This is a genomic window from Arthrobacter sp. 10N418 (assembly GCF_056394725.1).
In genome coordinates, this window is the sequence record NZ_JBFTIK010000011.1 from 1 (window position 1) to 56511 (window position 56511).

Consider the following 56511-nt stretch of genomic DNA (forward strand, 5'->3'; position numbering starts at 1 on the left):
CCGCCAGGCCCTACACCTCAGAGACCGAACGCGTTGCCGCCTTCGAGCCCTGGCTGCACCACTACAATCACAACCGAGGCCACACCTCACTCAAGGGTCAAACACCCGCTAGCCGCGTCACCAACCTCCGTGGGTAATACACCTAGGCGGGGCTGACGGCCCCGCTGGGCGGCGGCGTGCCGCGCCTGGCCCTCCCCCGGACGGCGAAGAGGACTGGACCGGCGCCGGGCGGCGGTGGAATCCCGCCGGCCTTCCTCACGGCAAACTCAGGCGAAACTCTCCAGCTCAACCCCGGCGCCTTCGAGCGCGGCACGGATCGCGGCGGCCGTGGCGACGGAGCCTGGGGTGTCGCCGTGCAGGCACAGAGACTGCGGCTCGAGCCGCAGCACGGTGCCGTCAACGGCCTCGACTTCGCCCGTCGTGGCCAGGCGCACGGCGCGCTCGGCGATTTGCCCCTCGTCGTGCAGCAGCGCGCCTTCCTGCGAGCGCGGCACGAGGGTGCCGTCCGGGAGGTAGGCGCGGTCTGCATAGGCTTCGGCGAACACCGGATGACCGGCTTCCCGGGCGATGCCCAGCAGGGCGGAGCCCGGCAGGCCCAGCACGGGAAGACCGGGATCGTAGGCCTGGATGGCGGCGATCACAGCGGAGGCCTGCTCGGCGTCGCGCACCGTGCGGTCGTATAACGCCCCGTGCAACTTGACGTAGTCCACCGACGCGCCGACCGCGTGGGCCACGCCGTCGAGTGCGCCGAGCTGGTAGAGCACGGCGCCGAAGAGATCATCGAACGTCATATCCAGGGAACGGAGGCCGAAGCCGGCCAGGTCCGGGTAGCCGAGGTGGGCGCCAACTTTGACGTCGAGTTCGTAGGCCGCACGGCACGTGTCCAGCATGGTCACAGGGTCCCCGGCGTGCAGTCCGCAGGCCACACTGGCGCTCGTGACGAGCGGGAACATGGCGGCGTCATCGCCCATGGTCCAGGTGCCGAAGGACTCGCCGAGGTCAGCGTTCAGATCCATGAATTTTGCCTTCCAGCGCAACGTCCACGGCCGGGGTTCCGGCCGTGTTTCGTTCGGAGCTCATTCCTGGGCTAGCCAGCAACTCCCCCGGGATGGTGTCCGGCAGGGGGCCGAAGGCCTCCTTGGCGTTTGCGATGACGGCGCGCCCCATCAGCCGGTTCCCGACGCCGCCGACGACGGCGCCAATGCCGAAGGGCAGCGCCCGGCCCAGCAGCGCGGTTCCCTGGCGCTTCAACAAGTTCCGCAGGAACATCGCCTGGATCCGCTCCCGCACCGAGCCGAAACCGGCCGACGGCACGCGGCGCGCGAACGCCGAGCCCCAGGCCTGGGACGGACCCTTGCTGCGGCCCGCGGCCTGGCCGCTCAACGAGCTCAGCAGCTCCGTCCCTTCCTCGCCCAGCATGATGGCCATGACCAGGGTGCTGGCGCGGTCCGGATCCACCATCCGCACGCCGTGAAGCTCGGCCAGGGAAGTGGAGAACAATGCCGTGGCCTCGAGGAAGCCGACGGTCGCGGCCGCCGAAAGACCCAGCGCAGCCACGGTCCCGACACCCGGAATCACGGCCGATCCGCCGACGAGGGCACCGCCGCCGGTGACGGCCACCAAGTAGTCGCGCTCCAGCTTCGCCGCAAGCTGCGCCGCCGTCGCCTGCGGGTGTTTCCGCTGCAGCCGCCGGAGGTTTGCGAGCACGAGCGGCCGCTGGACGTCGACGGCGCGCAGGAGCATGTTGTGGACGCCCGGCTTGGGCTTGCCGTCGGCGTCGAACATGGCATTGTGTGCGGTCTTCTGGGCAATCTTCATTGCAGGGTTGCTGCGCTTGGCCATCGTCGCCTCTCCGTGAACCATAAGTGTGCTGAACTTCGTCCAGTCTTAACACTAGGCCACGCCGAGCCTGCGCCTCGATCGGGTGCGGGCAGGTCAGGGCGGATCGACGCCGGCCATCCGCCCTGATCTGCACCCGGTTCGGCCGCACCCGCTGCCACGCCAGTCTCTGGCGCCGCGGGGGCCGGCCGGCAGCTGTCACCCGGTTGGCGCTGGTCCCGTCTGCCGGTCGGACAGAACATAGGCAAAACCGCCGATCGAGGCGCTGACATCCGGGGAAGAACCCGCTGCCACGGCGGAACTCGAAAAGGTGGTCACCAGCATGAGCCTCGTCCCGGTCTGCAAGCCATGAACGAAATCCAGGACCTTGCCATATTGCCCGGTTACCGTGAGCTGGATCGGCATCAAAGTGAAGTTTTTTGAATTCACCCCGGCGCTGGACGCCGGGCCCGCTGCCGCTGCAGGCGAAGCGGCCGGTGAAGCGGCCGGCGCCGCAGCAGGCGCCGCAGCCTTCGCCGGCAGATAGGCCTGGCCATCGGTCACTGTGAATGCCGTGAGGGTCACACCGTGGGCCACCTCCAGGGAATGGATCTCTGCGATGAAGGACGACATGTCCGTGCCCGACGGGATGGCCTGACGCAGCGCGTCACGCTGCTGCTTTAGCACATCCAGCGTCGCGTAATCCCGCTTCAAAACAGCCAGGCCATCTGCGCTTGCGGCATTCTTAGCCCGCGCTGCCGCAGCGTTCTCGTGGGCCGCGGTTGCGGCCGCGAGCTGGGGCTGGACGCCGACGAGAAACCCGAACAGCACGATAACGGCCATCGCGAGCACCGCGCCGATGAGAAATATCCTGTTCTTATCCATCACTTTGCCCCCGCCGGGAAACGCTTCGAGAATGCGGCCTCGTTGATGTGCATCGTGATGTTGATCATGTAGCCGCCGTCCGGGTTTTTGACGACGGAACCGGGCAGCGCATCGGCAAAGCCCCGCAGGGCCTGCAGCCGGTCCAGCCAGGGCGGGACCACCGGGAGCGTGGGACTCTTTGCGCTAAAGCTCAGCGTCGCTACCCGGCTTCCTTGCAAGGGTGCGGTGGATTGGACGAATGCCGCTTGCGGCGACGAAGAGTCGATCTGCACCGTATCGATGGTCATTCCCCCGGGCAACGTCTTCTGCACGTCATCAAGGTAGGCCTTCCAATCGATTTCGGAGTTCATGCCGATCCCACGGGCGGCCTGGATCAGGGCCACCTCATCCTGGACCTGCCGTACTTGACCATATTTCCGTTGCTCGGCCAGGACCAGGCCCGTCTGTGCCTGTTCCGCGGTCAGTTCGCCCTGCGCCAGTAGCGCGGCCACGCCGGCGCCTCCCCAGCCGAGCATCGTGAGCAGCAGCACGGCCACGACGGCCAGTCCCAAGCGGTCCCGCAACTTCCTGGCGGCGACGAGCTGGCGCGTCTCCGTCGGCAGCAGATCGATCTGGCGGTTTCCGCCGACGACGATGCCGCCACCGCGCGCGGGCCGCTTGGGACGCAGCGATGGCAGGCGGACCGGCTTTTTGGCGGCATCGGCAAGACTCCACCGCTTCCGGACCGGGCCCGCACCGGCGGCGGCAACGGGCACGTCGGTCCCCGCGCCGGCGTCGCCTGCGGCTGAGGCGGTTCCGGCGGCGGCGGTTCCGGCGGCAACGGTTCCGGCGGCAACGGCGATGCTGCCGGTGCCGGCTGGAGCGCCGCCGTCGCCGATCGCGAGGCCGAGTGCCACGGTCAGGGACGAGTGGCCCTGTCCGTGCTCCCCCGGCTGGAGCCGTCGCGACAGGTCGACACGGCGGAACGGGTCCCCCGTGACCACTTCCAGGCGGGTCACTTCGGAGAGGCTCTCCGCGAAGCCGGGCAATTCGGCTCCGCCGCCGCTCAACACCAGCTGCCGCACGGTCTCATCCGGCCGGCTGTTTAGGTAGTACTGGACCGTATTGCGAAGGCTAATCAAGAGTTCACTGGTCGTCTCGTAAATGATTCCGAGGGCCTCGTGATGTTCTTCCGACACCCCCTTGCGCGAGCCAAGTCCGAGCTGCCGTTTGAGCAGTTCCGCGTCGGCGGGAATCATCCCAAGGCGGGTCGCGAGCGCACTCGTGAGGTCTCGTCCACCGGCCGGGATGAGACGCACAAACTGCGGAACGCCGTCCTTCGCGATGAGCACGCTGGTGGTACTCGCGCCCACATCGATGACTGCCACCAGCCCGTCGCAGTCCTCCCGGGGAAGCAACACGCGGCTGGCGGCGAACGGGATGAGGTCCACGTCGACCGTCCGGAGCCCGGCGCGGCCCGCGGCCTCAATATTGCCCAGCACGGCTTCCTTCCCCGCGGCGACCAGCAGCCCGGCGACGGCGGCCCCGTCACCTCCCGGGACGTCCGATGTCGGGTAGAAATCCAGCTGGGCATCGGCAACCGCCATGGGAAGCATGTCCTGGACCTGGAACGGCAGCGATTCCCGGATCGCGGCCAGGGTGGCTCCGGGGACGGTGAGGTCACGCACGAGCACATGGTGGTTTCCGATGCCAAGCACCACGCTTTTGGACTTGAAACCGCCCTTGGACCACAGCTGCTTGAGGGCTGCAGCCACGGCGTCCGGGTCAATCACCACGCCGCGGCTGACCGCGCCGTCCGTCAGCGGAACCTCGAAGTACCGGAGCACGGTGGGCCTGGTCTTGTCCGGATGACGGACTTCGACGGCGCGCACCGCGGTGCTGCCGATGTCCACTCCTATGCGTTGTACCAAGTTCCCTGTTCCTTCTCTGTCAGTGGGGATGCCCGCATCTCCGGTGATGCTGTGTTTCTAGAGTCCGACCAGCGCAAGATAGCCTTTCCACAATGAGCCGCCAGCAATAATGCCGGTCCAGGCTCCGGCAAGCATCCAGGGGCCGAAGGGGATGCCGCTCTTCCGGTTCGCCTTCCGGGCTACAAGCAGCCCCACCGAGAACAGGCCGCCCAGCAGGAATGCGGCGAAGGCTCCAACCAGAAGCGGGCCCCAGCCCACCCAGCCCAGGAAAAGTCCCAACAGTCCGGCCAGTTTGACGTCGCCGAATCCCATCCCTCCGGGGTAAGCGAGCGCCATGAGCAGATAGGCGGTCCAGAGCACGGCCATGCCGGCGCCGGCGCGCAGCAGCGCGGAATAATCGCCGGAAAGGATTGCGGCCAACGTGAAGAGAGCGGCGCCCACGAGGTAGCTGGGCAGGACGATGGCATCGGGCAGGCGTCGGGTGTCGAGGTCTATCAGTCCGAGCGCCACGGTGACCGCCGCCAGGTACAGGAACCCGACGAGCACGAGGATCCCCGGCGCTCCCTCAGTGGGACGGCCCGCCGTCACGCCGCCTGTCCACGCCCACAGGGCGACCCCGGCGAAGGCGATTCCGGTCCCCGCCTCCACGAGCGGGTACCGCTTGGAGATCGGCTTCGCGCAGCTGCGGCATCTTCCGCGCAGGATGAGCCAGGACAGGACAGGGATGTTGTCGTAGGCCTTAATGACGTGGCCGCAGCCGGGGCAGGCGCTCGGCGGGGACACGATGGAGAGACCGTTCGGTACACGGTAGACGACAACGTTCAGGAAGGAGCCGATGAGCAGTCCGAAGATGCCTGCGTACGCGGCGAGGAAGGTAAGCCAAAGGCCTGGGCTGGTCAGGCTCATCCGGCGCTCCCGTCCGCGTTGAAGGCTTTGCCCACCTCAACCTGGACGCTCACGCCGTACGTGGTGGAAACCGGAACCATGAACTTCGGCGGTGCAATGTTCCGAAACCGCTGGTCATAAAGGTAGCCCTTCGCATAGCCGGTGGACCCGCTGGTACCGACGGGGCCGCGGAAATTCTGCGCGATCGCGCCGCTGACCGTGAGGGTGCCGCGCAGGTTGCCCTTGTCGTAGTTCTGCACCTGGAATGTGTGGTTGACCGACAGGAGGGCAGCATTGATCGTCCTTCCGTTGTCCTTCGCGCTGTCGGTCAGGAGCGGGGTGTACTTGTAGGTCGGGGTGCTGCCCGAGCAGTTGCTCGTGCACGTGCGCTGCATGGGGTTCCACACCCAGATCGCGTTTTCCGCCACCAGCCCCAGGATGTCCGCCTTCGGGTCCACATAGGTGATGTTTCGCGTCACGTACAGGTAGTTTGCGGCGCTGATGGTGAGGGCGCTGTGCAGTTGGCCCTCGACGAAGGCGTCGCCGTTGCGGCAGCCGTAGGCCTGGGTTCCGGACGTCGCGGTGGGAGCGTACTCGTTGGTGGTGGGGTACCCGATTCCGTTGCCGGCACCGCTGCTGCCCGTGAGGCCTGTGCAGCTCAGGCCCGGCGGGGTGCTCGACGCCGCCCAAAAGTTGGGGTCGCCGGCACCGCTGGAGGGCACATTCTGCACATAGACCAGGTTCTTGGTCGGCACGGGAAACGTCTGGCCCGTCGTGCCGGCCAGGGTCCCGGAGTTGCCGGCGGCGTTCTTCGTCGGGTCACCCGGCGTACCGCAGGAGGACGACCCGGACGGCGGCGTACCGACGCCCGTCGCGGGACTTCCGACGACGCGGGTGGCCTTCGTCCAGGGCGATCGCACCGTCATGGTTCCGTCCGCATTGAAGACAATGCTCGTCGGCCCGGTGTATAGGCAACCGGGTCGCGGCACCAAGGCCGGGATGTCGGTGCGTGTCTCGTCTTTCATTTTGGCGTTCGACGGCGGCATGGCGACGGCGGCAGCGTAGGCAGGGCTGCCGGGAACCGAAAAGGTGGGCGAACAACCCGACGACGGCTTGTCATACCGCGGCGGGTTCGCGGTATTGGAAGTCGTCACGGGGCCATTGAACGTGGCGCCGCAGATGTAGAGGGTGTCATTGGAATGCAGCGGTCCGTTGATCACGTCACCGGATCCGAACTGGATCTGGGCGCATGAGCTGGAGCGTCCCTGCCACTTGTACTGGGCACAATTTGGTTGTCCGTTCGTCCCGTTCATGCCGGTCAGATCGGGGTCCTGGACCTCATAGTTGGTGAAGTAGAGAAAGTCGATGAACCCGGCCTGCTTCAGATTGACCACGATGCTCCGGGTCTGCTTACCCACGCGCCCGGTTGATTGGATCCGGAGCACCCCGGTGGCCGAGTAGTTGGAATTGTCCACCTCGTAGCGGTAGGAGGCGGTCCCGCCGCTGCCGGGAACCGTAGCCCAGGAGCCAGCTGCGCCGATGCCGAACGCCGGGTTGGTTGCGGAGCCCGTCGGCAGCGCCAACGCACCGGCCGCCTTGCTCGTGGCACTGAATGGGGAGTCCGGATTGCCGTATTGCATGTACGTGTTGTCATTGGCGAGCTTGCTCTTATACTCGTCGACCCCGGCGTAGGCGGCGGCTATGGCCGCGTTCCAGTCCTGGTCCGTCCTGGCCCTGACCAAGCTGCCGAGCGAGACGCTGAGGGCAGTCGTAACGAGCACGGTCAGGACCGCGGCGATGCCGATCACCACGATCAGGGCCACGCCCTCTTCGCGCCGCGGGCCGGGTGTTTCCGCGGACAGCCGCCTGGCCACTCTGCTTCCGATCATGAAATCGTCGCCGACGCGTTGAGGTTCGGGATGCCGACGAGGTTTTCGAGCGTGACGGGAGACGTCCTGTCGGTCAGACTTTTTTGCACGGTAAGGCTGACCCTCACGGTGACGATCGCGGCGAGGCTCGCCGCAGGGACATCAGTTCCGGCCGGGGCCAGGGGAACCGTTCCCGGCACGTCGCTGTAATAGGTGAAAAGATATGGCGCCGTCCCCGTGTGCGGCGAGACCGTGGTGGTCAGGATGCGGGTCACCTGCGGGGCGACATAGCCAGGTGCCCCGACGTAGGGCGACGGAAACCCCGAATAGCCGCCCGCCAGGACCGTGGCCGCCCAGCGCTCTTCGACCAGTTGGCGCTGCGCATTCAGGGAGAGCCGGATCATCACCGGATGCGGATCAGTGCGGTCGCCGCCCACGAAAGAGTACAAAATGACCGATTCCGGCTTGGCCTCGACGAACGCGGGATTGTCCAGGAGTTGTGCCTGCACGGGGTTGGACGTGCCGGACCGAATAACGCGTGCGGCCTCATCCATGCCATTGGCGGCGTTGGCGGTATTGGCGTTGACTGCTGAGGCCAGAGCCATGGCTTTCGTGGAGTTGATGAAAAGGTTGGCGGCGACCGTGAGGACGATCATGAGCACGATGCTGGCCACCAGAAGTTCGGTGAGGCTCATGCCGCGCTCCGGGTCGGAGGCGAACCGCCGCCACCGCGCCCGGCATGCTGCGGTCAGCGCGGTCATGGCGCCACCACCGTGCGCGGGTCGAGCGTCGCCACGCCACTGGAGGAGACGGCGCTGGGGGCGGCCACGGCCAGGGAGCTGGCAGCAAGGACCGTCGTCTGCGCACCCTTGGATGACCCGGTGTACAGGGTCCATGAGCCATAGGGCAACGCAATCTTCCCGGCCGCTGCAAGGGCATCGAAGGCGTACGTCATCGGCACCGAACAGCCCGGATCGCCGGCGCCCGTCCCGGCAGCCGATACCGCCGTGACGAACTTGCCGGCGGCCCCGGAGACGGTGAGCAACCCCATCGGCAAGGCGGCCGCCGTCGTCGTGGTCGATGGCGTCCGGACGGCCGCTTTGAGGGTGGGATCCGCGGGCCAGGCCTCCGGATCGACTGAAATGCATCCGGGTGAGCTCTGGCTGGGGGCCACATATTTACCGGCCATGACGGCGTAGCCGCCCGGGAAGGGAAAGAGCTGCAGGGTGCGGCTGGCAGCGGCGGCGGCACCCTGGGAGACGTAGACACCCGCCGTGCTGAGGAAGGTTGTGTCCAGGTTGCTCGGGAACTGCGCTGTTCCGACGGCGGCGTTGGACGCATAGTTCACGGAGAACGAGCCGGCGAGGTCGAAGACGAACCCCGCGGACGCGGACGTCCCAGCGGTGACGGCGATCCTGGTGGCTTTCGTGCTGGTGGGAACCTGACCGTTGTCGATGTAGCCGGCGCGGGAGACTGTGACATCGTAGGTGCCGGGCACCACCTTCAGGAGGTAGCTGCAGCCCTGGGCATTCGTGGCCGCCCCCGTGACCGCGACGGCGGTGTTGCCGGCCACTCCCGGGGTGGGCGCTGCGGAGACCGAGACCCCGGCGCTCCCGGCGCCGCCCGCGGCCAAGGTGGAGACGATGATCGTGCCGAGGGCGGGGTCGTTGATCACGTTTTTGGGCGCCAGCTGCGTGTCCGTGCGGACAGGCGATGCCCCGGCGCGCATGCCGTCCCAGGTGACGGAAACGTTGATGCGCTTGTATTGGAGCACGCCGGTTCCGGAACCGCAGCCGTTGCCTTCGCCGGCGCCGCTGACCCACTGGGTGGTGCGCTGCACGACGAAGCTGCCGACGGCATTAGCGATCGTCCGGGTGGAATCGCCGAGCGTGAAGACGTCCTTCGCCGAGCGGTCCAGGTCGATCTCCTGGCCGGCAAGGTTGGTGGCCATCTCCCGGGCGCGGCCCTCCTTGGTCATGGCGAGCACGGAGAGCAACGAGTAGGCGATACCCACTGAGAGGACGGCGAACACCATCATGGCGATGAGGACCTCAACGAGGGAGAAACCGTCCTCCGGCGGAGTGTCCAGCCCCAGTACTAAGCGCAGGCGCGCGGGGAAAGACCTCACGGTGCACCTCTTTCAGCGGGGGTACCAGGCAGCACTCTTGTGGTTGTTTAGGACTTGCTCCAGGGAGCAGTAATGCGAAACGAACACTGGCGGGATGCGGCCCCACGGGCATCCCACCAGCGTTCGTTGCAGCGGTCGCTGCTTAGGCGGCAGGCTTTAGCCAGCTACGTTGGCGATGCACGTCCCCTTCTTCACCGACTGGGTTGCATCAATTGCGAAGTCCTGGCCACTTGCACTCTTAGCGGTGATGCAGAAGGCGTTCGCGCCGTCGGTGGTGTAGGTCAGTTTCGCAAAGCCTGACGTGTAGTTGCCGACGGCCGGCGCCGGGGACGCAGTGTCGAAAGCCGCTTGATCGGCAGCCAGCTTCCCGCCGGGGCTAGTCGTCTGCGCGGTAACGACGGCCGTCTTGGCGTTCGTCAGGTCCGACTGGACCGCGCTGTCCTTGGCGCCGCCCTGGATGTTCAAATAAACCGGAATGGCGATGGCGGCAAGAATGCCGATGATGATGACCACGACGAGGAGTTCGATCAGGGTAAATCCCTTTTCCTTCTCGGCGAGGGCGCTGCGTCGGGCGGCGAGCGCCTGGAAAGCACGTGAGACCATGAAATTCCCCTAATTACTAAAAAGAAGGGCGCACAATTGCGAGCCGAAATGAACTGTATCGGAGGAATTTACGCGTCAGCGTGATTAGTTGGAAATCCTTGGGAACAACTACTGTGCACCCCACAAATGGTGTGGGAGAGCTGTTTTTCTGCGCCAATAGTGCGCTAATCCTGCTTGTCCCAGGCGGCCTCGATCACTTTATCAGCGTGAAGATATTGAAGATTGGCAGATACAGGGCCACAATCATGCCGCCCACCACGATTCCCAGGAACGCGACCATGAGGGGCTCAATCAGGGCCGTGAGCTGCTCCGTTGTCGCCTGGACCTCTGCGTCATAGAAATCGGCAATCTTGACGAGCATCTGCTCCAGGGCGCCGGCGTCTTCGCCGACCGCGATCATTTGCGTCACCATGGCGGGAAAGGCAGGAGATTTCGCCAGCGGACCGGCAATGGATTCGCCCTGACGCACAGATTCCGCCACCTCGTTCAGCGCCGACTCCATGACCCAGTTGCCGCTCGACTCCCCCACGATCCGCAGGGCCTGCAGGATCGGCACGCCGGAACTGATCATGGCGGAGAAGTTGCGGCTGAACCGGGCGACGGCGAGCTTGGTCATCAGCGGCCCGAACACCGGAAGCTTGAGCTTGAGCGGATCCACCACCCTGCGCACTTCCAGCGAGTTCTTGTTCTTCCTCCACCACAGCGAAAAGCCCAGGCCGGCAACGACGATGGCGGGCGCCAGCCACACCATCTGTTCCGAGAGCACCACGAGCATCTGGGTGGGTAGCGGCAGGGTACCGCCAAGGTTGGAAAACATCGTCTTGAACACCGGAACGATGAAGATCAGCATGGCCGCCACCGAGAACACCGTCATGATCAGGACGATCATGGGGTAGCTCAACGCCGACTTGATGGTGCCCCGGAGTTTTACGTCCGCCTCGAAACTGTCGGCAATGGACTCCAGCGCACCGTCCAGGAATCCGCCGATCTCCCCCGCGCGCACCATATTGATCATGATGGGGGGAAAGTCGGCGGGGTGCTTCTGCATGGAGTCCGACAGCGAAATCCCCGTCTCGACGTCGTCGCGCACGTCGGTGAGGATTTTAGCGAGCGGCTTGCTCTCGGTTTGCTCAGCGACGATGTTGAGTGCGCGCAACAGCGAGAGCCCGGCGCCGACCATGGTGGCCAGTTGCCGGCTCATGATGGCCAGGTCCTTGACCTTGACGCTTTTTTGGACTCCCGAGATCGAGATCTCGCGGTTCAGCCCGGTTCCCGCCGGCGCTTCCGCGATGGTGACAGGGGAAAGGCCCATGGTTTTCAGGCGTGCGGCGACGGCGGCCTCGCTGGAGGCATCCAGGCGTCCCTTGACGAGCTTGCCGTTGCCGTCCCTGCCGGTGTAGGCCCAGGCCTGCGCGGCGCCCACCTAGCCGGCCTCGGACGAGAACGAGTCGCCGAAATCGATTCCGGCGGCCCGTTCGGCCATGGCGCCGGAGGAGTCGCCACGCTCCAGTAGCCGATCGAAGGTCTCCGGATCATGCACCTTTTCGTCGGCCGCGGCGCGGGTAATCTGGCCGGAGCCAACCAGCTCGGCCAAATGCTGGTCCATTGTGTGCATTCCCAGGCCGCGCCCTGCCTGCATCATGGAGTGCACCTGGTAGGTCTTGCCCTCCCGGATCAGGTTGGCGATGGCGGGGGTGGCCACCAGCACCTCTGTGGCCACTACGCGGCCCCGGCCGCTGGCACGCTTCACGAGCGTCTGGCAGACCACGCCCTGCAGCACTCCGGCGAGCTGTGAACGTACCTGCCCCTGCTGATGCGGTGGGAAGACGTCGATCACGCGGTCGATGGTCTGGGCGGCGTCCTGGGTGTGGAGGGTGGCGAAGACCAGGTGGCCGGTTTCGGCCGCGGTCAAGGCGACCGACATCGTCTCCAGGTCACGCAGTTCCCCGATCAGGATAACGTCCGGATCCTGCCTCAGAACATGCTTGAGCGCTGCCGCGAAGCTGTGCGTGTCGTTGCCCACCTCGCGCTGATTGACGAGCGACATTTGATGCGAATGCAGGAACTCGATCGGGTCCTCCACCGTCACGATGTGGTCCGCCCGCGTACGGTTGACGAGATCGATCATCGCCGCCAATGTCGTCGATTTGCCGGAGCCGGTGGGCCCGGTCACGAGCACCAGGCCGCGCGGCAACTTGGCGAACTCTCCGATCCGCTCCGGGATCCCGAGTTCCCCGAACTGCTTGATCTCCCAGGGGATCAAGCGGAACGCTGCGCCGAGCGAACCGCGCTGCTGATAGTAGTTCACCCGGAACCGTGCGGTGTCAGGGAGCGTGTAGGCGAAGTCCAGCTCCAGCTCCGTATCGAAGATGGTCCGCTGCTCGTCGGTCAGGAGGCTGCCAAGGGCGGAGAGCACCTTGTCCCGCTGCCACGGCTCCGTGCGGCCGGCCGGCCGGAGCCCGCCGTCGACGCGGATCATCGGCGGGGCGTTGGCGGTCAAATGAAGGTCCGACGCCCCCTGGTTCAGCACTGCTTGCAGGGCGGCCAGCAGGTCGGGGTCGATGGTGCCGCCCGCGGCCTCACCAGCCAGGGCTTGGCCCGCGGCCGCCGGAATGCGCGTCTGGCCATGCGGTGCATTGGCGGCGTCAAGCAGTGCCTCGACGGCGGCCGGACGGCCGACGTCGATAGGGTCGGCGGACGCCGGATCCGTGACGTCCCATAGCCGCCCTGCAACAGGCCCCGGCTCGCCCTCAGGATCCGCCGCGAAGTCCGGCATTACCGCGGGCTCCGGCTCAAGGCGGGCCGCGCGCCGGCCCCCGGGCACGAGTCGCTCAGGCGCCCAGCCGGCCGCGGAATCGCCGGGCTGCACCATCGGAACCTCATAGACGGGTCGCTCCACCATTCACTGCCCTTCCGGCATTCGACGAACCACTAGGCCACTACCCTCAAGATCTCTTCGATTGATGTCAGGCCCATCCGGACCTTCTCCCAGCCATCTTCGCGCAGGGTCAGCATCCCCTGCTCACGCGCCGTACGGGCGATTTCGGCGCTTGAGGACCGGGCGACGGCCAGGCGCTCGATCTCCTCCGTGACCGTCATGACCTCGTGCACCGCCATGCGCCCACGGTAGCCCGTCTGTGAGCAGCCCGTGCAGCCGACCGGCCGGTACAGCACCGGCGGCGGCCTGTCGGGGTCGAAACCGAAACGCAGCGCGGCGAGCTTCTCGGGATCATGGTCCACCGGCTGCTTGCACCGGTCGCAGAGCCTGCGCGCCAGGCGCTGGGCGACCACGCAGTCCACGGCCGTTCCCACCAGGAACGGTTCGATCCCCATCTCGGTCAGTCGGGTGATGGCACTCGGCGCGTCGTTGGTGTGGAGCGTGGAGAGGACAAGGTGCCCGGTCAATGACGCCTCCACGGCGATCTGCGCGGTCTCGTGATCGCGGATCTCGCCAATGAGCACCACATCCGGGTCGCTGCGCAGGATGGACCGCAAGGCGCTGGCAAACGTCAGCCCTGCCTTCGGATTGACCTGGACCTGGTTGATGCCGTCCATCCGGTACTCCACCGGGTCTTCCACAGTAATGACGTTGATCTCCGGCCGCGCCACCGTCTTGAGCGTCGTGTAGAGGGTGGTGGACTTCCCGGAACCCGTCGGCCCGGTTACCAGGATCATGCCGTACGGCTTCGTGTAGGACGTTTTGTACGCCTCGTAGTTGCGCTCCAGCAGGTTCAGGTCACGCAGCGAGACGGTCGAGGCACTGTTGTCCAGGATTCGCATGACGATCTTCTCGCCCCAGACCGTGGGCAGCGTTGCGACGCGCAGGTCCACGATGCGGCTGCCATGCCTGACGGACATCCGGCCGTCCTGCGGTTTGCGCCGCTCCGCGATGTCGATGTCGCTCATGATCTTCAGCCGGGAAATCACGCCGTTCTGGATGCTCTTGGGTGCGCTCTGCATCTCGTGCAGCACGCCGTCGATCCGGTACCGGACGCGCACCTCGCCGGCGGTCGGCTCGATGTGGATATCGGAGGCGAGGTCCTGGATCGCCTGGCTCACCAGCAGGTTGACGAACCGGACAATCGGCACGTCGTCCTCGAAGGAGCCGATCGTCCGGCCGTCGTCCTCTGCGCCGGCACTTTCTTCTTCAAGGGTGTTGGTGAGATGGTTCAGCTCATCGTCCGCGCGCAGTGACCGGTCGAGGGCGGACAGCAGGTCGGGGCGGTCGGCGACAACAACGTCCACCGGCAGCTGGGTGGCGGCGCGCACGTCGTCGATCGCAATGACATTTCCCGGGTCCCACATCGCCAGGGTCACGCGGCCATCGGCAATGGAAAGCGGCAGCACCTCATGCCTTCGGCACAACGACGGCGACACCCGTGACACCGCGGCCCTGTCGATCGGGACGACGAGCAACTCGACAAAAGGCAGGTTGGCCTGCACTGCACGCGCCCTGGCAACCTGTGCACTCGTCACGTCGCCGTCGCTGAGCAGGGTGCGGATGGCCGCCGCGTCGTTGGAGCGGTACCTTCCGAGCCGAGCCACGTGCTCGGGAGTCAGCAGTCCCTCCAGCGCCAAAATTTCCGTCAAGGATGCCACACGCGCCTCCTTCAGAGGACGCAGCAGGCACGTCCGTCGGCCAAACACGAATGCCCATCATTCGTCGACAAGCCTGCCCAGACTAACCCGCCCCGGAGCAAGAACCGAACACCCCGCCACCGGGCAGGGCCCGTGGCGGGGTGCGCAGCCTGCCTGCTCCTGCGTCTCAGAGGCGGGCGCGCACGACCGGGATCGACGCCGTCGGAAGTCCGCTGGGGAAGACCGTGGGCTCGGGAGCGGCCACGGGCGCCAGCGGCACCCGGACGGACCCGGCACCGACCGTGACGAGTTCGCCGCGCACGTCGACCTCCAGCGGGGCGCCGTCCTGGATGCGGAGGCTGATGGACGCCGGGTCCAGTTCGACATGCAGGAGCCGGCCCTGGATCTTGAGGTGGAACTCGAGTCCGTCCCATTCGGCCGGCAGCCGCGGGTCGAAGTACGGCACGGCGCCCTGGTCGCGCAGGCCGGCGAAGCCGCTGACGAGCGAGCTCCACACCCCTCCCGTGGAGGCGATGTGCACGCCGTCGATCGTGTTGCCGTGGGTGTCGTCCAGGTCGATGAACAGCGCGTGGGTGAAGTGGTCCAGCGCGGCCTTGCCGTAGCCGACCTCGGCCGCCATGATGCCCTGGACACACGCGGAGAGGGTGGAGTCTCCCGTGGTGATGGGATCGTAGAAGTCGAAGGCGCGGCGCTTTTCCTCGGCCGTGAAGTCCTGCCACTGCAGGAACATGGCCAGCACGGTGTCGGCCTGCTTCAGGACCTGGTGCCGGTAGATCACGAGCGGGTGGAAGTGGAGCAGGAGCGGGTACTTGGACCGGGGCGTGGTCCAGTCCCACGGCTCGAGGGTCATGAAGTCGTTGTCCTGCGAGTGGACCTGGAGGTCCTCGTCATAGGGCAGCTGCATCCGGTTCGCGGCCTGCTCCCAGAGCTGGCGTTCGGCGTCGTCGATCTCGGGGTGGTCCAGTGCGGCCGCCGCGCGCAGGTTGAAGCGCGCCATGACGTTGGTGTACAGGTTGTCGTTGACGACGGCGGTGTATTCGTCCGGGCCGGTCACGCCGTGGATGTGGAAGAGCCCGTCCTTGCCGAAGAAGCCCAGCGACACCCACATGCGTGCGGTTTCGATCAGCAGCTCGGAGCCCAGGGTCTGCTCGAACTCCTGGTCCCCGCTGGCCCAGATGTAGCGGTTGGTGGCGAAGGCGATCGCGGCGGCGATGTGGAACTGCGCGGTGCCGGCCGCATAGTAGGCGCTGGCCTCCAGGCCGTTGATGGTGCGCCAGGGGAAGAGGGCGCCGTCCACGCTGAGCTCCTTCGCACGGATCTTGGCTTCGGGCAGCAGCGCGTGGCGGAATTCCAGGACCTGGCGGGCGTTGCCCGGGTTGGTGTACGTCAGGTACGGCAGGAGGTACACCTCCTGGTCCCAGAAATAGTGGCCCTCGTAGCCGGAGCCCGAGACGCCCTTGGCCGGGATGCCGGCGACGTCGGCGCAGGCAGTGGCCTGGGCGAGCTGGAAGAGGTTCCAGCGGACGGCCTGCTGCAGCTCGGTCTGACCGCGCAGGACGATGTCGCTCGTGGTCCAGTACCCGCGGTAGTGGGCCTCGCTTTCGGCGAAGATCTCGCTGACCGGCATGAGGCCGGCCTCCGCGGTGTCGGCCAGGTCCTCGACGGCCTGTCCCACCGCGTAGCTGACGCTCTTTTCCAGCAGGAACGGCACGTCCGGGCCGACGGCGAGCACGTAGCGGACGCTGCTGTCGTCCTGGTCCACCTGGGTGTCGAAGGGCTGGACCCCGGCCGAGGTCCAGTGGTCCACGGCCATGCCGAGCCGCTGCCTGGATTCGGCAGCCTCCCAGGACAGGCGCAGGGAGCCGTCGCCGCCGTCGAGGCGCACCGGAAGGAGCACGCGGCCGGCGTGGCGGCCGGCGCGGCGCGGGTCATGGGCGGAGTGGTCCTCCACCGGCTGGTCCTGGCGGTTGATCACCGAAGACGTGACGTCGGCGGAGATGTCCCGGTCCGCGGCGAGTTCCAGGGAAATGCCGAGGGCGCCGCGGGACTCGTAACCGACGGCACGGCGCTCGGTGGTAGTCACCGTGGCACCGGAGCGGCACTGCCAGGTGATCCGGCATTCATAGACGCCGGTCGCGAAGTCGACCGAGCGCCGGTAATCCAGCACGGTGGATTCATCGAGGCTGAGCGTCTCGCCGTCGATGATGACCGTGAAGTTGTTGGCGTCCGGGACGTAGAGGATCCGCTGGCCGGTGCGGGCGAAGCCGTACGCGTTCTCGGCGTGCTTGATGTCCCAGGTCTCGTGGAAGCCGTTGATGAAGCTGCCCGGAAGTTCGGCGTCGGCGGCCGCCCAGTGGGCGCCGCGGATGCCCAGGTGTCCGTTGCCGAGGCTGAAGAGGGTTTCCAGCGTGCCGGCATTCCCGGGCAGGTGGACAGTCTCCACGAGCTGCCACGGGTCATTGGGGAACCGGGCGCGGTCCGAGGTGATGAGAGCCATGGTGGAGGGGTTCCTTCGGGCAGGCGTTGTGCGGCGGTTGATGTGGTGGGGCGGTGCGGGGGCGCGGAGGTGCGGAGCGGGTTCGGTGGGTTAGAGCAGTTCGGCGAGGTCGTTGACCACGAGGGTGGCGCCGGCGGCGAGCAGGGTCTGCCGGCCCGCGCCCCGGTCCACGCCGATCACCGAGTGGAAGCTCCCGGCGCTGCCGGCCTGGACACCGGAGACGGCATCCTCGACGACGACGCATTCTTCGCTGGGCAGGCCCAGCAGCCGCGCGGCGTATTCGTAGGTGGCCGGGCTCGGTTTGCCGGGCAGCCCTTCCGCGACCGCGACGACGCCGTCGACCACGACCGGGAAGTAATCGGACAGTTCTGCGGCCTTGAGCACTGCCGGGGCATTGCGGGAGGAGGAGACGACGGCGAGCTTCAGTCCCCGGGCCAGAGCGGCCTCGATGAACCTCACGGATCCCTCGTACGGCTTCACGCCGCCGGCCTCCACGATGTCGTTGAAGACCTTGTTCTTGCGGTTGCCCAGTCCGTGGACGGTGTCGTGGGCGGGATCGTCGTCCAGCGGTCCTTCCGGCAGGACGATGTTGCGTGAGGCCAGGAAGTCCCGGACGCCGTCGAACCGGGGCTTGCCGTCGATGTGGTCGAAGTAGTCGCTTTCGCGGTAGGGCGCCGCCTCGGGGACCGAGCGCAGGAAGCCGTCGAAGAGATCCTGCCACGCGCGCTCGTGCACGATCGCCGTGGGCGTCAGGACGCCGTCGAGGTCGAAAAGGATGGCTGAAGCGCCCGCCCAGCCCGGACGGGAAGCGGTGCTATTGGAAAGCTCAGTCATGGATCAAAGTCCTTTCAGACGGTGGGCAATCAGGTCGGTGGTCTTCTGCAGCGGAGGTTCTGGGCGACGGCGGGCGGCCGGGCCGGGGCGGTGCGGGGTCTGCTGGCGCTGGCGTGCTGCCGGGCATGTGCCGGGCTCGGCGAGCGTTCGGTTCAAGGAGCATCGGCTTCAGCGACAGTCCGTTTCAACGACGGCCGGTTCAACGACGGCGTCGGGTGCTCTTACGCTCCACCAGCTTGGTATCCAGCATGTGGCTTGACGGGGGATTCGGTAGCCCCGAGCTATGGAGTCTTTCGATCAGCAGGTTGGCGGCGAATGCCCCCTGATCGGCCACCGGCTGGGCGATTGTGGTCAGTCCCAGGAACCAGCTCATCTGATGATCGTCTATTCCTATGATGGACACGTTCTTCGGCGCTGACAAACCGAGATCCCTCAGGGCCATGAGTGCGCCGAAGGCTGTTTCGTCGCAGCCGGCGAAGATTGCGGACGGCATCCTGCGGTTTTCGACCAGCTCGGTCATGGCCCGGCGGCCGCCTTCGATGCTGAAGCCGGCGTCGATCACCAGGTCCGGATCAACCGTCAGATCGTGCTCGACGAGAGCGCCTTCAAAGCCCCGCAGCCGCTCGCCGGCCGTGATGTCGGAGGGCTGGCCGGCCTCGCTCCCGGACAGGATGGCGAGGTCCCAGTGGCCCAGCCCCAGAAGGTGGTTGGTGGCGGCGCGGGCCGCTTCCTCGTTGTCGATGCCTACGTTGTCCCACGGCACGTCGTCCATGCCCACGCTCGCCACGGCAAGACCGGAGCCGGCCAGGGCGGCCATTTCGGCTTCGCTGAGGGCGATGTTCAGGAGCAGGACACCGTCAACGCGCTGAGCGAGCCCGGCGACGTCGTCGAAGAGCTTCCGTTGCACGCTGGGCTGGTTCCGGAGGCTGATGAGCACCGTGTCGAAGCCGCTGTCCGCAAACACTTCCTCGGCAGCTTCCACAGCCTGGGCAAAAAACCAGGCGGTCGCGGTGGGGGCGATGATGGCAACGGAGCCGGTTTTTCCGCCGGCCAGGCGCGACGCCGCCGAGGATGCCTTGTAGCCGAGCTTGGCCGCCGCATCCCCGACCCTGGCCTGGGCCTGTTCGGAGACATTGGGCAGGTTCCGGAGCGCCCGGGAGACGGTGCAAATGGAGAGTCCGGCGAGCGCCGCGACATCCTGGATGGTCACGCGCGTGGTCCTGGCCTGCATCACGGGCCCAGCCCTTTCTTCCCCCGGAAGTAGTAGGCCGGTGAACATGGCCGAAGTCGAGTGTAAACGCTTACAAAATTGGTATGCAAGTGGATTAATAGAGAAACTCCGTCCGGCTTGGCCGAAGGGCCGCCGGTTTCAGCGCAGCACGTAATGCCGAAGGAATACGCTGACGTCCACCAACTCGGCTTTTGAGATCGCATGGCCCATTCCCGGGTAGGTCCGCGCCGTGAGCTGGGTGTTGTGGTGCAGCCATTCTTCAGTGTGCTCCGTGGCGGCATCGTTGATCACGACGTCGTCCTTGTCCCGGCCCCAGAAGAACGGCGGCCGGGACCCGAAGGATTCGCTCATGGCCAGAAGCTCACTGTCCAGGACGAAGCCGGAAAGACCGACGACGGCGCGGAACTGCTCCGGCCGGAGCCGCAGCAGGGTGCTGGCCATGGCCATGCCCTGCGAATACCCCAGCAGGCTGACACTGCTGTGCCGGGCCTTGACGGAGTCGATCCACGCCAGCACGCTGGTGGTGCTGGAGATGACGTCGGCAAAGTCGTGGGTCAGGAAGTAGTCCAGAAGGAACCACCCGTAGCGGTCCCCGATCACCTTCGGCCCGCGCAGTGCGGCGCAGCTGAAGTCCGGCGGGAGGGAACCGAACAGATTGGCCATCCGGGATTCGTCCGTGCCGTAGCCGTGCATCATGACCAGCAGGGGCGTGCCGGCACGCTCATTCTCCGGCCGGGACCAGACGACTGTCTCCATGGGCACAGCCTAGCCAGTCGCCGGCCCGGACACCGGCCATCCCGACTCCGATTCCGTGCCCCGTCCGCGCACCGTCCGGTCATCCGCTTCGGAATCGGACAGCCGCGGCGTGGATCCGTGCCGCCGGCGTCCGGAAACGCCGCGGAATCATCGCCCAGAGGGCCTCGGGGCGCGGGGGGCGCGGAAGTTTCCCGGCGGGGCGTGGGCCGTTTCGTTGAAACAGTGCGGGCCGGGCTGTAGCGTGACGCTGGACAGCATGCTTAGCATTTCCTACCCGTGCACAGACACCAAGGAGCAAGACATGAGAATCGGTTCCGCCATCTTCCTCATCGCCATCGGCGCCATCCTGGCCTGGGCCATCGCGCCCGGCCTGATTCCTAACGTGGACCAGACCATGATCGGCTACATCCTCATGGTTGTCGGAGTCATCGGGCTGGTCGCCTCCCTGGTCCTCGCCAACCCCGGCCGCGGCCGCACGCGCCGCGTCAGCGAGACCCGATCAATCGTGGACCCCAACACGGGCGAGACCATCACCCGCAATGAGAGCCGCGACGCGGGCTTGTAGGCCGCCGCTCTCCGGAGCCATCATCCCGGAAGCCGGGCCTGACCAGTAGGGTCGGGCCCGGCTTCCGTCATTTCATGGGGCCCCCGCCAGCCCGGTGCGCCGCACGCCCGTCCGGCCACTGGACATGCCCCACCCCGCCACGGGACATGCCCCACTTTCAGGCTGTGGCATGGACATGATCCCAAATTGCCCACTCTCCGGCCCGACCGCTGGACATGCCCCCCGATCCCCGGCCCAGCCACCGGATATGTCCCGCACTCCCCCGCGCTCTCAGGCCCAGTCCCAGCGAAAGCACAGCGCATGCCCAACCCCCGGAGCGTGGCATGGACATGATCCCAAATTGCCCACTCCCCGGCACGACCACTGGACATGCCCCCCGATCCCCGGCCCAGCCACCGGACATGTCCCGCACTCCCCCGCTCCCCGGCCCAGGCCCAGTCCCAGTCCCAGTCCCAGCGAAAGCACAGCGCATGCCCACCCCCCGGAGCGAGGCATGGACATGATCCCAAATTGCCCACCCCTCGGCACGACCACTGGACATGCTCCCCATTCTCCGGTCCGACCACTGGACATGCCCCCGACCCCCGCCCGACCACTGGACATGTCCCGTGGCGCCAGGCCGCCACTTCTGCGTTCTTGTGGTTTTCATTGACAAACCAACACGAACAAAGATAAAGTCAAACAATTCCACTTCATGTGATGCGAGTCACGGAAGCGCCAGGGGATTCGGAACGCAGTCGCAGGCAGCCAGCAGAAAACAGTACGCAATGGAGGGTAAGTGTTCGCCGAGGAACGCCAACAGCTGATCGTGGGGCTGATCTACGCCAGTGGCCGCGCCAGCGTTACGGATCTTGCCGAGCGTTTCAGCATCACCACCGAAACGGTTCGCCGGGACCTCGCCGCCCTCGAAGCGGCAGGCAGCGTCCGGCGCGTCCACGGGGGCGCAGTCTCCCCGGACCGGTTCAGCACCACCGAAGAAAGCATCCTCGAACGCACCGTCCAGCGGCAACCCGAGAAGATCCGCATAGCCGAGGCCGCCCTGGCCCTCATTCCCCAGGGCCGCGCTGGCAGCATCCTGATCGACGCCGGCTCCACCACCGAAGCCCTCGCCGAGCTCCTCTCCGCCCGGACGGCCGGAGCCGCGGCTGCCGGCGCCTCCCCGGCATCCGACGTCGAGCTGGTGGTCATCACCCACGCCCTGCCCATTGCGGCAAAGTTGTCCGGGGAACCCGGAATCGCCCTGCACCTGCTGGGCGGAAAAGTCCGCGGCATCACCCAGGCCGCGGTCGGCCAGTCCACGGTGGAAGCCGCGCGCCGGATCCGCCCGGACATCGCCTTCATCGGCACCAACGGAATCCATGCAGCCTTCGGGCTGAGCACGCCCGATCCTGAAGAAGCCGCCGTCAAGGCTGCCTTCGTCCAATCAGCGCGCCGCATCGTGGTGCTGGCTGATTCCTCCAAACTGGACGCGGAAACGCTCGTCCAGTTCGCCTCGTTGAAAGATCTGGACACCTTGATCACAGACTCGAAACCCAGCCGGGAACTCGCCGATGCCCTTGCGGAAGCCGGAGTGGAGGTTGTGGTCGCATGATTGTCACGCTGACCGCCAACCCCAGCCTGGACCGCACAGTGGCACTGCCCGGTCCCCTGCTCCGCGGCGAGGTGCAGCGCGCCGTCTCCGTCCGCCAGGAATCCGGCGGAAAGGGAGTCAACGTCTCCCGCGCCCTGGTGGCTTCCGGATTGAAGACCATCGCCGTGCTTCCCGGAGCGGAGGCCGATCCCGTGCTCGCCGGGCTGCGGGACAGCGACGTTCCCTTCGCGGCGCTGCCGATCGGCGAGCCGCTGCGCAGCAACGTGGCGCTTACCGAGCCCGGCGGGGTCACCACCAAAATCAACGAACCCGGACCGGCGCTGAGCGAGGACCAGCAGGAAGCCCTGATCGGGCTGCTCCTGGACTCCTCCCGCGGCGCCAGCTGGGTTGTCCTGGCCGGTTCGCTCCCCCCTGGAGTTCCGGTCGAGTTCTACGCAACCGTCACCCGACGGCTGCGGTCCATGCACGACGGCACCGATGCGCCGCGCATCGCCGTCGACTCCTCCGGCGAACCCCTCGCCGCAGCGATCTCCGGCGATGCCTCGGGAAAGCCGGACCTCCTCAAACCCAATGCCGAGGAACTGGCGGAACTGGCTGCGGCAGCCGGGTACGCCACCCATAAATCCGCCGAGGAACTCGAAGCCGATCCGGAGGCTGCCGCGGCAGCCGCCGCCGCCGTCGTGCGTTCCGGAGTGGGAGCCGTGCTGGCAACCCTGGGTTCCAGGGGTGCCGTGCTTGTAACGGCCGACGGCGCGTGGCTGGCCACGCACCCGCCGGTCAAGGCTGTCAGCACCGTCGGCGCCGGCGATTCCTCGCTTGCCGGCTACCTGCTCGCCTCCAGCCAGGGCGCCGCCCCGGCCGATTGCCTCCGTCAGGCGGTGGCCCATGGTGCCGCCGCCGCTTCCCTGCCGGGCTCCACTGTCCCGGCAGTCAACCAAACCACCCCTGATGCCGTAACCATCACGGCCCTCCGGAAGGATTGACAGTGACACAGCTCATTAATACCGAACTGGTCGAGCTCGACCAGAATCTGGGCAACTCGCCCGAGGACGTGATCCGGCACCTGGCAGGCAGAGTAGCGGCCAACGGACGGGCCACCGAAGTCGAAGGCCTCTTCGCCGACGCCTTCGCCCGGGAGTCCAAGACCGCCACCGGCGTCCCCGGCGGCATCGCGATCCCGCATTGCCGTTCGACGGCGGTCACGGAGCCGACGCTGGCCATGGCACGGCTGTCCCAGCCCGTCGATTTCGGCGCCAAGGACGGTCCAGCGGATCTCATCTTCTTCATCGCCGCTCCCGAAGGCGCGGACCAGGACCACCTGAAGCTCCTGTCCAAGCTCGCCCGGTCCCTGATCAAGAAGGACTTCACGGCCGCGCTGCGTGCCGCGTCCTCGCCGACGGAAATCGTTGAGCTTGTGGAGGGGGCACTGGCGGACAAGCCCGCAGCCCACGCCGCAGCTGCCCCCGATGCCGCACTTTCCACGGCCAACGCGCCTGCAGCCGGCGCCCCGGCGGCCGCAGCTGCCGGGGCGGTTGCCGGCACCCGGGGCCCCAAGCGCCTCGTCGCCGTCACAGCCTGCCCCACCGGCATCGCGCACACCTACATGGCTGCCGATTCGCTCGTGGCCGCGGCCCGGGAAGTCGGCATCGACCTGCAGGTGGAGACCCAGGGCTCCTCCGGCGCCAAACCGCTGGACCCGGCCGTGATCGCCGCGGCCGACGCTGTGATCTTCGCAGTTGACGTGGACGTCCGCGGCAAGGAGCGCTTCGCCGGCAAGCCGGTCATCAACGCACCCGTCAAGCGCGGCATCGACGAACCGGACAAGATGGTCCAGGAGGCCCTCGCCGCCGCCGACAACCCGAACGCCCGCCGCGTGCCGCACTTCGGCGCTGAGGAGCAGGCTGAGACCGAGGCCATGGAAAAGGGCGAACACATCGGCCAGAAGCTCAAGAAAGCCCTGCTCACGGGTGTCAGCTACATGATCCCGTTCGTGGCAGGTGGCGGCCTGCTGATCGCCCTCGGCTTCCTCATGGGCGGCTACCTGATCACGAAGTACGCGGATGCGATCGTCGTGGACAACAGCCTCTTCAACCTGCCGACCCAGTTCCCGGACAACGCCTGGGGCCCGCTGGGCGCCTACATCGGCGCTGTCCTGTTCAAGATCGGCGCCCTGTCGCTCGGCTTCCTGGTTCCGGCCCTTGCCGGCTACATCGCCTACGGCATCGCTGACCGGCCGGGCATCGCGCCGGGCTTCGTCGCAGGCGCTGTGGCCGGGTTCATGGGTGCCGGCTTCCTCGGCGGCATCGTCGGCGGCCTGCTCGCCGGTTACATTGCGCACTCGATCGGCAAGCTGACCGTAGCCCGGTGGCTGCGCGGCCTGATGCCCGTGGTGATCATCCCCCTGCTGGCCTCGCTCGTCGCGTCCGGCCTGATGTTCCTGATCCTGGGCGGTCCGATCGTTGCCATCACCAAGGGCCTGAACGGCTGGCTCTCGGGCCTCACCGGCGCCAGCGCGATCGCCCTCGGCGTGATCCTGGGCCTGATGATGTGCTTCGACCTCGGCGGACCCGTCAACAAGGTTGCCTACTCGTTCGCCGTCGCCGGCCTGGGTGCCGCAACGCTCGAAAACCAGGCGCCGTGGCAGATCATGGCCGCGGTCATGGCCTCGGGTATGGTTCCGCCGCTGGCCATGGCGCTCGCTACGGTCCTGGACAAGCAGCGCTTCAGCCTGGCTGAACGCGAAAACGGCAAGGCGGCCTGGCTGCTGGGTGCCTCGTTCATCTCCGAAGGAGCCATCCCCTTCGCCGCCGCCGACCCGCTCCGGGTCATCCCGGCCAGCATGCTCGGCGGGGCAATCACCGGAGCCATCTCGATGGCATCCGGAGTCGGTTCCAAGGCACCACACGGCGGCATCTTCGTCTTCTTCGCCATCGACAACTTCGTGATGTTCGTTGTCTCCATCCTGGTCGGAACCGTCGTGACCGCATTGTCCGTCCTGGCACTCAAGCGCTGGGCAGTCAAGAAGTCCGTTGATACGGTGGAAGCGGTTCCCGTAACCGTCTGATCCGGTCCAGGAATCATCCCCGAAACTGAAGTCCACAGCTGATAGTCCCAAAGCTGAAATCAAGGAGCAGAAATGACCGAACGTAACGCCACCATTGGCAGCCGAGTCGGGCTGCACGCCCGCCCGGCCGCCATCTTCGCCGAGGCAGCAGGCGAGTTCGATCTCGAAATCACCATTGCCCGCCTGGGCGAGCCCGAAGATGAGGCCATGGACGCTGCAAGCATCCTGTCGCTGATGAGCCTGGGCGCATCGCACGGCGAGGTTGTGGTGTTGCGTGCCGAGGGTGAGGGCGCCGACGCGGCGCTGGAGCGCCTCGTCCAGATCCTCGAGACGGATCACGACGCCGCATAGCGTCACCTTCTCGGGGCATTCGCCCGACAGAATCCCGGTCCTGCCTGTTGCGGCGGTACCGGGATTTTGCGTTAACGGCAGGGCGGGTCGATCCGGAAAGGAAGGCGCGGGCCCGTGGTCCACGGGCTGCCGTAAGCAACCTTACTGAATCCTTGTCACGGCGCTCCCCCGCCGATAGCTTGGAAAGCGCGGCGCCGTTGCAGCGGGCCGCCGCAGAAATGACTTCCCGGCCAAAGGAGACCCCATGGCAAGCGTCCACGAAAGCATTGAAGTCGATGTCCCCGTGTCTACTGCGTACAACCAGTGGACGCAGTTCGAAACTTTTCCGGTCTTCATGACGGGCGTCGAGGCGGTGGAGCAGATCGACGAGACCTCGCTCCATTTCAGCACCGACATCGCAGGCGTGCGGCGCGAATACGGGGCCCAAATCATCGAGCAGACGCCGGACCGGAAGATCGCCTGGGTCAGCACGGACAAGCCCCGCAACGCCGGAACGGTGACGTTCGAATCCCTGGGGGCTGAGCGCACCCGGGTGAACGTCGAGCTTGAGTGGGAACCCGAGGGCCTCGTGGAAAAGGCCGGGTCGGCACTCGGAGCCGACCACCGGCAGGTCAGCGCGGACCTCGGCCGGTTCAAGGAGTTCATCGAATCGCGCGGCATCGAAACCGGGGAGTGGCGTTCCGCCGTCGACCAGGGGGAAGTCGCCGACGACAACCCGCCCGCCGCCGGACCCCGCGAACCGAGGTAACCGTGCCCACGAACAAGGCCGCCGGGGCTGAGGGCCCCAGTATCAAGGACCCGGAGCTCTACAAGGAACTGCGGGCCGACGGCGCGTCCCGGCAAAAAGCCGCCCGTATCTCCAACGCAGCCGCCAAGCGCGGCCGCTCCGCGGTGGGCCGGAAAGGCGGCCGGGCCGGTGACTACGAGGACTGGACCGTCCCCGAGCTGAAGAAACGCGCCAAGGAGATCGGTCTGACCAGGTACTCGGCGAAGACGAAGAACGAGCTCATCTCCGCGCTCAGGAACTCCTGATCCCGGTGGCCGCCGGGTGCCGCGCCGACGCCTCAGGCCTCCTTGCGGGTCCTTTTCGCGGCAGCCTTGGGTTCCGTCTTCGGTGCTGTCTTGGCGGGCGTCTTCGCGGCAGTTTTGGGTCCGGCCTTCGCTGCCGCCCGGGATGCGGTTTTCGGGGCTGCCGCCCGGGATGCGGTTTTCGGGGCCGCCCTGGAGCCGCCCGCAGCCTTCGAAGAAGGGGCCGCGGCGGAGGTGCCGCCCCCGCGCTTCTTTTCCAGGCTGCGCTTGAGCGCCTCCATGAGGTCGATCACTTCGCCGCTGCCTGCCTCGGCGGCGGGCACCCCGAAGGTTTCCTCGGTGTCGAGGGACTCCCCCTTTTCCAGCTTCGCGTCGATAAGCTGGCGCAGCTGCAGCTGGTAGTCGTCCGTGAACTGCTCCGGCTCAAAGTCGGCGGCCATCGACTCCACCAGGGCCGCGGACATTTCGCGTTCCTGGGCCGAGATGCGGATGGAGGTTTCGAGGGCCGGGAAGCTGGCCTCCCGGACCTCGTCGGCCCAGAGCAAGGACTGCAGCACCAGCACGTCATCGCGGATCCGCAGGGCCCCCAGCCGGGTCTTCTCACGCAGCGCGAACTGCACGATCGCCACCCGGTCCGTGTCTTCGAGGGCGCGGCGCAGCAGCACGTAGGCCTTGGGAGACTTGGAATCCGGCTCCAGGTAGTAGCTCTTTTCGAACATCATCGGGTCGAGCTGATCGGCAGGGACGAACTGCACGACGTCGATCTCATGGCTGTTCTCGGCCGGGATGGACTTGAGCTCCTCGCGGCTGAGCACCACTGTCCGGCCCTCGTCCTCGTAGGCCTTGTCTATGTCCTCATAGTCCACGATCTTGCTGCAGACCTCGCAGCGGCGCTGGTAGCGGATCCGCCCGCCGTCGGCATTGTGGACCTGATGCAGGCTGATGTCGTGGTCCTCGGTGGCGCTGTAGACCTTGACGGGGACGTTGACCAGCCCAAACGCTATCGCGCCTTTCCAGATGGCTCTCATGGATCAAGTGAACATCACAGTTGCACGGAGGAGAAGTCCCATGCCTGACCGGACACCAGCAAGAAGCCGGGAAAGGGTGCGCGTTGACGGCCGTGAGCTGGTGGTGACCAACCTGGACAAGGTCATGTATCCGGAGACCGGGACCACCAAGGCCGACGTCCTGGCCTACTACGCCGCTGTGGCGCACGTGCTGATTCCGGCCGCCGCCAACCGGCCTGCCACCCGCAAGCGCTGGGTCCACGGCGTCGGAACGGCCGGGGCCCCGGGTGAGATGTTCTTCCAGAAGAACCTGGACCATTCGACGCCGGGCTGGATACCTCGCGCGTCGGTTACGCACAAGGACCGGACCATCCAGTATCCGCTTGTCAACGACCCCGCCACCCTGGCCTGGCTGGCCCAGTCCGCCGCCCTTGAGCTCCACGTCCCGCAGTGGCGGGTGGATTCACACGGGAACGCCACGAATCCGGACCGGCTGGTGCTGGACCTCGACCCCGGCGAGGGTGCCGGGCTGGCGGAGTGCGTGGAAGTCGCCATGCTGGCCCGCACCATCCTGCGCGATGTAGGCCTCGATCCGGTTCCGGTAACGAGCGGAAGCAAGGGGATCCACCTCTACGCGCACCTCGACGGCACGCAGACGTCCGAGCAGATCTCCGAGTTCGCCCATGAACTGGCGCGTTCGCTGGAAGCAGACCATCCGGAGCTGGCCGTGAGCGACATGAAGAAGACCCTCCGCACCGGCAAGGTCCTTGTGGACTGGAGCCAGAACAGTGCCGCAAAGACCACGATCGTCCCGTACTCGCTGCGCGGCCGGCTGCACCCCATGGTGGCGGCGCCGCGCACCTGGCGCGAACTCGCCTCCGCCTCCCTGCATCAGCTGGACTACCGGGAGGTCCTGAAACGCGTGCAGGCCGGAAAGGACCCCTTCGCCGCCATCTCGGGAGCCTCCGCCTCCGGACCCGCACCGGATCGCCCCGGACAGGCCCCCGGCCACGGTTCCCCCGACGGCGACGGCGGCCACTCGGACCCCCGGCTGGAGAAATACCGCACTAAGCGGGACGCGGCCCTCACCCCGGAGCCGTTCACGGCAGAGCGGCACCACGAGGCCGACGCCGGCACGCTGCGGGAGAAGTTCGTCATCCAGGAGCACCACGCCAGCCGGCTGCACTACGATTTCCGGCTGGAGCGCGACGGCGTCCTCGTGTCCTGGGCCCTCCCTAAAGGCGTCCCGACGTCCAAGGCCAAGAACCACCTCGCCGTCCAGACCGAGGACCACCCGATGGACTATGCGGACTTCGAGGGCACCATCCCCAAAGGCCAGTACGGAGCCGGTACCGTCAGCATCTGGGACCACGGGTCCTACGAATGCGAGAAGTGGGTCGCCGGCAAGGAGGTTATCGCCACCCTCACGGGAGCGGACGACGGCGGCCTCGGCGGCACCCGCCGGTTCGCCCTGATCCACACCGGCCAAGGCAACGACCAATGGCTCATCCACCTGATGGACCCCCTCGGGTCGAAACAAACGCACCCGGAGCCGGGGTCGGAAACATCCGGCGCCGCGGCGGGCGGTACCGCAGCTGAGCCCGCCGCCCGGGAAGGCACTGACAATGCCGGATCTGCGGCTCCTCCCGGCCCGGATCTGGGCCCGATGCTGGCCAGCGCCGGCACCACCGCGGATCTGGCCGGCAAGGACTGGCAATTCGAACTCAAATGGGACGGCCTGCGGGCCCTGGTTGTGGGGGATGCCGCGAAGGTCCGGCTCATCAGCCGCAACGGCAACGACATGTCTGCCACCTACCCGGAACTGACGGACCGCGCGTGCTGGCCGGAAGGGAACTTCGCAGCCGACGGGGAGATCATCGCCGTCGGGCCCGCCGGCCGGCCCGATTTCGGGCTGCTGCAGGGGCGCATGAACCTCACCAAAGCCGCCGACGTCGCGAAGGCACAGGTGTCCACGCCGGTGCGGCTGATGCTGTTCGATCTGCTGTTCGACGGCGGCGCTGATCTTCGCCGCCTGCCCCTGCGGGAGCGCCGGACGCGCCTGGAGAACTTCTTCCACCCTTCGGGATGCCCGGTGGAACTGTCTGAGGTCATCGACGGCGACATCGCGCACATCCTGGCGAGCGCCGAGGAGCTGGGGCTCGAGGGGGTAATGGCCAAGCGCACCGACGGCCGCTACGTCGGGCAACGCAGCCGGTCCTGGCTCAAGCTCAAGTTCGGACGCACCCAGGAAGTGGTGGTCGGCGGCTGGCGTCCGGGAAAGGGCGAGCGCGAGAACTCCGTGGGCTCACTGCTGCTCGGGATTCCGGACGGCGCGAAGCTGCGGTACGTCGGGCGGGTGGGCAGCGGTTTCAGCACGCGCGAACTCAAGGAGCTACGGCAACAACTCGACGCCCTGCCCCGGAAAACCTCCCCCTTCGGGGAGGTCCCGGCGGCGGACGCCTCGGATGCCCACTGGGTGTCAGCGAAGCTCGTTGGAGAAGTGGCCTACGGGGAATGGACCGGCAGCGGGAAGCTCCGGCACCCCGTATGGCGCGGCTGGCGGCCGGACAAGAAGCCGGCGGACGTGGTGCTCGAATGATGCCGGGCCCGGCTCAGCTTTGCGCCGGGCCGGCCTGTCACTTGTCGTGGTGAGGGATGTCCGGGCGGCTGGTCCGGTGCTCGGCAGCCCCTGAAACCTGCTGGCTCTGCCGCCCGCGGACCTCATCGCGGTCCTTCGGGTGGCGGTGCTTGCCGCTGCCGTCCGGCCACGAATGCCCCTCGGATGCGGGGGGCGGAAGCTGATGCACCGGCTCGGGACCAGGGGCCTCATCCATGGACTCAGCCAAGTGGCTGGCCACCCCAGGCTCGATCTCTTCTCCGGAGTGATGATCTGCCATTGCTCTTCCTTTCCGCCGTGCAATTACCGCTGTGAAATGAAGTGTCCACCAATCGTAGGTCGGCAGGCAGGAGAAGTCTGTAGCGCTACCAGCGGACTTTCTTTTCCGGCGGTCCCTGCTTTCCGCTGGCATGAGTCGGCTTGTGGCTGTGCCCGACGCTTTGCGAGCCGGCGCCGCCCCTCGATTTGCTGGCGAGCATTTCCTTCTGGGCATCCGTCAGCCGTGATCGGACGCCCTTCGCTGCCTCCTGGGTGGCCTGCGTTTCGGTGTCGTCTCCGGCCACTTGGGGCGTTGTTCCCTCGGGAGTGCCCGGATCGGTTTTCTCGGTGTTGTTGCCAGTCATGGATTGCTCTCCTAGTGTGGCGTGTCGTCGGCGGTCCGCTGGCTTCAACCCTAAGCGCTTTCCGGGCTCCTTGGATACCCCGCATCTTCGGTCCGGCGCGGGGCTCAACCGCCCACAAACAGACCCGCAAACGGACCCGCAATCGGGGCCCGGGCCGGCAGTTTTGGCCCCAAAAACAGCCTCAAGCGCCCTCGGGAGAAAAAACTTTGGCCGCGGCGCCGACCACCGCCGCAGTTCCCAGCAATGGAGCGGTGAAACCGCGGAAAGGATTCTCCCGGCTGGGCCCTGATCCGGAGCCAAAACACCGGATCATACGGCATCGAACTCGGAAATGCCATGGAAATCGCGTAAAATTGAGAGCCTGCCCAGAGCGGGGCAGCTACAAGTCGCAAGCAAATGACCTCCATAGGAGTCGCCCAAATGCCCACAGACCGAAGCACGACCGACTCTTCAGCAGGCGTGATGAACGCCAGCGGAACCAACCAGTTTGCACCCGAGCGTGCAAAGAAACCGAAGCTAAGGACCCGCCGTCGACTCAAAGAGTCCGACGTCAACGTTGTCGACCAGCCGATGCTCAAGAAAGCACTCGGCGGAACCATCGTGGGAAACACCATGGAATGGTACGACGTCGGCGTGTTCGGCTACCTGATCACCACCATGGGACCGGTATTCCTGCCGGAGGCGGACAAGTCCGTCCAGACGCTGTTCCTTCTTGGCACCTTCGCCGCCACGTTTATTGCCCGCCCCCTCGGCGGAGTCATCTTCGGCTGGCTCGGCGACAAGATCGGCCGCCAGAAGGTCCTTGCCACGACCCTGATGATCATGGCCGCGAGCACCTTCGCCGTCGGCCTTCTCCCCGGGTATGCACAGATCGGCATCTGGGCGGCCGTCCTGCTGGTCCTGTTCAAAGTCATCCAGGGCTTCTCCACGGGCGGCGAATACGCCGGCGCCACAACGTTTGTGAGCGAGTACGCCCCGGACAAGCGCCGCGGCTTCTTCGCCAGCTTCCTGGACATGGGCAGCTACCTCGGCTTCGCCATCGGCGCCGCCCTTGTATCCGTGCTCCAGCTGACCCTTGGCCAGGACACCATGGAGCAGTGGGGCTGGAGGATCCCGTTCCTCGTCGCCGGGCCGCTGGGCCTGATCGCCGTATACTTCCGGAGCAAGATCGAGGAATCGCCGCAGTTCCAGGCGACCCTGGATGCCCAGGAAGAGCTCGCCAAGGACGCAACTGCCGGTGACGCCGCCGCGACCAAGGGGCCGGTGGGCATCGTGAAGGCCTACTGGCGCTCCATCATCGTTGCGATGATCCTGGTGGCAGCCGCGAATACGGCCGGCTATGCCCTCACGTCGTACATGCCGACGTACCTCACCGAATCCAAGGGCTATGACCCCATCCACGGCACCCTGCTGACGATCCCCGTGCTCGTCATCATGAGCCTCTGCATTCCGCTGACCGGCAAGCTATCCGACCGGATCGGCCGCCGTCCCGTCCTCTGGATCGGCGCCATCAGCACTGTTGTACTTGCAACGCCTGCGTTCCTCCTGATCGGCGTCGGCAATATCTGGTCAACACTGGGCGGTCTTTCCCTGATCGCCTTCCCGGTAACGTTCTACGTGGCCAACCTCGCCTCGGCGCTGCCGGCCCAGTTCCCGACGTCGAGCCGGTACGGCGCCATGGGCATCGCCTACAACTTCGCCGTGGCCATCTTCGGCGGCACCACGCCGTTCATCGTTGCCGCACTGATCAGCGCCACGGGAAATGACATGATGCCCGCGTACTACCTGATGGCCACCTCCGCCATCGGCGCGGTAGCAATCTACTTCCTGAAGGAATCGGCCCAGATGCCGCTGCCGGGTTCCATGCCCAGCGTGGACACCCAGGCCGAGGCCCGCGAACTGGTCGCGAACCAGGACGAGAACCCGCTGATCGACCTTGAGCACATGGACATGCCGTTCGCTGCTGCGGCCCCGGAATCCGTGGCCGGTCCCGACTCCGCCAAGGTCCCGGCCCGGACCTGAGCGTGATCGACTAGTCCGGAGCCCCGCCTGGAGAGGCCTGCCCTGCGTGTTTGTTCCCTTGGGGGAAGCACGCGGGCAGGCCTTTTCGGGCATGTCCGTCCCCTTGAGTTCGTGCTCGCACGCCCAGCCACCTGCCCAGCCGTCTTCCATCCGGAGAGGGGAGAGACCTCCTTGCAGTCCCTTTTTCGCCACGTCCGCACCCTGCACAGCTTCGCGCCAGCGAACCAGGACCGCGTCTCGGCCTGGCGTGTGGCATTAAGTGTGGCGGCGCCGTCGCTGGTGCTGCTGGCCGCGGGACGGCCGGACCTTATCATCTACGCCGTCTTCGGCGCCCTGACGGGAATGTACGGCCGTTCCGAGCCGCACCAGCTCAGGCTCCGGCACCAAGGCCAGGCGGCCTTCCTCCTGCTGGCGGGGGTGGGGGTCGGCGTTTTCCTCTCGGTCAACCACCTGCATTCCTGGGCCCTCGTGGCCACCGAGGCCGTCCTGTCCGGTGCGGGATCGCTGTTCGCCGACCGGGTGGGTCTCAAGCCCAACGGCCCGTTCTTCGGAATCCTGGCCCTGGGCGCGTGCGCGTCCATCCCCACGTCCGTCCCGTGGCCGGCCGCCGTCGGGATCGCCGCCGCGTCCGCCGCTTTCTCTATACTCGTCGGCTTTGGCGGCTGGGTGCGGAACCGCACGTGGCACCGGGGCCTGGAACGGGATGTCCGTCCGCTGCGTGGCGCACGTCGCCGGGCGGCGTGGATCCATGCTGCCCGCTATGTCTCTGCGGTGGGGGGCGCCGGCACCGTGGGGGTCCTCAGCGGAAGCGGCCACCCGCACTGGGCCATGGCGGCGGCAGCAGTGCCACTTGCCGGGGCGGATATGCCCAGCAGCGTCTACCGTGGACTCCATCGCATTGTCGGCACTCTCCTGGGCCTGGTTGTGGTCGCAATCGTGCTGTTCCCATGGGCAGGGTCCCCGCTCAGGGCTTTCCCAGGGTCCGAGGCCGCGGTCCTGGCCGTTCTGGTGATCGTCCTGCAGTTCACAACGGAACTGTTCATGACCAGGCACTATGGCCTCGCCATGGTCTCCTTCACACCCGTGATCCTGCTCATGACCCAGCTTGCGGCGCCCGCCGATCCCCACGTCCTCGTGACCGAGCGCGCCGTTGAGACTCTGCTCGGAGCCGTCGTGGGCATCCTCGTGGTGGTGCTGATCCGCAGGCGGCCGCGCCGCGTCCCCGGGATGTGACCCAACGCCGGGCCGCCGGCCGGATGCCCTCTGCTACTTGGGGCGCCGGGGCGGACCTGCCACTAACCGTGCCGGCAGCAGCCGGGCGGCCGAGGCCACGACCTTGTAGCGCTTGCTGGGAATGGAGACCGCTTTGCCCTTTTCGTTGTCTGCCAGGCCCTCCCGGACCACTTGTCCGGCCTGCAGCCACAGCCAGCGCGGGGCAACACCGGTGTCCATGCCCATCCGGTCGTGGAATTCCGTGCGCGTGAACCCCGGGCACACTGCCGTCACCTTTACGCCGTGCGGGGAGTACGCCATGTTGGCCCAGCGGGAGAAGCTGAGGAGCCACGCCTTCGCGGCCGAGTACGTTCCGCGGGGCAGGAATGCCGCCACGCTCGAGACATTGACGATCCTTCCGGACTTCCGCGCCAGCATGCCCTGCAGCGCCGCATGGCAGAGCTCCATGGCGGTCTCAACGTGGAGCTTGAGGTGCCGCTTCTCCTCGGCGATGCCGTTCTCCTCGAAGGAATGAAGCAGCCCGATGCCGGCGTTGTTGACAAGAATTTCCACCGGCCTCGCGGGGTCCGTGAGCCGCGCGACGACGGCGGCGACGCCGGCGTCGTCGGTCAGGTCGGCAGCGATCACTTCGGTGCTGATGCTGTAGCGCTTCTCGAGTTCCCCGGCTGAAGCTTTCAGCCGGGTGGCGTCACGGGCCACGAGCACCACATGGTGTCCCTGTTCGGCGAGCTGCCGCGCAAACTCCGCCCCGATGCCCGCGGTTGCTCCGGTGACCAAGGCGGTGGTGCCAACTGTTTTCGCGGTGACTGGGTTCATAGCGACAGCCTATCTGGGCCGGGCGCGGCGCCGGGTCAGGCCAGCGCGGTCCCTGCCGCCAGCTCGTCTTCCGCCGGGCCGGTCCCTGCCGCCAGCTCGTCTTCCGCCGGGCCGCCGGCGTCCGTCAGGTGACGGTTTTGAAGCTCTTCGGCGGCGAGCTCGTACCAGGTGTGGGCGCCGAAGGACGGCGTGGGCGTATCGAGGTGGCGGTACAACGCGTCGGCGAGTTGGCACAGCGCGGTGTCCGAGAGCGCCCGGACCGTGGCCGCGGGATCGAGGGTGCCCTCGAAGTAGTCACGCAACGCCAACCCGTTGATGAGTTCATAGTCGTCGACGCCGCTGATTTCCGCCGCAAGCGGGCTGTTGGCCTCCTCCGTTCCGGCGTCCAGGATTCCGACATTAAGCGTTCCGCCGCCAAGTGGCCCTGCCGGTTCGCCGGTCCTGCCGACTCCGGGGCTGACCAGGCGGATTTCGGCGTCGAGTCCTGCGAGGACTTCGCCGTCAGCACCGACGTGCAGGAGGCAGATGGGCAGCTCTGCGGGCTCGTCCAGGACCAGGCGGAACTGCGCGGTTGGGCCGGGGGCGGCAGTGTCCCCGGCACCGGGGCCTCGCTGGGATCCGGCTTCCGCCAGGCGGCGCAGGTCCAGCAGCACTTCCGGGTCCAGATGGGACGCGCCGTGCAGGTCCACGACCACATCAACCCCTGCCCCGAGGCGGCCTGCCCGCCGCACAATGTGCATCAGGGTGGCGGAATCGGACTGGGTGACGCAGCCGGTGACTTCGAGAGTCACGTGTCCGGGATCGACGTCCACACGGACAAGTACACGCAGTTTATGGTTCACAGGGTTCTCCAAAGGACTCGTTCAAGAGCCAGCTGCATAACTCTGGTAGAACCTTACGAGGTTGTCGTTCGGGTCACAAGCCTGCCGGTTGTCCCAGACCTTGCAGTGCCCGGGTTCAGGCTCCTTCCGGCGGGCGTTCCGGCCAGTCGACGCACTGGTTGTAGGCATCGTGCTTGCGCAGGTACCGGTACATGAAAGGGCAGTCCGGGATGATTCTCTTACCGGAAGCAACAACGTCGTCGAGGGCGAAGTGGGCCAGCACCTTCGCAAGGCCCTTTCCCTGGAATCGCTCCGCCGTGTCGGTATGGATGAAGTCGATATGGCCGGGCCTGTCAATGAACCGGATCTCGACGGCGAGCTTGCCGCCGACGTGGAGTTCATAGCGGTGCAGCTCATCGTTCCGGGTCGTGGAGACGTCCGGGCTGAACGTATCTTCAATGGCTGCCGAGTTCTCCGTCATGGTTCGACATTGGCACTTAAAGGCGGGTGTGGCAATGGCGGTCCGGAACCGGGCGGGGCCTCCGCCGCCGTCCGGGCAGGGACGCGGCCGAGCAGCGGGGTGGCGAGGGCGAAACACGCCGCTCCCCCGCCGAGCAGCCCCAGAGTGAGTCCGTGGAGCGCGGCGTCGGACACCGGAATGTAGACGACGACGGCGGCGGTCAGCACCGCGGCCGCCGGACGCCTGCGCGCGTGGGCGGACGACGTCGGACGTTCCTCCAGCCGGCCGAACAGCGCCAGGACCGGCAGCAGCAGCAGGACGACGGCGAGCAGGACCAGTGGCCGGCTCCACCACCACGCTGTGGTCCCTCCGGCGGGCTGGGGAACCCTGGTCAGCAGCAGGAGCCCGGACATGGCCGCGAGCAAGGGCAGGTGCCACAGGTAGACGGTCATGGACCGGCGGCCTGCAACGGCCACCAGTTGCCGCACCCAGGCAACGGAGGCCAGCCGGGCCAGTAACGGACGGAAGAGCTGCAGGGCAGCGGCCTGCGATATTCCGAGGAACAACAGGCTCAGGTTGGGCGGATTGAGGTTGACCAGCATGTTTCCGGAATACAGTCCCAACAGGACCAGCAGCCCCAGGCCCAGGTTGCTGGCCGCCATGATGCCCACCAGGGTGGGCCGCCCCAGCGCCAGCAGCAGGCCGTCGGCGATGATGAAACCAAGCTGCTGCACGGCGCACCAGAGGAAGATCATGTTGGCGTAGGCCAGCAGCGGCAGCGCGCCGCGAAGGCAGTCAATGCTCACCACGAGCGCGGTGAGCCCTGCCAGGGTCAGCCACGGCGCGCGGGAGTGCAGCGCGGCCAGGAGCGGGAGGTTCAGTTGCGCCGCCAGGTAGGCAGCCAGGAACCACAACGGCATTCCAGCCCCTGACGCGAGCAGCTGGACGACCTGCGGATCCACCCCCGCCAGCCGCGCGGCCCACAGCCCGATGAACATGAAGGTCAACAGCACAGCCGCCGGACGGATCAGGCGCAGCATCCGGGATTGCATGAAGTCGAACGGGCTGCCGCCGCGGGCGCGGAGCCGGCGCCAGGACTGCAGCCCGGTGATGCCGCCGGAGAGGAAGAACAGCGGCATCACCTGCAGGACCCAGATGACGGGCTCAAACCAGGGCTCGTTTCCCAGCGTGTTTTCGCTCGTCACGGTGCCGTCCGGGTGCAGCACCGGACTGACCATCATGGTGTGTCCCACCACCACCAGGGCAAGGCAGAAGAACCTGGCGAGGTCGATCGCCAGGTCGCGCTCCGGAGCGATGTCCGGATCGGTGTCCCGCTGTCGTGGAACACGCATTGCGCCCCTTGCCTGCGAACGCGGCCGCCTGGTGTGCTGCGTCGATTTCATTGTCGGCCTTGCCGGGGCCAACAGCCAGCGTCGGCCCCGGCCTGCACCGGCAGGGTTCGACTGGGACGGGAGGTGCTGCGGGACAGCAGGGTCAGCGGGACAGCGTCGCCAGGGCGTTGGCCGCGAACGTCCTGGCCTCGGCGTCCCACCGGCCGAGCAGGCCCAGGAGGTTCTCGCCGTCGGCCCGGTGCGCGGCGGTCTGCTCCTGGAGCATGGCCAGCACGCCGGTGCGGAGCTCGGTGTTGAAATTGACCTTCCCGACGTTCATCGCGGCCGCCTTGACGAGTTCAGCGGCGGGAATCCCGGATGCCCCGTGCAGTACCAGCGGAACGCGGGTGCGCACGGCGATGTCCTGCAGGACGTCCCAGCGCAGCCGCGGCTCACCCTTGTACTTCCCGTGGACGTTGCCCACTGCCACGGCCAGCAGCTGGGCGCCGGTGCGCGCCACGAAGTCCTCCACCTGGGCGGAATCGGTCAGTCCGGCCTCGCCGGCGCCAAGTGCGGCGCTGCCTGCGGCGTCAGCGCCGAAGGCACGGTCCTCATCCCCGGCGAGGCCGCCGAGTTCCGCCTCGATCACGACGCCGGCGCCTTGTCCTGCCAGGGCCTGCCGGACGCCGCGGACCAGGGCGATGTTGTCCTCGTACGGCAGGGACGATCCGTCGACCAGCACGGAGTCCGCCCCCGCCGTGACGGCGTCGGCGATCATCTGCGGATCAGCGGCGTGGTCCAGTTGCACGGCGATCGGAACGCCGGCGCCGTCGGCGAGTCCGCGGAATGCTGCGATCAGCCGGAGCCCGTTGGCGGTGGCCGCCGTCTTCGGCGCCACCAGCAGGATCGCCCCGCGGCCGGCTTCCTCGGCCGCGGCGACCACGGCCAGGGCCGTGGTGAAGTCATAGCAGGTGAAAGCGGGGACAGCCGAACCCTGCTGGAGCGCTGCGAGAACCAGGTGATCGAGTCGGGTCCGCATCAGATGCCCAGGCCGCCCACCAGGGTCCAGGCCACGAATGTCAGGGCGAAGCCGGCGAGTCCCAGCACGGTGGTGAGGACGGTCCAGGTCCTGAGTCCGTCGGCGACGGTCAGCCCGTAGTACCGCACGACCACCCAGAAGCCGGCGTCGGTGACGTGCGACAGGCCCAGGGATCCGAAGCCGATGGCGATCACGATCACGGCGATCTGCGCCGGGGTGTAACCGCCGTGGGCGACGGCCGCGGAGAGCAGCCCGGTGGTGGTGACGATGGCGACCGTGGCCGAACCCTGGGCGGCGCGCAGGGCCAGCGAGATGATGAAGCCGAGCAGGAGCAGGGGCACACCCAGCGTGTCGAGGGTCTCGGAGAGCGCCGCGCCGATCCCGGAGACCTGCAGGACGCCGCCGAAGACACCGCCGGCGGCTACCACCATGAGGATGGACGCGATCGGCGGAAGGGCGCCTTCGAAGATCTCGCCGGTTTCCTTCAGGGACCACCGGCGGCGGACGGCGAGGAGGAAGAAGGACAGGGCCACTGCCACGAGGAGCGCCAGGAACGGGTTGCCGACGAAGGCGGCGACGCCGTACCAGTAGTCCTTCTTGTCGATCACGAGCGTGCCGAGGGTGCCGAGCAGGATCTGCGTGATCGGGGCGGCGATGAGGAAGATGATCAGGCCCGGACGCGGCGGGGCGACGGCGTGGTGGCCGGGTCCGGCGTGGCCGGTGCGGACCAGCGAACCGGAGCCGAATTCGTCAACTTGCGCTTTGACGCCCGGCAGCAGGTCGAAGTCCTTGCGGTTCAAGATGGCCGCCACCCAGTAGGAGAGGAAACCGAGCGGCACGCAGATGGACAGGGAGATCAGGGCGATCAGGCCGATGTCGGCGCCGAGCACGCCCGCACCGGCGACGATGCCCGGGTGCGGCGGGACTGCCACGTGGATGGAGAGCATGATGCCCGCCATCGGCAGGCCGAACTTCACCGGGTGCAGATTGGCGATCTTGGAAAAGGCGTAGACGATCGGGACGAGCACGATGATGCCGACCTCGAAGAAGACCGGGATGGCGACCAGGAAGCCGACGGCGGTGAGGGCCACGGCCACGCGCTTGACGCCCAGTTTCCGGGTGAAGTGGTCCGCGAGGGACTGCACGCCGCCCGAGACCTCGATCATCCGGCCCAGCACGGCGCCGAGGGCGATCAGGATCGCGACCTTTCCGAGGGTGCTTCCCACACCGTTGGATACGACGGTGAACACGTCTTTGAGCGGGATTTGGGCGGCTACGGCCACCAGGATGCTGACGGCCAGCAGGGCCACGAAGGCCTGGATCTTGAAGCGGATGATCATCAGCAGCAGCAGTGCCACCGCGGCAACGGCGATGGCCAGCAGCAGCGGAGTGCCCAGCTCCACGGCCGGCTTGATGACGGGCGCGTCGGCGGCGCGCACCATCACGGAATTGAACAGGGGTGTCATGTGTGGAGGTCTCCTTTGACGGGAAAGCGGGGAAGGGACCGGCAGCGGCGGAGGGGATCCGCCGTCGCCGGGCGCGGGATTTTCTTTTTAGGCGGTGCGTTTGGTGGGCGCGAGAACCTTGATGACGGCGGAGTCATCGGCGGCGGCGAGGCCTTGGGCCTGGCCCAGGAGGTAGAGCTGTTCGGCGGCGGCGGCAACCGGGGCGGCAAGGCCGGCGGCGCGGGCGGCCTTGCCCACGATCCCCATGTCCTTGACGAAGATGTCGAGACGGCTGAGGACCTCGGCGCCTTCCTCGGTGTAGGCCTCCAGGATGCGGGGTCCACGGTTGGAGAGCATGAAGGAGCCCGCGGCGCCGGCTTCGAGTGCGGCCAGGGTCTTGGCCTGGTCCAGGCCGAGGGCGTCGGCCAGGGCCATCGCCTCGGCGGCGGCGGCGATGTGGACGCCGCAGAGCAGCTGGTTGACGGTCTTGAGGGCCTGGCCGTCGCCGGGCTTGTCGCCAACCACGGTCAGGGTGGAGGCGAGGAGTTCCAGGACCGGGCGGGCGGTTTCGAGGGCCGCGGGCCCTGCGCCGACGACGATCAGAAGGTCGCCTTCGCCGGCGCGCTTGGGTCCGCCGGAGAGCGGTGCGTCAACCAGGGCCACGCCGTGTTCGGCGAGGCGGGCGACGGTGGCCGGGATGGCTTCGGTGCCGACCGTGCTGGTCAGGATGACGACGGCGCCCGGCTTCAGCACCGAGGCGACGCCGTTCTCGCCGAAGAGGACGTCATTGAGCTGTTCGCCGTTGCGCACGGCCAGGAGCAGGGCGTCCGTTTCCTGGGCGGCTTCACGGGCGGAGGCGAAGGTCCGGACGCCGGCCTCTTCGGCAAGCCGGAGGCGAGGCTCGGCGATGTCGAAGCCGTGCACTGTCAGCTGGGTGGCCAGGCGGATGGCCATCGGCAGGCCCATGGCGCCAAGGCCGAGGACGGTGACTTTGTATTCTGCGGTCATGGTTTTCTCCATTGAAATCGGTGGATGGGGCGAAAGGAAAGGGGGCTCAGAAGGTGTTGCTGAGCTTGCGGGTGACCTGCGCCAGGGAGTCGTCGTCGCCGACGTTGCCGGCGAAGACGATGTACGGAATCCCCTTCGCGGGTCCGTCGACCGGCTCCCACAGGCTCACGATGCCCGGCAGCATGGGTCCGCGGACGATTGCGTGCCGGATCTCCAGGCCGTGCGCGGCAACGTCCGAGGACGTGATGCCGCCCTTGGCGATCACGAAGCGCGGGGGGAAGGTCTTGAGCGTTCGGTTCACCACCGCGACGACGGCGGCGGAAACCGTGCGGGCGATCCGCAGGCTTTCGGCGGCGTCGGCAGACTTGACCAGTGAGCGGCTGGTGTGCACGATCACGTCGCCGTTGCGCAGGGCTGCCACGAGGGTGTCAACGACCGCGTCCAGGTAGCTTCCGGCGGTGTCGCCGAGGAGCCCGGCAACGTCGATCTCCACAATCCGCGCCGCGCGGTGTTCTGCGGTGAGGACGTTGAGCTGGCGCGTCGTGACGCCGACGTGCGAGCCGACGACGATCAGGCCCCCCGCTTCCGACGGCGTGTTGCCCGCGTAGGCTTCTTCGCCGCTGAGCTCGGTGCGGATTTCCTGGCCGATGCGGGCCCGGACAAAAGGCGGTCCCACCCGGTACAGCAGCTTTTTGCCGCGGCGCTCGGCTTCCGCCAGGCCCAGGGCCAGGGCGCGGAGATCGTTTTCGGTGACGATGTCCGCCACGATCGGGGTCGAATCCGTGGCGGAGTCGAGGGCGTCAGCAATGGACTTTGCTGACACGGACGGGTCGCCGTCCGGCCCCGCGGCACGGATGATGTGCAGGTCCAGCACGATCACCGAGTCTGCGGCGAACCGGCCCTGTGACTTCTCCTCGACGTACTTGGCCATTTCCGAATTGGCGAAGCCGAAGCTGGCATCCCGGGCGAACTCCGTCTCGGCCACCGGGGTGAGCTGGCCGGCCTCGTCGCCGGTGCCGCGCATGTAGTGCACGCCGCCGATCGTGACGCGGCCCGCGTCCGGGAACGCCGGGACTATGACGACGCCGTCCGTCTCCTCGCCGCCGACAGCCTTGATGGTGCCCGCAATGACGTCGGGTTCCAGCGGGTAGTGGCCCCGGAGGGTGGAGTCGCTGCGGCTGACGAAGTTCAAGCGCAGCCTGGACCCGGCAGGGTCCAACGCAGCTGCTGCCACGAGGGCATTCCGGACCACTTCCTCGTTGCGCGCCGCCGCCTCGGCCGGATCGAGGCTCCGGGTGTTGGTCAGCACATACACGGCGCCCGGGCGCCGGCCGTCGATTTCGTGTCCGAATGCCCACGTGAAATCGGCGACCTCCCAACGGGTGAGGACCGGGAGGTTGGCGACGGACTGCGTTCCGGTGGGATCGTCGTCAAGAACCACCAGGAGCCGGGGGAATTCTTCGGATGCGGCGGCCACGCTGTCGGCCACGAGCCGGGCGGGAATCTGTACCTCTGCCGGGAAAGCGGCCAGCACATCTGCTTCGAGGATCACTTTGCACTCCATTGTGTGTAAATCTGCGGGATGCGGGTAACCGCAGGAAGTTATTTGTAAGATGTCTGACATCTGACTACTGAATGCCAGTGTGGCATACGGCACAACGACGCGCAAGTAGACTTGGCACTCAGGCAGAACCGGGTCGCTGGATGGGGAAAATTGGCTAGGAAATCGTTGGTCGGCGTGGTGGCGGATGAACTGCTCGACCGGATCATTGCCGGCGAATTCCCGCCAGGGTCAAGTGTCCCCGGGGAGCTGGAGCTGAGCGCCCGGCACGAGGTCAGCCGCATGACGGTGCGCGAGGCGATGAAGACCCTCGAAGCCCAACGGATCCTGAGCGTGGAGCGCGGCCGTGGCACGTTCGTGAACCCGCTGAACCGCTGGGCCTCCCTTGAGGCAGTGCTGCGGGCGGCGTCGGAAGGCAAGAACGATGCCTCGGCGGCAATTCAGCTGATTGAGCTCCGCCGGATGCTCGAAACCGGCGCCTGCGAACTGGCCGCCGGGAGGATCACCGACGCCGACATCCAAACGCTCCACGGCCTCGTGGCAGCGATGCGGCTGGCACATGGAGGCAACGACGTTGCCGCGTTCGTCAAGGCTGACCTGGGCTTCCACGACCTGATCCTGCAGGCCTCCGAAAACGTCTTTGTCGCAGTGTTGTTCGAACCGTTGCACCGGGTTCTGGAAAAGCGCCGGACGGAGACCTCGAAGGTCCCTGAAATCCAGGAGCACGCAATCGGACACCACGAGAGGATTGTCGATGCACTGGCATCCCGCGATCCGCACTTGGCCCGCGACGCGATGGATGCACACATGCAGCAGACCCTCGATGACCTCAAGACCTACGTGCTGGCGGACCGTCCCGCCTGACGCTTGTGCCGGCGGACCGCCTACGCGAGGGAGAGGAAGAGCTTTTCCAGTTCCGCCCGGTCCAGGCTCGGGTCCTCCTGCTGCATGCACTGCTGCAGGCCCGTGGCGATGATGGAGAATCCGGCCTTGTCCAGGGCGCTGGAGACCGCGGCCAGTTGGGTGACGACGCTCTTGCAGTCGCGGCCCTCTTCGATCATCCGGGTGACCGCCGCAAGCTGCCCCTGGGCACGCCGAAGCCGGTTGATGACTGACTTCATGTCGGTGGGATCGAGTTCCATGTGGTACCTCCGGGAGCAGCAGGGTCTAGTCCATGGTATACCCCCCTCAGTATTTGCCATACCCCAGGGAGTATGCACGCGACGGACCGGGCGCCGGCGAGGCCGTCCGCGTTCTGCCGGCTCGCGAAGGCAGCTGCCGGTTCGCGATGGCGCCCTGCCGGTCGATGCCCGGACCATCAGCCCCGGGGGTCTGCGGCGGTAGGGGCATAAGTACCTAGCGCGGCATGGAATATCGGCGTATTGCTGATCGTGTGAACGCCTCCGGGTTCCTCGAACCGGGCGCCGGCGAGGCCGGTGCCAAACGTCCCGCCGCCGGGCCATCGGGTTCAGGAGCGTGGAGTTCAGGGGCACGGAGTCCATGGGCACGTTCATGGACCTCCCGCCCGTGGGGCCGGTACGTTGCCATGGGCGATTCATTCACGGCGGGAATCGGCGACCCGGAACCGCTCAGCCCCGGCGGCATCAGGGGCTGGGCGGACCGCATCGCCGAGGAGCTCAGCCAGGGACGCGGCGATTTTGCGTACGCCAACCTGGCCATCAGCGGCCTCGTGCTGCGCCAGATCATCGACCAGCAGCTGGGCCCCGCCATCGACCTGAAGCCGGACCTCGTGACGCTTTCGGCCGGCGGAAACGACCTCGTGTTCCACCGCGGCGATCCTGACCGGATGGCCGCGGCCCTCGACGCCGCGGTGGCAGCGCTCAGCGCCACGGGGGCCACAGTAGTGCTGTTCACGGGGCCGGACTGGGGCGAGACGCCCTTGTTGGGCCATACCCGCGGCAAGGTGGCCGTGTTCAACGAAAACATCCGCACCATTGCCGCACGCCACAACGGAGTCATTGCCGACTTGTGGACGCTGCGGCAGTTGGCTGATCCGCGCATGTGGGATCCCGACCGCCTGCACTTCTCGCCGCTGGGACACCACACAATTGCCACGATGGTGCTGGAGACCCTCAACGTCCCCCACAGCCTGATTCCCCTTGAGCCCAAGCCGATGCCCCACGGCAGCTGGCGGGAAAGCAAGGCCGGAGACCTGGCCTGGGTGACGCACTACCTGCTGCCCTGGATGATGAGCCGGATCAGGCCGCGGGCAGACGATCCACCCCTGATGGCCAAACGTCCGGAGCCCGGGCCCGCCGTCGGGGCAACAACCGCGGGCACTGCACCCCTAGTCCGGCCGGGATCCGTCGGCTAGTCTGCAGGAACGGCCCGCTGCCGGGCATCGATGGCGATCACGAGGAGCAAAGTTGTCTAACCACACTTACAGCATTTCTGAAATTGTCGGAACCTCAAACGAGGGCGTCGACGCCGCCGTCCGGAACGGAATCGCCGAGGCCGCAAAGACCCTGCGGAACCTTGACTGGTTTGAGGTCAAGGAAGTCCGCGGCCATCTCGAAAACGGCGCGATTGCCGACTGGCAAGTAACCATCAAGCTCGGGTTCCGCCTGGAACGCTGACGTCCGCCTCCGGAGTGCCGGCCCCGGTCCGGGGCCGCCGCACCGAGCGGGCCGGCGTCGTAAACCAGGAGGGATAATCCATGCGGTACACACATCTGGGCCGCTCGGGCCTGACAGTCTCCCGGCTCTGTTTGGGCACCATGAACTTCGGCCCCCAGACCGGGGAAGCGGACGCCCATGCCATCATGGATTCGGCTCAGGAATCCGGCATTAACTTCTTCGATACCGCCAACGTCTACGGCGGATCGAGCCGCCGGGGGTGGAGCGAAGAAATTATCGGCCGATGGTTCGCCACGGGCGGCGAGCGCCGTGAACGCACGGTACTGGCCACGAAGCTTTTTGGCACTATGGCGGACCGGCCCAACGAGTCCAAGCTGTCAGCACTGCACATCCGGCGGGCGCTCGACGCGAGCCTGAAACGGCTGCAGACGGACTACATCGATCTCTACCAGTTCCACCACGTGGACCGGAAGGCACCTTGGGACGAGATCTGGCAGGCCATCGAGGTTGCAGTCCAGCAGGGCAAGATCCTGTACTCGGGCAGCAGCAACTTCGCCGGGTGGCACATTGCCCGGGCCCAGGAAACCGCGGCCCGCCGCAATTACAACGGTCTGGTCAGCGAGCAGTCCATCTATAACCTGATCACCCGCGACGTGGAACGTGAGGTCATTCCCGCCGCCGAGGAGTACGGGCTGGGGCTCATGCCGTGGTCCCCGCTGCACGGCGGCCTGCTGGGAGGGGTGCTCAAGAAAGAGGGCGACGGCGTCCGCCGCACCACGGGCCGCGCCCTCGAAACCCTCAAGACGCACCAGGCCCAGATCCGGCGGTATGAGGACTTCGCCGACGAACTCGGCGAGGAGCCCGGGGATGTGGCACTTGCATGGCTGTTGCACCAGCCCGCCGTGACCGCGCCGATCATCGGTCCGCGAACCCGGGAGCAACTTGACGCCGCAGTCAGGGCCCACAAGCTCAAACTCGACGCTGGCGCACTCACTCGCCTTGACGAGATCTTTCCGGGGCACCGGACCGCTCCGGAGGACTACGCCTGGTAAGTTCCCGGGCTGCGGGGGCTGGCGGTTTCGACGCCCGGGTGGCACTTTAATACTAAGCATGATTAGTATTAGGGCAGAAGGATGAAGCGCACCCGGCAATCCGGGTGCCTCCTCAATGAAGAAGGAACGAAACAAAATGGGTTTTTTCGCATTTCTGATTCTGGGCCTCATCGCCGGAGCAATCGCTAAGGCAATCCTCCCGGGACGTCAGGGCGGTGGCATCTTCATCACGCTGCTGCTCGGCGTTGTGGGCGCCATTCTCGGCGGCTGGATTGGTGGCGCGCTCTTCGGAACGGGCCTCAACGAGTTCTTCTCTCTGTCGACCTGGCTCCTGGCCATCGGCGGAGCGATCATCGTCCTGCTCGTTTACGGCATGATCACCAAGCGCTCCGCCCGCTAAAGCGGAGTGTGACCGAAAACCGGTTCCGGGAATCTTCCCGGAGCCGGTTTTTTGGCACCTGGCCAACATCATCACTTCTCAACGTCTTCACAAGGCAGGAGTACCGCATGAAAGGCAAGATTCTCTTCGGCGCCGGAATCGCCGCCGGCTACGTTCTTGGAGCCCGCTCCGGGCGTGCAGCATATGAAAAGCTCAAGGCCAGGGCCGCAGCCCTCTGGGAGAGCAAACCGGTCCAGGACGGCATGGCGGCCGCCACAGAGGCGGTCAAGGACAAGGCCCCCGAGGTGACAGACCAGCTCGCCGAAGCCGCCCGCCGTGCCGGAACCGTCATCAGCTCGGCCGTGCGCCGCGACTCCGCACCGGACCAGGGCGCCGGCAACGGGAACGGGACTCCCATCCCGGCCGCCCCGGATGTCCGCTCGGATCCGGCCCGCTCCGACGCGGACGGACAGGACTGGTCTGACGAAGGCGGGGCCACCCCGGCCGGGGCCGCCACCAACGTCGATCCGGACAAGGCTTCCTAACAGGTCCCGAGCAGCAGCACGTTCCGCAGCGGCGCGCTTTAACGGCCCGCGGAGGTCCCGCCAGGGACGGACGTCCCTGGCGGAGCCGTCACGGCCCCGACAACCACCGTGGCGTCCAGCTCCGCGGAGCCGAGCACCTGGGCCGAGAGGCCGCTACGGAGAAAGATCTCCGCGGTCCGCGGCGCCTGATGCCGGCTGGTCTCGATGATCAGGTGCCCGCCCGGCGCCAGCCACTGCCGCGCCCCGGCAGCGACCCGGCGCTGTACGTCCAGCCCGTCGGCACCGCCGTCGAGGCAGGCCCGGGGCTCGTGCAGCCGGGCTTCCGGCGGCATTGATCCGATCGCGGACGACGGCACATAGGGGGCATTGACGGCCAGGAGCGCGACCCGTCCCCGCAGCCGGACCGGGAGCGGAGCATAGAGGTCCCCTTCATGGACGCGGCCGCCTGCGGGGAGGACATTCCGGCGCGCACACGCCACCGCGACGGGGTCCACGTCGGAGGCGTGCAGTTCCACCGGGCCGGCCAGGTAGGCGAGCGCCGCCCCGACCGCGCCTGACCCGCAACAGAGGTCGACGACGACGGGCGCGGCACCGCCGCCGTCGAACGTCTGCAGGAGCCGTTCGGCCTGGCGGACGAGGAATTCCGTGCGGCGGCGGGGCACGAAGACGCCGGTATCGACGGCGATCCGCAGGCCGCAGAACTCTGCCCAGCCCAGGATGTGCTCGAGCGGGAGGCCCGAAACCCTGCGGTCCAGCATTGCCTCGAGCCGCTCCGGCGTCTGCGCAGCCTCGCTGAGGAGGAGTGCTTCTTCTTCAGCGAAAACGCAGCCCGCTGCCCGGAGCCGGGCAACGATGACCGGCTCAGGGGCGCGCGTTGTGGACGCGGACATGGGAGCGCCTATGCCTTTGCTGTCAGGCGCTCCCGCCGTCATTCAGCCACGGCCGGACGTCCGGCAGCCGTCGGAGAGCACCCTTGCTGACGGTGCTTGTGGCGTCGCAGGAATGGGAACCCCTCCTTCGGCTGTTGCTGGAATTCCCCATGGTAGCGAATGCGGGCTGTCGCGTCCCGCGATGGAACGGGCACCCAGGAGCAGTGTCAGCTAGCCGACGTCCAACTGTCCGGATGGGGCTGGCAGGATAGGGGCATGGCATCCACACCTTCACAGGATCTCTTCTGGACCGGCTCCTACACGGCGGACGGAGGCGGTAGCGGGACGGGAATCGGTGCGGTTTCGGCGGCTCCCGATGGCACGCTGCAGTGGCGGGGCGTCGCGGCGGAGGCTGATTCGCCGTCGTTCCTGGCGGTGCACCCCTCCCTTCCGGTGGTCTACGCAGTGGCCGAACAGGCGCAGACCGTCCGGGGCTACCGGCGGTCGGGCACCTTCGGACTGGAGCCTGCAGGTCCGGCGTGGCAGGCCGGGGAAGCCGCGTGCCATGTCGCCGTTGACCCTTCCGGGCGTTTCCTGGTGGTGGCCTGCTGGGGCGACGGCCAGGTGCTGCTGTACGGGCTGGACGTCGACGGCGGTATCACAAGCCGGTTCGCGGCCGTTCAGTCCCGGGACCCCTATGACGCGGGACGGCCCAGCCGCGCGCATGCGAGCCTGATGCTCGCAGACGGCCGGGTGATGACTACGGACCTCGGCCACGACCTGCTGCGAATCTGGCACGTCCGCGCCGGGCACGGCCTGGCCCTGGACCATGAGGTGGTCCTGCCGCGCGGCAGCGGTCCCCGCCATCTGGTCCAGCATGCCAGCGGCCGGGTGTTTGTTGTGACCGAGTATTCACTTGAAGTGGCCGTCGCGGCGCCGTCCGCCGAATCGGGCCTCTTCGAGCTGGCATTCGTCGGTCCGGCCACCCACGGCGGGGCCCTGGCCGGTGACGCGGCGGCGGAGATCGCCTTGGCCGCCGGTGGCGGGTACGCCTACGTAGGGGTTCGGGGATCCAACCGCATCAGCGTCCTGGAGGCAACGGCCGGCGGGACCGTCCTCCACCCCGTGGCTGATTTCCCCAGTGGCGGAGACTGGCCCCGGCATCATCTGCTCCGCGACGGCTGGCTGCGCGTGGCCCACGAGCGCTCGGGCGATATTGTGAGCTTCCCGCTGGACCAGGCAAGCGGGCTTCCTGGCCGACCGGCGAGCCGGCTGGAGCTGGACTCCCCCACGGCGCTGATCTCAGCGCGGTAAGAGGCGGTAACAGCGGGCGCGGTTTCAGCCGGCGTGCTGCAGGCCGGCGGGCTGCAGGCCGGCGGGCTGCGGGCCAGATGGCTGCGGAACCGGCGCCGTTGTGCCGGCTGCCGGAACGGGCCGGTTCATCGACCTTGCCAGGAGTAGTCGGCCAGAGCATCGGAGGTCTGGACAATGCCGTCGAGCTGGAAGCCGCATCGGCATCGCCAGAGGGGCGGCAAGTTGACGGGCTCGTCCGAGGTCTCAAAGGTGTGGGCTGACATGGTGCCGAGTGCCGGAGAATTCCATTCCATGGCCGTGCCGCAGTGACGGGGTGCAGGACCGTCGGGAGGCCACGAAGCGGCGGAAGGACGTGCTGCAGTGATGGATCCCGTCCGCGTGGATTCTGTCCGCACCGGCCCGGGCAGCAGGCCCAAAGCCTGGCCCGAGACGCCGGGGAGGGGCGCCGAGCCGGCAACGGCTCCTTCTAGCCAACGATTATCAAACACAAGTACTAAGCATACATATAACTAGCCAAGCTAATTACTTGAACGACCCAACCGCTCGCTTCAACTATTGCGGCCGGCGCTCAGCAATCGCCTCGCTCATGCGCCGGAGAAATTTGATGACAACGCGGGCTTCCTCGGCGCTCAGCTCTTCGGCTACGGCCATCATCCGGCGGTGCATGTCCCCGAGCGTCGCCCGCACCTCGGAGTCCGTGGCCCCGGTGGGGACAATCACGAGGGAGCGCCTGTCTGTGGGGTGCGGTTCACGGCGGACGTGCCCGCTGGCCACGAGCCTGTCAATCAGGGTGGTCGTGGAGGCCGTGGTGATGCCCAGGGCGCGGCTCAGGTCCTTGGGTCCCACTCGCCCACCGCCGGCGCGGGCCCGCAACAGGTATCTCAGGGCAAGGAGGTCCGTCTCTCCCATGCCCATGGATTCACGAGTGGACCGCCGCGTGGCGGCTTCCGAAATCCGGTAGTCCCGCAGGGCCCGGAGTACCCCGTCCGGCGGATCGAGCCGGCCATCGGGGCCGTACCAGAAACCGGAACCGGGCGCACTGTGCGAGTTCATCGGACAATCCTAGCCGAACTGACTACTAGGCCGTCTTGCAGTTCGCCTGCCGATTCCACCCGCGTACAGGCACTGCCTGGCGGCCGGAACACAAAAAACCCCGGCCCCTGCAATTGCAGGGAACCGGGGTTTTCCACTCTTCGCTAAAAGAGTGGGCCCTGTGGGGATCGAACCCACGACCCACGGATTAAAAGTCCGATGCTCTACCAACTGAGCTAAAGGCCCGCACTGACGTCTCCAAAACCGCGGACAAGTCCGGGGTTCTAGAGCGTAACAGCCCAGTCCATTTCTGGACGTTAACACTGTACCCCAGACCGCAGCCGGGTTTTGCACGGCGTCTGTGCACCGGCTTTCCGCCCGCGAGGGGCATGCTCGACCCCCGGACAGCACTGGAGTAGCGTGGTGGCATGAGCGAGCAAGCAGGATCCAGCACCCCCGGACCGCCCCGGCACCACAAGCCGAAGCCTTTCGCGCCCATCGATTTCGAGCCGTTTGCCGGCGGGGCGGATCCGGCCCGCGTGTCCGAGGCCGCCCACCTGGCCGCGCAGGCGCTCGTGCGCCGCGGACGGGACAGCGACGACCCCAAGGTCACCAGGCGCCTGGTCAAGCTCGCCGACGAACAAGGCCTGGAAGCGATCGCCGAGATGTGGGCCGAAAGCCCGGCCCGTTCCCTTCCCGGCGCTTTGTGGCGCCTGTATGCCCTGCGCGCCGCCACCATCCAGGATCCGGAGAGGATCTCCGTCTACTTCAAAGCGGGCAAGGACACTGCCCAGGTTTCCCATGTGGTGGCCGGTGCCGCCGAGCCGCCCGGGGCGGACGAAATGAAGCTCATGGCCGACGCCATCCTTTCCGGCGCTTTCGACGGCGAGTTCGACGTCGCGCTGGAACGCTCCGCCGCGTTCTGCCGCGTGGTGGCACTCGGCCAGGCGACCCTCGCGGACGGCGCGGAACACAGCAACGAGAACCACGCCAGCAAACTGACCCGCAATTCGCACCTGCTGGTCAAAACCGCCGAGGACCTCGAACATGCCGCCAACGCGTGGCGCCTGGGCGAGCTGGACTGAACTTCCCGGGGATGCGGATACGCACGCCGGCGCCCGAGTGTCAATGTTGACTTGCAGCAACCCACGTAGAAAACTGAAATCGGTGTCGAACCGCGAAACCCCCGGGCTTCAACATTTAGCCGCCTAGAGCGGCCTACCGCCGAGAGGCGTATCCGGTTCGGCACCATTTTCATGCCCTCCCGGATCCCCGCTGGGACGACCGTCACATTCGCCGCAGGGCTGCCCGGGCCGGGGCGTCGCGAACGGTAAAGTAATCCTCATGCGCGGGTCATCGTCAAGTCACACGGCCGGCAGTCCACATTCGAGAACCTCCCTCCCGAAGACCGGTGACACCACGTGAAGCTGCGCCTATTCCCCCAGGAGCCCGCCGGGCTGAACCTGCTTTCCTCGATGGCACGCCAGATCGTGCTGGCAACGGGAACGCTTTCGGAAATCCTCGGCGCACCCGTGAGTGAACACGCGCGGCTCGTGGAGGACATGCACAATCACGAGGCCAAATCCACGGAGCTGCACTTTGCACTCCTGACCCACATGCGGACCAGCTTCGTGAACCCGCTCCCCCGCGAGGACATGTACGCCCTGTCCCGCTACCTCAACGAGGCGATGGAAAAGCTCGACGCTGCCGCCGAACTCGTGTCCCTCTACAAACTGGAGCGCCTGCCGAGGCGTGCCGCGGACCAGTTGGAGATCATCAGCCGGCAGGCGGAGCTCACGGTCGATGCGATGCGGAAACTCAACAACCTGGACGACCTCGAGGACTACTGGATCGAAATCCTCCGTCTGGCCAAGCGCGCCGAACGGACCCACCGGGTCTGGGCGGCGGACATGCTCAACGACATGAAGTCCGCCCAGTATGCGCGCCACCGCGATATCGCGAACCAGCTGGTCGAAGTGACGAAGGACATGCGGCGGATCGCGACCCAGGTGGGCAGCATCATCGTCAAGGAATCCTGACGTGACCGTCCTCTTCTTAAGCCTGGTGGTGGTCTCCGCCGGGGCGTTTACCTTTCTCAACGGCTTCCGGGATGCCTCCACCTCGGTGGCCCTCGCCGTCCGCACGCGCGCCCTCACCCCCACGGTCGCGGTGCTGCTGGCGGGGCTGTTCAACTTCATCGGCGCCGGCCTCAGCGCGACGCTGGCCCTGGAGGTCAGCCGCACCTGGGTCACCCTGCCGCGCGGGGACAACGGCCTGACCATCCTCCTGGCCGGGCTCCTCAGCGCCGTGCTCTGGGGCATCTACACGTGGTGGCGGGGCATCCCCTCCTCGTCCACCCACGCGCTGGTCGGCGGCCTGGCCGGCGCCGGCGTCGGGAGCGTGGCGGTGGGCGGCCCCGCCGTCCTGGGCGTCGACAACTCCCTGCTGATCCAGGTGGTCCTGCCGCTGCTCCTCTCGCCGGTGATCGCCTTCGCGGGCGCCTATCTGCTCGTCTGGCCTGCAACATGGGCGGCGCGCTATACCCCGCCGAACGTCGTCAACAGCAGATCCCGGCGGGCACAGGCCATCGCCGCCGGCGCAGTCGCGTTCGGCCACGGACTCCAGGACGGCCAGCGCACCAGCGCCGTCGTGATGCTTGCCCTGCTGGCCTCCGGCCTGTCCGACGGCGCCTCCATGCCCCTGTGGGTGGCGTTGTTCACCGTTGTCCTGATGACGGCGGGGACGCTGGCCGGCGGCTGGCGGATCTCCTATACGATCGGCTACCGGCTGACCCGGATCGATCCGCTGCGCGGATTCGTCGCCCAGCTCTTCAGTTCAGTAATGCTGCTCCTGGGCACGATAGGGCTGCACTGGCCCCTTTCGACGACCCACACCGTGACGGCGGCGGTGCTCGGTGCCGGCGCGAACCAGGGCTTTCCGGCCACCAACCGGAAGTTCGTAATCCGCATCCTGGTGTTCTGGTTGCTGACACCGATCCTCACCGCTGCGGCGGCGTTCGTGCTCCAGCTGGCACTCTCGCCTCTCGCCGGCCGCCTTTAGCGGCCCCGCCCGGGGTTACCCGAAGCGTCCGGAGACGTAGTCCTCGGTGGCTTTCTGGGTCGGGTTGCTGAAGATGGTGTGGGTGTCGCCGTATTCGATCAGTTTGCCCGGCTTGCCGGTGCCGGCAATGTTGAAGAAGGCCGTCTTATCGGAGACGCGCGCGGCCTGCTGCATGTTGTGCGTCACGATCACCACGGTGTACTGGTCCTTGAGCTCGTTGATGAGGTCCTCGATGGCCAGCGTGGAGATCGGGTCCAGGGCGGAGCAGGGCTCGTCCATCAGGATCACCTGGGGTTCCACGGCGATCGCGCGGGCGATGCACAGGCGCTGCTGCTGCCCGCCGGACAGGCCCGATCCGGGCTTGGCCAGGCGGTCTTTGACCTCGTTCCACAGGTTGGCGCCGCGCAGCGAACGCTCCACCAGGGCGTCGGCCTCGCCCCTGGAGATCCTCTGGTTGTTCAGTTTCACGCCCGCCAGCACGTTGTCCCGGATGGACATGGTGGGGAACGGGTTGGGGCGCTGGAACACCATGCCGATCTGCGAGCGCACCGTGACGGGATCCACGCCGGGACCGTAGAGGTTGTCCCCGTCCAGCAGCACTTCGCCTTCGACGCGGGCGCCTGGAATGACTTCATGCATCCGGTTCAGGGTGCGCAGGAAGGTGGACTTGCCGCAGCCCGAGGGGCCGATGAAGGCGGTGACGGACTTGGCGTCGATGTTGATGTTGACGTCTTCGACGGCGAGGAATTTGCCGTAGTAAACGTTCAGGTCCTTGACGTCGATGCGCTTAGACATGGTGTTCCTTCACTTGCTGGAGGTGGGAAGTGCGTGCGCTGGCAGGAGCCTAGCGGCCGGCTTTGGGGGCGAAGATGCGGGCAACGAGGCGGGCACCCAGGTTGAGCAGCATCACCAGGATGATGAGGACCAGGGCCGCGCCCCAGGCGCGCTGGGAGGACGGCTCCGGATTGGACGGGGAGGTGGGGTTCAGGATCTGCGTGTAGATGAAGGTGGGCAGCGAGGCCATCCAGCCGCCGAAGACATTGTTGTTGATCGACGTGGCGAAGCCGGCGGTGACCAGGATCGGGGCGGTCTCACCGATCACCCGGGCGATCGCGAGCGTGACGCCCGAGGCGATGCCGGAGATCGCCGTCGGGATGACCACCTTCAGGATGGTCCGCCACTTGCGCACGCCGAGGGCGTAGGCGGCCTCGCGGAGTTCGTTGGGGACGATCTTGAGCATCTCCTCGCTCGAACGGACTACCACGGGGATCATCAGTACCGACAGTGCGACGGCGGCAACGGCGCCCGTCTTGGTGCCCGGCCCGACGACTGCGAAGAAGAAGGCCGCCGCGAAGAGGCCTGCCACGATCGAGGGGATGCCGGTCATGACGTCCACGAAGAAGGTGATGGCACGGGCCAGCGGCCGGTCCTCGCCGTACTCCACCAGGTAGATGGAGGTCAGCAGGCCGACCGGCACGGAGATCACGGTGGCGAGCAGGGTGATCTGGATGGTGCCCAACAGGGCGTGGTAGATGCCGCCCAGGACGGGGGCGCCTTGCTCGACGGCCTTGTTGTCGAACGAGCCCGTGACGCCGTTCATCGAGGTGGTCAGGAAACCGGGGTCCGTGAGGCCCGGAAGCCCGTTGACGAGGACCGTCCAGATCACGGAGATCAGCGGCAGCAGTGCGATGAGGAACGCGCCAACCACCAGGCAGGTGGCCAGCTTGTCCTTGGCCCGGCGGGAGCCTTCAACGACGGCGCTCCAGCCGGCCAGTCCGGCCGTGAAGAGGACGGCGGAAACGATCCCCCAGCCGAAGGCGTTGAAGCCGACCAGGGCCAGGATGGCCGCGCCCAGAACGAGGGCGAGCGCCAGGACGATGTAGGGCGCGGCCTTGGGCAACTGTCCCTTGGTAAGGGCGGAGCGCTTGCGGACCGGGGTCAGGGTGGAGGTCATTTAGTTGGCTCCCGAGAATTCTTTGTGCCGGGTGATGATCCAGCGGGCGATCATGTTCACGCCCAGGGTGATGACGAACAGGACCAGGCCGGCGGCGATCAGCGTGCTGACCTTCAGGCCGCCGGCCTCGGGGAAGTTCAGGGCGATTTCGGCGGCGATGGTCTGGTTTCCCGACTGGATCAGGCTGGCGGTGAGGACACCGGAGGACAGCACGAGTGCGACGGCCATGGTCTCTCCCAACGCCCTGCCCAGGCCCAGCATCACGGCGCTCACAATTCCGGGGCGGCCGAACGGCAGCACGGCCATGCGGATCATTTCCCAGCGGGTGGCCCCCAGGGCCAGTGCGGCTTCTTCGTGCAGCTTGGGGGTCTGCAGGAAGATTTCGCGGGACAGGGAGGTGATGATCGGCAGGACCATGACGGCGAGGACGATTCCGGCGGTCAGGATCGTCTTGCCGGTGGCAGAGGCGGGTCCCTGGAAGATCGGGAGCCAGCCCATGTTGTTGGCGAGCCAGGTGTACCCGGGCGAGATTTCCTTGGCCAGGAACGCGGCGCCCCAGGCACCGTAGACAACCGAGGGAATGGCGGCCAGGAGGTCTATGACGTAGCCGAGGGCGGATGCGAGCCCGCGCGGCGCGAAATGCGAAATGAAGAGTGCGACGCCGATCGCGACCGGCGTTGCGATCACGAGGGCGATGATCGCGGCGATGAGCGTGCCGATGACGATCGGCCAGATGTAAGCGAAGAAGCCCTCGCCGCCCTGGATCTTGTCCGGGGAGGCAACGAGGGCGGGGATCGCCTGGATGACAAGGAAGAGCGCCACACCGAAGAGCACGGCAAGGATCAGGCACCCTGCGGCCAGGGTGGCTGCGGAAAAGACTTTGTCTCCGGCGCGGCCTGCGCCCCGGGACGAGGTCAGGGAGGTGGTGGTCACTTCACGGTCCTTCAGCTTCGATCGGGACCGGCTGCCGGCCGCGGATGGTTCCGCCGCCGGCACCGGCAAATCTCTGGTGGTTCGAACAAACGCGTCGGTTCCCTGCTCCGGTGCGGCAGTCTGTGACAGCCGTGTCGGAACAGGGAACCTGGGTCAGGCTGGTGTTTCCACTATGCCTC

General features: G+C 67.0%; 53 protein-coding genes, 1 tRNA gene and 1 pseudogene. 21 read left to right on the forward strand and 34 right to left on the reverse strand.

All coding sequences use genetic code 11. The annotated features are described in order from the left end of the window. A pseudogene (locus AC1DCZ_RS10340) lies at positions 1–137 on the forward strand (IS481 family transposase); the annotation flags it as partial. A gap of 129 nt (positions 138–266) precedes the next feature. On the opposite strand, the gene AC1DCZ_RS10345 reads toward AC1DCZ_RS10340, so the two are convergent. The 16 genes from AC1DCZ_RS10345 to AC1DCZ_RS10420 all read right to left on the reverse strand — a co-directional run bounded on the left by AC1DCZ_RS10345 (position 267) and on the right by AC1DCZ_RS10420 (position 20014). Continuing rightward, complete coding sequence (locus AC1DCZ_RS10345) at positions 267–1016, reverse strand: LamB/YcsF family protein (protein WP_476974501.1); 750 nt, start codon at positions 1014–1016, stop codon at positions 267–269. Continuing rightward, positions 1000–1842 (reverse strand): hypothetical protein, encoded by an 843-nt coding sequence (locus AC1DCZ_RS10350; protein ID WP_476974502.1) that lies wholly within the window; start codon positions 1840–1842, stop codon positions 1000–1002. The genes AC1DCZ_RS10345 and AC1DCZ_RS10350 overlap by 17 nt, the downstream gene beginning before the upstream one ends. A gap of 195 nt (positions 1843–2037) precedes the next feature. Continuing rightward, positions 2038–2703, reverse strand: coding sequence for a hypothetical protein (locus AC1DCZ_RS10355; RefSeq protein ID WP_476974598.1), 666 nt, complete (start codon positions 2701–2703; stop codon positions 2038–2040). Next, complete coding sequence (gene pilM / locus AC1DCZ_RS10360; protein ID WP_476974503.1) at positions 2703–4613, reverse strand: type IV pilus assembly protein PilM; 1911 nt, start codon at positions 4611–4613, stop codon at positions 2703–2705. The genes AC1DCZ_RS10355 and pilM overlap by 1 nt, the downstream gene beginning before the upstream one ends. A gap of 57 nt (positions 4614–4670) precedes the next feature. Next, complete coding sequence (locus tag AC1DCZ_RS10365) at positions 4671–5519, reverse strand: prepilin peptidase (protein WP_476974504.1); 849 nt, start codon at positions 5517–5519, stop codon at positions 4671–4673. Next, on the reverse strand, positions 5516–7387 hold the full coding sequence (locus AC1DCZ_RS10370) for a hypothetical protein (protein WP_476974505.1): 1872 nt from the start codon (positions 7385–7387) through the stop codon (positions 5516–5518). The genes AC1DCZ_RS10365 and AC1DCZ_RS10370 overlap by 4 nt, the downstream gene beginning before the upstream one ends. Then, on the reverse strand, positions 7384–8127 hold the full coding sequence (locus tag AC1DCZ_RS10375; RefSeq protein ID WP_476974506.1) for a prepilin-type N-terminal cleavage/methylation domain-containing protein: 744 nt from the start codon (positions 8125–8127) through the stop codon (positions 7384–7386). Before AC1DCZ_RS10375 ends, AC1DCZ_RS10370 begins: the two co-directional genes overlap by 4 nt. Continuing rightward, positions 8124–9494, reverse strand: a complete 1371-nt coding sequence (locus AC1DCZ_RS10380) for a type IV pilus modification PilV family protein (RefSeq protein ID WP_476974507.1) — start codon at positions 9492–9494, stop codon at positions 8124–8126. Before AC1DCZ_RS10380 ends, AC1DCZ_RS10375 begins: the two co-directional genes overlap by 4 nt. 156 nt (positions 9495–9650) lie before the next feature. Continuing rightward, a complete protein-coding gene (locus AC1DCZ_RS10385; RefSeq protein WP_476974508.1) occupies positions 9651–10097 on the reverse strand; it encodes a prepilin-type N-terminal cleavage/methylation domain-containing protein in 447 nt (148 codons plus the stop codon). 193 nt (positions 10098–10290) lie between these two features. Next, positions 10291–11520: a type II secretion system F family protein gene (locus AC1DCZ_RS10390; protein WP_476974509.1), complete on the reverse strand. Its 1230-nt coding sequence runs from the start codon at positions 11518–11520 to the stop codon at positions 10291–10293. Then, positions 11521–12999 (reverse strand): type IV pilus twitching motility protein PilT, encoded by a 1479-nt coding sequence (locus tag AC1DCZ_RS10395; protein WP_476974510.1) that lies wholly within the window; start codon positions 12997–12999, stop codon positions 11521–11523. A 29-nt stretch (positions 13000–13028) separates the two neighbouring features. After that, entirely contained in the window at positions 13029–14696 is a 1668-nt protein-coding gene (locus tag AC1DCZ_RS10400) for a GspE/PulE family protein (protein WP_476974511.1), read from the reverse strand. 166 nt (positions 14697–14862) lie between these two features. Then, on the reverse strand, positions 14863–17193 hold the full coding sequence (locus tag AC1DCZ_RS10405) for a glycoside hydrolase family 65 protein (protein ID WP_476974512.1): 2331 nt from the start codon (positions 17191–17193) through the stop codon (positions 14863–14865). A 90-nt stretch (positions 17194–17283) separates the two neighbouring features. Beyond that, positions 17284–18027: an HAD family hydrolase gene (locus AC1DCZ_RS10410; protein WP_476974513.1), complete on the reverse strand. Its 744-nt coding sequence runs from the start codon at positions 18025–18027 to the stop codon at positions 17284–17286. A gap of 199 nt (positions 18028–18226) precedes the next feature. Beyond that, complete coding sequence (locus tag AC1DCZ_RS10415) at positions 18227–19237, reverse strand: LacI family DNA-binding transcriptional regulator (RefSeq protein ID WP_476974514.1); 1011 nt, start codon at positions 19235–19237, stop codon at positions 18227–18229. Between the two features lie 159 nt (positions 19238–19396). Continuing rightward, positions 19397–20014, reverse strand: a complete 618-nt coding sequence (locus AC1DCZ_RS10420) for an alpha/beta hydrolase (RefSeq protein ID WP_476974515.1) — start codon at positions 20012–20014, stop codon at positions 19397–19399. Between the two features lie 301 nt (positions 20015–20315). Between AC1DCZ_RS10420 and AC1DCZ_RS10425 the strand changes: the two genes are divergently transcribed. From AC1DCZ_RS10425 to AC1DCZ_RS10455, 7 genes are all read left to right on the forward strand, one after another. Continuing rightward, complete coding sequence (locus AC1DCZ_RS10425) at positions 20316–20579, forward strand: DUF6458 family protein (protein WP_476896624.1); 264 nt, start codon at positions 20316–20318, stop codon at positions 20577–20579. Positions 20580–21357: 778 nt separating this feature from the next. Beyond that, the gene (locus AC1DCZ_RS10430; protein WP_476974516.1) at positions 21358–22170 is read left to right on the forward strand and encodes a DeoR/GlpR family DNA-binding transcription regulator; all 813 of its coding nucleotides are present in this window, start codon (positions 21358–21360) and stop codon (positions 22168–22170) included. Next, positions 22167–23153, forward strand: coding sequence for a 1-phosphofructokinase family hexose kinase (locus tag AC1DCZ_RS10435; RefSeq protein WP_476974517.1), 987 nt, complete (start codon positions 22167–22169; stop codon positions 23151–23153). The genes AC1DCZ_RS10430 and AC1DCZ_RS10435 overlap by 4 nt, the downstream gene beginning before the upstream one ends. Positions 23154–23155: 2 nt before the next feature. Next, positions 23156–25234 (forward strand): PTS fructose transporter subunit IIABC, encoded by a 2079-nt coding sequence (locus tag AC1DCZ_RS10440; RefSeq protein WP_476974518.1) that lies wholly within the window; start codon positions 23156–23158, stop codon positions 25232–25234. 72 nt (positions 25235–25306) lie between these two features. After that, positions 25307–25585 (forward strand): HPr family phosphocarrier protein, encoded by a 279-nt coding sequence (locus tag AC1DCZ_RS10445; protein ID WP_476896628.1) that lies wholly within the window; start codon positions 25307–25309, stop codon positions 25583–25585. A 244-nt stretch (positions 25586–25829) separates the two neighbouring features. Continuing rightward, positions 25830–26333 (forward strand): SRPBCC family protein, encoded by a 504-nt coding sequence (locus AC1DCZ_RS10450; protein WP_476974519.1) that lies wholly within the window; start codon positions 25830–25832, stop codon positions 26331–26333. 2 nt (positions 26334–26335) lie between these two features. Beyond that, on the forward strand, positions 26336–26617 hold the full coding sequence (locus AC1DCZ_RS10455; RefSeq protein WP_476974520.1) for a DUF7218 family protein: 282 nt from the start codon (positions 26336–26338) through the stop codon (positions 26615–26617). A 32-nt stretch (positions 26618–26649) separates the two neighbouring features. Here the strand turns inward: AC1DCZ_RS10455 and ku are convergent, their stop codons facing one another. Further along, the gene (gene ku / locus AC1DCZ_RS10460; protein WP_476974521.1) at positions 26650–27642 is read right to left on the reverse strand and encodes a non-homologous end joining protein Ku; all 993 of its coding nucleotides are present in this window, start codon (positions 27640–27642) and stop codon (positions 26650–26652) included. A 40-nt stretch (positions 27643–27682) separates the two neighbouring features. On the opposite strand from ku, the gene AC1DCZ_RS10465 reads away from it, so the two are divergent. Further along, positions 27683–30220, forward strand: coding sequence for an ATP-dependent DNA ligase (locus AC1DCZ_RS10465; protein WP_476974522.1), 2538 nt, complete (start codon positions 27683–27685; stop codon positions 30218–30220). 37 nt (positions 30221–30257) lie between these two features. Here AC1DCZ_RS10465 and AC1DCZ_RS10470 read toward each other — a convergent pair whose 3' ends face one another. Together AC1DCZ_RS10470 and AC1DCZ_RS10475 are read right to left on the reverse strand one after the other, a co-directional pair. Beyond that, complete coding sequence (locus AC1DCZ_RS10470) at positions 30258–30518, reverse strand: hypothetical protein (RefSeq protein WP_476974523.1); 261 nt, start codon at positions 30516–30518, stop codon at positions 30258–30260. An 85-nt stretch (positions 30519–30603) separates the two neighbouring features. Next, positions 30604–30861, reverse strand: a complete 258-nt coding sequence (locus AC1DCZ_RS10475) for a hypothetical protein (RefSeq protein WP_476974524.1) — start codon at positions 30859–30861, stop codon at positions 30604–30606. A 420-nt stretch (positions 30862–31281) separates the two neighbouring features. Between AC1DCZ_RS10475 and AC1DCZ_RS10480 the strand changes: the two genes are divergently transcribed. Both AC1DCZ_RS10480 and AC1DCZ_RS10485 read left to right on the forward strand, forming a co-directional pair. Continuing rightward, positions 31282–32883, forward strand: coding sequence for an MFS transporter (locus AC1DCZ_RS10480; RefSeq protein WP_476896635.1), 1602 nt, complete (start codon positions 31282–31284; stop codon positions 32881–32883). 171 nt (positions 32884–33054) lie between these two features. Beyond that, positions 33055–34116, forward strand: a complete 1062-nt coding sequence (locus AC1DCZ_RS10485) for an FUSC family protein (protein WP_476974525.1) — start codon at positions 33055–33057, stop codon at positions 34114–34116. 33 nt (positions 34117–34149) lie between these two features. Here AC1DCZ_RS10485 and AC1DCZ_RS10490 read toward each other — a convergent pair whose 3' ends face one another. The 8 genes from AC1DCZ_RS10490 to AC1DCZ_RS10525 form a co-directional block, all read right to left on the reverse strand. Further along, on the reverse strand, positions 34150–34932 hold the full coding sequence (locus AC1DCZ_RS10490) for an SDR family NAD(P)-dependent oxidoreductase (protein ID WP_476974526.1): 783 nt from the start codon (positions 34930–34932) through the stop codon (positions 34150–34152). Positions 34933–34967: 35 nt separating this feature from the next. Then, complete coding sequence (locus tag AC1DCZ_RS10495; RefSeq protein ID WP_476974527.1) at positions 34968–35774, reverse strand: hypothetical protein; 807 nt, start codon at positions 35772–35774, stop codon at positions 34968–34970. A gap of 115 nt (positions 35775–35889) precedes the next feature. Beyond that, on the reverse strand, positions 35890–36234 hold the full coding sequence (locus AC1DCZ_RS10500) for a GNAT family N-acetyltransferase (protein WP_476896639.1): 345 nt from the start codon (positions 36232–36234) through the stop codon (positions 35890–35892). Then, on the reverse strand, positions 36231–37565 hold the full coding sequence (locus AC1DCZ_RS10505; protein ID WP_476974528.1) for an acyltransferase family protein: 1335 nt from the start codon (positions 37563–37565) through the stop codon (positions 36231–36233). The genes AC1DCZ_RS10500 and AC1DCZ_RS10505 overlap by 4 nt, the downstream gene beginning before the upstream one ends. A gap of 142 nt (positions 37566–37707) precedes the next feature. Then, a complete protein-coding gene (locus AC1DCZ_RS10510; protein ID WP_476974529.1) occupies positions 37708–38583 on the reverse strand; it encodes a class II fructose-bisphosphate aldolase in 876 nt (291 codons plus the stop codon). Further along, on the reverse strand, positions 38583–40049 hold the full coding sequence (locus AC1DCZ_RS10515) for a GntP family transporter (RefSeq protein ID WP_476974530.1): 1467 nt from the start codon (positions 40047–40049) through the stop codon (positions 38583–38585). Before AC1DCZ_RS10515 ends, AC1DCZ_RS10510 begins: the two co-directional genes overlap by 1 nt. An 87-nt stretch (positions 40050–40136) precedes the next feature. After that, entirely contained in the window at positions 40137–41036 is a 900-nt protein-coding gene (locus AC1DCZ_RS10520; protein ID WP_476974531.1) for an NAD(P)-dependent oxidoreductase, read from the reverse strand. 46 nt (positions 41037–41082) lie between these two features. Then, the gene (locus tag AC1DCZ_RS10525) at positions 41083–42588 is read right to left on the reverse strand and encodes a four-carbon acid sugar kinase family protein (RefSeq protein WP_476974532.1); all 1506 of its coding nucleotides are present in this window, start codon (positions 42586–42588) and stop codon (positions 41083–41085) included. A gap of 162 nt (positions 42589–42750) precedes the next feature. Here AC1DCZ_RS10525 and AC1DCZ_RS10530 point away from each other — a divergent pair, with 162 nt between their 5' ends. After that, positions 42751–43461 (forward strand): FadR/GntR family transcriptional regulator, encoded by a 711-nt coding sequence (locus tag AC1DCZ_RS10530; protein WP_476974533.1) that lies wholly within the window; start codon positions 42751–42753, stop codon positions 43459–43461. A gap of 20 nt (positions 43462–43481) precedes the next feature. On the opposite strand, the gene AC1DCZ_RS10535 is transcribed toward AC1DCZ_RS10530, so the two are convergent. Continuing rightward, positions 43482–43739, reverse strand: a complete 258-nt coding sequence (locus AC1DCZ_RS10535; RefSeq protein ID WP_138767747.1) for a metal-sensitive transcriptional regulator — start codon at positions 43737–43739, stop codon at positions 43482–43484. Positions 43740–44143: 404 nt separating this feature from the next. On the opposite strand from AC1DCZ_RS10535, the gene AC1DCZ_RS10540 reads away from it, so the two are divergent. From AC1DCZ_RS10540 to AC1DCZ_RS10560, 5 genes are all read left to right on the forward strand, one after another. Continuing rightward, the gene (locus AC1DCZ_RS10540; protein WP_476974534.1) at positions 44144–44932 is read left to right on the forward strand and encodes an SGNH/GDSL hydrolase family protein; all 789 of its coding nucleotides are present in this window, start codon (positions 44144–44146) and stop codon (positions 44930–44932) included. Between the two features lie 52 nt (positions 44933–44984). After that, complete coding sequence (locus tag AC1DCZ_RS10545; protein ID WP_463900988.1) at positions 44985–45194, forward strand: dodecin; 210 nt, start codon at positions 44985–44987, stop codon at positions 45192–45194. 80 nt (positions 45195–45274) lie between these two features. Continuing rightward, positions 45275–46246, forward strand: a complete 972-nt coding sequence (locus AC1DCZ_RS10550) for an aldo/keto reductase (protein WP_476974535.1) — start codon at positions 45275–45277, stop codon at positions 46244–46246. Between the two features lie 136 nt (positions 46247–46382). Beyond that, positions 46383–46646, forward strand: coding sequence for a GlsB/YeaQ/YmgE family stress response membrane protein (locus AC1DCZ_RS10555; protein ID WP_476896648.1), 264 nt, complete (start codon positions 46383–46385; stop codon positions 46644–46646). A gap of 107 nt (positions 46647–46753) precedes the next feature. Continuing rightward, positions 46754–47170, forward strand: coding sequence for a hypothetical protein (locus AC1DCZ_RS10560; protein WP_476974536.1), 417 nt, complete (start codon positions 46754–46756; stop codon positions 47168–47170). 38 nt (positions 47171–47208) lie between these two features. Here AC1DCZ_RS10560 and AC1DCZ_RS10565 read toward each other — a convergent pair whose 3' ends face one another. Continuing rightward, positions 47209–48060, reverse strand: coding sequence for a putative protein N(5)-glutamine methyltransferase (locus AC1DCZ_RS10565; RefSeq protein ID WP_476974537.1), 852 nt, complete (start codon positions 48058–48060; stop codon positions 47209–47211). A gap of 255 nt (positions 48061–48315) precedes the next feature. Between AC1DCZ_RS10565 and AC1DCZ_RS10570 the strand changes: the two genes are divergently transcribed. After that, complete coding sequence (locus tag AC1DCZ_RS10570) at positions 48316–49353, forward strand: lactonase family protein (RefSeq protein ID WP_476974538.1); 1038 nt, start codon at positions 48316–48318, stop codon at positions 49351–49353. 552 nt (positions 49354–49905) lie between these two features. Here the strand turns inward: AC1DCZ_RS10570 and AC1DCZ_RS10575 are convergent. Both AC1DCZ_RS10575 and AC1DCZ_RS10580 read right to left on the reverse strand, forming a co-directional pair. Beyond that, positions 49906–50406 (reverse strand): MarR family winged helix-turn-helix transcriptional regulator, encoded by a 501-nt coding sequence (locus tag AC1DCZ_RS10575; protein WP_476974539.1) that lies wholly within the window; start codon positions 50404–50406, stop codon positions 49906–49908. Positions 50407–50558: 152 nt separating this feature from the next. Next, a tRNA-Lys gene (locus tag AC1DCZ_RS10580) sits at positions 50559–50631 on the reverse strand. 182 nt (positions 50632–50813) lie between these two features. On the opposite strand from AC1DCZ_RS10580, the gene AC1DCZ_RS10585 reads away from it, so the two are divergent. From AC1DCZ_RS10585 to AC1DCZ_RS10595, 3 genes are all read left to right on the forward strand, one after another. Further along, positions 50814–51470, forward strand: coding sequence for a hypothetical protein (locus AC1DCZ_RS10585; protein ID WP_476896654.1), 657 nt, complete (start codon positions 50814–50816; stop codon positions 51468–51470). Between the two features lie 336 nt (positions 51471–51806). Next, complete coding sequence (locus AC1DCZ_RS10590; protein ID WP_476974540.1) at positions 51807–52424, forward strand: DUF47 domain-containing protein; 618 nt, start codon at positions 51807–51809, stop codon at positions 52422–52424. A gap of 1 nt (position 52425) precedes the next feature. Continuing rightward, complete coding sequence (locus tag AC1DCZ_RS10595) at positions 52426–53445, forward strand: inorganic phosphate transporter (protein WP_476974541.1); 1020 nt, start codon at positions 52426–52428, stop codon at positions 53443–53445. A 15-nt stretch (positions 53446–53460) separates the two neighbouring features. Here the strand turns inward: AC1DCZ_RS10595 and pstB are convergent, their stop codons facing one another. The 3 genes from pstB to pstC are packed head-to-tail and all read right to left on the reverse strand — an operon-like array spanning position 53461 to position 56332. Beyond that, positions 53461–54240, reverse strand: a complete 780-nt coding sequence (pstB, locus tag AC1DCZ_RS10600; protein ID WP_476896657.1) for a phosphate ABC transporter ATP-binding protein PstB — start codon at positions 54238–54240, stop codon at positions 53461–53463. A 49-nt stretch (positions 54241–54289) separates the two neighbouring features. Then, positions 54290–55399 (reverse strand): phosphate ABC transporter permease PstA, encoded by a 1110-nt coding sequence (gene pstA, locus AC1DCZ_RS10605; protein ID WP_476974542.1) that lies wholly within the window; start codon positions 55397–55399, stop codon positions 54290–54292. Continuing rightward, a complete protein-coding gene (gene pstC, locus AC1DCZ_RS10610) occupies positions 55400–56332 on the reverse strand; it encodes a phosphate ABC transporter permease subunit PstC (protein ID WP_476974543.1) in 933 nt (310 codons plus the stop codon). Between the last annotated feature and the right edge of the window lie 179 nt (positions 56333–56511).

What these genes read in the sequence shown, in the direction of transcription:
- AC1DCZ_RS10345 (WP_476974501.1), bottom strand. Translation starts at nt 1,016, where the DNA reads ATGGATCTGAACGCTGACCTCGGCGAGTCCTTCGGCACCTGGACCATG.
- AC1DCZ_RS10350 (WP_476974502.1), bottom strand. Translation starts at nt 1,842, where the DNA reads ATGGCCAAGCGCAGCAACCCTGCAATGAAGATTGCCCAGAAGACCGCA.
- AC1DCZ_RS10355 (WP_476974598.1), bottom strand. Translation starts at nt 2,703, where the DNA reads ATGGATAAGAACAGGATATTTCTCATCGGCGCGGTGCTCGCGATGGCC.
- AC1DCZ_RS10365 (WP_476974504.1), bottom strand. Translation starts at nt 5,519, where the DNA reads ATGAGCCTGACCAGCCCAGGCCTTTGGCTTACCTTCCTCGCCGCGTAC.
- AC1DCZ_RS10370 (WP_476974505.1), bottom strand. Translation starts at nt 7,387, where the DNA reads ATGATCGGAAGCAGAGTGGCCAGGCGGCTGTCCGCGGAAACACCCGGC.
- AC1DCZ_RS10375 (WP_476974506.1), bottom strand. Translation starts at nt 8,127, where the DNA reads ATGACCGCGCTGACCGCAGCATGCCGGGCGCGGTGGCGGCGGTTCGCC.
- AC1DCZ_RS10385 (WP_476974508.1), bottom strand. Translation starts at nt 10,097, where the DNA reads ATGGTCTCACGTGCTTTCCAGGCGCTCGCCGCCCGACGCAGCGCCCTC.
- AC1DCZ_RS10395 (WP_476974510.1), bottom strand. Translation starts at nt 12,999, where the DNA reads ATGGTGGAGCGACCCGTCTATGAGGTTCCGATGGTGCAGCCCGGCGAT.
- AC1DCZ_RS10405 (WP_476974512.1), bottom strand. Translation starts at nt 17,193, where the DNA reads ATGGCTCTCATCACCTCGGACCGCGCCCGGTTCCCCAATGACCCGTGG.
- AC1DCZ_RS10410 (WP_476974513.1), bottom strand. Translation starts at nt 18,027, where the DNA reads ATGACTGAGCTTTCCAATAGCACCGCTTCCCGTCCGGGCTGGGCGGGC.
- AC1DCZ_RS10420 (WP_476974515.1), bottom strand. Translation starts at nt 20,014, where the DNA reads ATGGAGACAGTCGTCTGGTCCCGGCCGGAGAATGAGCGTGCCGGCACG.
- AC1DCZ_RS10425 (WP_476896624.1), top strand. Translation starts at nt 20,316, where the DNA reads ATGAGAATCGGTTCCGCCATCTTCCTCATCGCCATCGGCGCCATCCTG.
- AC1DCZ_RS10435 (WP_476974517.1), top strand. Translation starts at nt 22,167, where the DNA reads ATGATTGTCACGCTGACCGCCAACCCCAGCCTGGACCGCACAGTGGCA.
- AC1DCZ_RS10445 (WP_476896628.1), top strand. Translation starts at nt 25,307, where the DNA reads ATGACCGAACGTAACGCCACCATTGGCAGCCGAGTCGGGCTGCACGCC.
- AC1DCZ_RS10450 (WP_476974519.1), top strand. Translation starts at nt 25,830, where the DNA reads ATGGCAAGCGTCCACGAAAGCATTGAAGTCGATGTCCCCGTGTCTACT.
- ku (WP_476974521.1), bottom strand. Translation starts at nt 27,642, where the DNA reads ATGAGAGCCATCTGGAAAGGCGCGATAGCGTTTGGGCTGGTCAACGTC.
- AC1DCZ_RS10465 (WP_476974522.1), top strand. Translation starts at nt 27,683, where the DNA reads ATGCCTGACCGGACACCAGCAAGAAGCCGGGAAAGGGTGCGCGTTGAC.
- AC1DCZ_RS10470 (WP_476974523.1), bottom strand. Translation starts at nt 30,518, where the DNA reads ATGGCAGATCATCACTCCGGAGAAGAGATCGAGCCTGGGGTGGCCAGC.
- AC1DCZ_RS10475 (WP_476974524.1), bottom strand. Translation starts at nt 30,861, where the DNA reads ATGACTGGCAACAACACCGAGAAAACCGATCCGGGCACTCCCGAGGGA.
- AC1DCZ_RS10480 (WP_476896635.1), top strand. Translation starts at nt 31,282, where the DNA reads ATGCCCACAGACCGAAGCACGACCGACTCTTCAGCAGGCGTGATGAAC.
- AC1DCZ_RS10490 (WP_476974526.1), bottom strand. Translation starts at nt 34,932, where the DNA reads ATGAACCCAGTCACCGCGAAAACAGTTGGCACCACCGCCTTGGTCACC.
- AC1DCZ_RS10500 (WP_476896639.1), bottom strand. Translation starts at nt 36,234, where the DNA reads ATGACGGAGAACTCGGCAGCCATTGAAGATACGTTCAGCCCGGACGTC.
- AC1DCZ_RS10505 (WP_476974528.1), bottom strand. Translation starts at nt 37,565, where the DNA reads ATGCGTGTTCCACGACAGCGGGACACCGATCCGGACATCGCTCCGGAG.
- AC1DCZ_RS10510 (WP_476974529.1), bottom strand. Translation starts at nt 38,583, where the DNA reads ATGCGGACCCGACTCGATCACCTGGTTCTCGCAGCGCTCCAGCAGGGT.
- AC1DCZ_RS10515 (WP_476974530.1), bottom strand. Translation starts at nt 40,049, where the DNA reads ATGACACCCCTGTTCAATTCCGTGATGGTGCGCGCCGCCGACGCGCCC.
- AC1DCZ_RS10520 (WP_476974531.1), bottom strand. Translation starts at nt 41,036, where the DNA reads ATGACCGCAGAATACAAAGTCACCGTCCTCGGCCTTGGCGCCATGGGC.
- AC1DCZ_RS10535 (WP_138767747.1), bottom strand. Translation starts at nt 43,739, where the DNA reads ATGGAACTCGATCCCACCGACATGAAGTCAGTCATCAACCGGCTTCGG.
- AC1DCZ_RS10540 (WP_476974534.1), top strand. Translation starts at nt 44,144, where the DNA reads ATGGGCGATTCATTCACGGCGGGAATCGGCGACCCGGAACCGCTCAGC.
- AC1DCZ_RS10550 (WP_476974535.1), top strand. Translation starts at nt 45,275, where the DNA reads ATGCGGTACACACATCTGGGCCGCTCGGGCCTGACAGTCTCCCGGCTC.
- AC1DCZ_RS10555 (WP_476896648.1), top strand. Translation starts at nt 46,383, where the DNA reads ATGGGTTTTTTCGCATTTCTGATTCTGGGCCTCATCGCCGGAGCAATC.
- AC1DCZ_RS10560 (WP_476974536.1), top strand. Translation starts at nt 46,754, where the DNA reads ATGAAAGGCAAGATTCTCTTCGGCGCCGGAATCGCCGCCGGCTACGTT.
- AC1DCZ_RS10565 (WP_476974537.1), bottom strand. Translation starts at nt 48,060, where the DNA reads ATGTCCGCGTCCACAACGCGCGCCCCTGAGCCGGTCATCGTTGCCCGG.
- AC1DCZ_RS10570 (WP_476974538.1), top strand. Translation starts at nt 48,316, where the DNA reads ATGGCATCCACACCTTCACAGGATCTCTTCTGGACCGGCTCCTACACG.
- AC1DCZ_RS10575 (WP_476974539.1), bottom strand. Translation starts at nt 50,406, where the DNA reads ATGAACTCGCACAGTGCGCCCGGTTCCGGTTTCTGGTACGGCCCCGAT.
- AC1DCZ_RS10585 (WP_476896654.1), top strand. Translation starts at nt 50,814, where the DNA reads ATGAGCGAGCAAGCAGGATCCAGCACCCCCGGACCGCCCCGGCACCAC.
- pstB (WP_476896657.1), bottom strand. Translation starts at nt 54,240, where the DNA reads ATGTCTAAGCGCATCGACGTCAAGGACCTGAACGTTTACTACGGCAAA.
- pstA (WP_476974542.1), bottom strand. Translation starts at nt 55,399, where the DNA reads ATGACCTCCACCCTGACCCCGGTCCGCAAGCGCTCCGCCCTTACCAAG.